This window comes from Streptomyces sp. 7N604, assembly GCF_052245475.1.
Taxonomy (GTDB): Bacteria; Actinomycetota; Actinomycetes; order Streptomycetales; family Streptomycetaceae; genus Streptomyces.
Genome location: NZ_JBQQBX010000022.1, coordinates 56897 through 114567 on the forward strand (window position 1 = coordinate 56897; position 57671 = coordinate 114567).

Sequence of the window (57671 nt, forward strand, 5' to 3'; positions counted from 1 at the left end):
TGATGCGTTCCGCGCGGCGCGGCATGCGGCGCAGCATCGGGAGCAGGGGAAGGAGTTCCTGGGCGACCGCGCGGGTCAGGGCGGCACCGTCCAGGGGCTGTGCGTTCCACGCGGGGTCCTCGTACGCCTCGTCGGCGTACGGAGTCCCGGTCCACGTCGCGTACGTCCGGGTGGCCCGCGATGCCAGACGGGCCGCCGGGGCGGCGGCCAGGCGCTCCGTCACGAGTGCCGTCGCCTCCCGGCGCGCCTCCGCCACCAGGTCGAAGCGCGGTGAGATGCGCGTCAGCGTGCCCTCCAGGGTCGCCAGGGCGCGGAAGACGGCGGCGACCTCCGGTGGGACGGTGAGCCCGAAGCGGGTGAGCAGCCGGAAGAGGGCCGTGAAGGTCTGCGCGTCGGGGCGGCTCGACGGGCCCAGGTGGCGGGCCATGAAGCGGCCCAGTTCGCGCTCCAGCAGCAGGGCGTCGAGCGCCGGCCCGTCGTCGGCGGCGTCACCGTCGCCAGCGCCGACACCAGCGCCGGCGCCGCGGCCGTCCGGCCGCGGGCCCAGGAGTTCGAGCACCGCATCGCACATGCCCGCCGGGTCGCCGCGGTCGACGGCCAGGAGCAGGTACTGGATGGCGTCCCGCACGGTCGCGTCGATGCGGCCCACCGAGCCGAAGTCCAGCAGGCCGATACGGGGGGCCTGCCCGTCTCCGTACTGCCCGTCTCCGTACTGCCCGTCTCCGTACTGCCCGCCACCGTAATGCCCGTCGCCGTAATGCCCGTCGCCGTACTGATCGTCATCGCCGTGCCGCTTCCCGTCGGCCGCGAGCAGCAGGATGTTGCCGGGATGCGGGTCGGCGTGGAAGACGCCGTCGCGCATGATCTGACGGAGCATCGCGCCCAGCACCGTACGGGCGAGCGCGTCCCGGTCCAGGCCGCGGGCGTCGGCGTCGGCGCCCGCGCGCTCCAGCGTCACGCCGTCCAGCCACTCCTGGACCATCACCCGCGCCGACGAGAGCTCGTGGTGCACGGCCGGTACGCGTACGGGCGCGTCCTGCGCACGCCCGTCCCCGGCCGCCGCGACCGCGTCCGCGTTGCGCGCCTCGATACGGAAGTCCAGCTCCTCGCGGACGGCGATCGCGAAGCCGTCCGCCAAGTCCCGTAGCCCCAGGCCCTGTACGGAGCGGGCGCGGACGTGCAGGCCCTGGGCCATCGCCAGGACGATGTCGAGGTCGCGCTCGACGGACTCGCGGATTCCGGGGCGTTGGACCTTGACGACGACCGTCGAGCCGTCGCGCAGGGTCGCGCGGTGGACCTGTGCGATGGAGGCGGCGGCGAGCGGCTCGTGGTCGAAGTCCGCGAAGACGTCGGCGAGGGGGGCGCGGAGCTCTTCGCGCAGTACGGCCTCGACTTCGCTCCAGGGCGCGGGCGGTACGTCGCTCTGCAGGCGGCTCAGCTCCTCGACGATGTGCGGGGGCAGCACGTCGCGGCGCGTGGACAGGACCTGGCCGAGCTTGATGAAGGTACCGCCGCACTCTTCGAGGGCGAGGCGCAGTGAGCGGGCGGCCTCGCGGCCCGCCTCATCGGCGACGGCGGCCCGGTCGAGGCCGGCGCGGCCGCGGACGTAACGGCCGAGGCCGTGGCGCATGAAGATCCGGCTGATCTGGGAGTAGCGGCGGGCCCGGGTGAGCCTGCCGCGTACGGCACGCGCCCACTGCACCGGGCGCGGCCAACTGCCGGACGGCACCAGGATCTCGACGAGGACGAGCACCGCCATCGCGGCGAGGAGGGAGACGGTGAGCGAGACGGTGAAGAGGGCGGCGCGGCTGTCGGTGTCGTGGAGGGACTGGTTGAACAGCTGAAAGGCGGTCATGCCGGCGGCGCAGGCGATGAGCGTGCGCAGGAAGCCGATACGGATGCCGAGGAGGCGTCGGGCGCCGGCCGAGATGCCCGTGAAGAAGATGGCGACGGTGAGGAGGACGGCGAGGGTGGTGAGGAGATAGTGGGCGGCGTGATCAATGGCGTTGGCGGCGGAGACGGTCGCGGTGGCCACGGTGGTTACGGTGGTTACGGCGTCGGGGGCCGCGGAGGCGACATGGGTCGCGGCGGTTGCGGCCGCGCTCGCTGCGGTCTCGGTGGTGGTGGCGCCGGCGGCGGCCTGCGGTAGCGCCTGCGGCGGCAGCAGCAGCGGCATCGTCGGGGGTCCCCCTGCGGGGGAGGCAGCGGCGGCGGATGTCGGGGTCCGGCCGCCGGGGCCTCCACGTCGTCGGAATGCCACCGGAGCCTAGGGCATCCGCCGCCGCGCCCGCGCAGCCGTGCGGCCTCCTGCCTGCCCGCACCCCGCGCGATGAACCCGGCCTCAAGCCGAGGATCGCGGTCCCCCACCACCCGCCAGTTGCTGCGGAACGCCCTCCGCCAGGTCGAAGATTGCCCGCGAGGCGGCGGGCTGCGCGCCGGGGTACAGTCCGCAGCCCGGCCCAGCCCGGCCCAGCCCGGCAGCATCCAACCACGCGCGCGACATACCCGCTCCACGCGCTCCTCGGATCAGCGGCCCCAAAACGCGCTGGTTACGCCAGCCCATACGGCCATCGGTCCGAGGCGGTCGGGCTCCCGCCAAGCGCCGCGCCGACGGACCCGGCTCGACCTGACGGACCCATGTGCGGCGCGCAGTGGCCGGGCCTTCGGCACGAGGACGGCTCCCCACCACCGACCCGGCCGTTCCGTGGAATCCCTCCGCCGGGTCGGTGATTGCCCGCGGGGCGACGGGCTGCGCGCCGAGAAGCTCGCGCAGCCAAGGGCACCCCACAGGGAGCATCCCTTGGAACAGCGCCTCAGCCGCGCCAGATGGCCGGCCCCGGGTCCCGCTGTCGGGCCGAGGCGGGCGGGGCTCCCCCCACTCGCGGCCGCAGGGCCAACGCACACCGACAGGCCCTGGCAGGTGCGGCCCCGCGAGGCGAGTGCCAGCCCGTGCCCGGACGTACGCCCCCCACGATGCAAGCACCAACCCGTGCCCGGACGTACACGCCGCCGCGGCGCTCGCGCAGCCGAGGGCCGGGCACGGCCGAGCGGCTGGCGTCAGGCGCCCGCGCCCTCGCGGCCCCCCGCGCGGCGCGGCGCGGGGCCGGTTGACAGGCGCTCCGCTCCCAGCCGCACCCGGCCACCTGCCTGGCCCCGCGGGCCCGCGGCGGCCACGCACCTCGGCCGCGCGGCCAGGCGCACCCAGCCGGACGCGGCCAAGCACTCGCCCGCGCCCCGCCGTTATGACGTCAGGAGCGCTGCCTGGAGGAATGGCTCCAGGGCCGCTCGCCATGGCTTTGGCTGGTCGTAGTGGACCAGGTGGCTCGCGTCCGGGATTTCGGCGTATTCGCCGCGGGGGAGGACGCGGACCATCTCCTGGGCCTCTGCGCGACCCAGTTCGCCGTCGACGCCGCGGACGACGAGGGCCGGGCACTGGACCAGGGCCAGTTCCTCCCAGTGCGCGTCGTGCACCCATGTCTCACGCGACAACAGCATCTGGCGGCGGGAGAAGACCGGCCGCCAGCCGTCCGCGCGCTCCGCCATCACCTCCGCGTAGAACTCCCCACGGGACGGGCGCGGGCGCTCCAGCCAGGGGTCGTCCTCGCCGAACCACTTACGGACGTCCGCGAGCGTCGCGAAAGGCAGTGGCCAGGTCTTGAACCACTCCTCCCATTCGCGCTGCGACTGCGCGCCCAGCGCCGAGGCGCGCATGTCGCAGATGACCAGGGCCCGTACGAGGTCGGGTCGGCGGGCGGCGAGCTGCCAGGCGGTGAGGGCGCCCATGGAGTGGCCGATGAGGATGACCGGGGCGAGGTCGAGCTGTCCGATCGCGGCCTCGGCGTCGGCCACGTAAGCCTCCCGGGTGTACGGGCCGTCGGCCGGCTTCTCGCTCCGGCCGTGACCGCGCTGGTCCAGCGCGACGGCCCGGTGGCGGGCGGATAGCCAGCGGGCGGTGCCGGCCCAGTGGGAGGCACGGCCCATCAGCCCGTGCAGCAGAAGCACGCCGGGCGCCTTCTCGTCCTCCCGGCCGCCCTTCGGCGGGTCGGCGAACTCCCAGGCGGCGAGTCGCACGCCATCGGCTCCGGTCACGTCGATGCGCCGCACCATGTGTCCTGGCACCCCCAATCCTTCCGGCCGCTCCGCGTCGTTAGCTCCAGGGTCCTTGCGCACGTGCTTCCGTACATGCTCGTCGCGTACGGGGTGGAACACCTACACATTATCGAACCCCTATTCGAACGGAGGCTTCTGGCGCGCAACACCCCTCGTTCGAGTGACCACGCTCCAGGATTGACAACCGGCGCCGAGGGGAGACAGCTACCGGGAGGCGGGCCCTAAGGGGAAGGGGGCCCGCGGGGAACGACCCTGAGCGCTCGGGGCTCCGGGTCGTCGCGGGGGAACCAGGGGAGGCGGGGCCCCGGATGCCGATCGCACCGATCGCACCGGGGCCCTCGCCGGTGCTGCGGACATGACGGGCACTACGGGTGGACCAGCACCCATTCATCCACGCTCCCTCCCCAACCCCGACGAGCGAAACCCTCGAGAGCCCGCACGCCGCATGCCTCGCCACAGCGTTGCACGCGCGGGGCCCGGCCGCTGCCATTCCGCCGCCTTTTCACGGTAAACCGGAGGATTCCGGCCCGGCTCGAGGAAGCGCGTACGAGCGCGCGCGCACGCCCGTCGGCAACCCCCCGGGCCACGCAAGGGAGTTCAGTAGCCCCAGGAAGCCTCAGGGGAGTTCAAGGAACGCACAAGCCCCCGGGGAAGAGAAAGAGGAACGGCAAAGGAACGACAAGGGGCTAGGGGAAAGTGAGGGACGGTCAGCGCTTGGCCACGAACACATGCGACGCGATGTCCGCCGCCAGCTCCGCCGCCTCACCGCTGCTGCCGACCAGCACCCCGCCCGCCGACTCCGTCACGCTCACCACGGCGCCCGGCTGCACCCCGGCCCGCCGCAGCGTGTACATCAGCTGCGCGTCTGTCTGAATCGGCTCGCCGATCCGCCGCACCACCGCCGTCTTGCCCTCGGCGCCCGGGTCGAGGTCCGCCAGGCTCACCATGCCCTCGTCCAGGAACGGGTCCGCCTCGGCCTTCTCGCCCAGCTCCTCCAGGCCCGGAATCGGGTTCCCGTACGGCGACTCGGTCGGGTGCCGCAGCAGCTCCAGCACGCGGCGCTCCACCGCCTCGCTCATCACGTGTTCCCAGCGGCACGCCTCGGCGTGCACCTGCTCCCACTCCAGGCCGATCACGTCGACGAGCAGGCACTCGGCGAGCCGGTGCTTGCGCATCACGCGCGTGGCCAGCCGACGGCCCTCCTCGGTGAGCTCCAAGTGCCGGTCCCCGGCTACGGTGACCAGGCCGTCGCGCTCCATCCGCGCCACCGTCTGGCTGACCGTCGGGCCGCTCTGGTCGAGCCGCTCCGCGATCCGCGCGCGCATGGGGACCACACCTTCCTCCTCGAGCTCCAGGATGGTGCGGAGATACATCTCCGTGGTGTCGATCAGTCCGGACATGCGTGCCCCTCGAATGTGTCGTGCGGTGGCCCTGAACCCAATTCTGACGCATCCCACCGACAATCGGGCCTGGTCCGCACCACTCCGGTCGATTGCGGTATTGACACGGGACGGGTCCTGGTCCCAACGTGATCCGCGCCACCAGGTACGTACCTTTGCGCAACACCTTGGCGCGCACCCCTGCGCGCGCCGGGCCCGCACCCCCTGCACGCACCCTGCCGACCGAACGAAAGGGCCCCAGCGGCGATGAGTGAGAACAAGCTGGCCGGGCAGTTCTTCGACGCCGCCATCGAGCTGCTGCGGCGGGTCCGCGACGAGGAGGCGGAGAACATCGCCGCGGCCGGATCGCTGATCGCCGACACCGTGGCCGGCGGCGGGCGGCTCTTCGCCTTCGGCGCCGGGCACTCCTCGCTCCCCGCCCAGGACGTCGTCTACCGCGCCGGCGGCCTCGGCTTGATGAACCTGCTCGCCGTACCCGGAACCGTCGGCGTCGACGTCGTGCCCGCCACGCTCGGAAGCGCGCTGGAGCGGGTCGACGGCCTCGCGGGGGCCGTACTGGAGACCAGCCCGGCGCGATCCGGCGACCTGCTGGTGATCATCTCGCTGTCCGGGCGCAACCAGCTGCCCGTGGAGATGGCCCTGAGCGCCCGGGCGCTCGGGCTGAAGGTCATCGGCGTGACCTCGGTGGCGTACGCGGACGGCACCCGCTCCCGGCACTCCTCGGGCTCGTACCTCAAGGACCACTGCGACCTGGTCCTCGACAGCAAGATCGCGATCGGCGACGCGGAGCTGACCGCCGAGGGCGTCGACGCGCCTTTCGCGCCCGCCTCGACCGTGGTCACCAGCGCCGTCATGCAGTCCGTCATGGCCGCGGCCGCCGGCGAACTTGCCGCCCGCGGGACCACGCCGCCGCTGCTCCGCTCGGGGAACGTGGACGGCGGGCACGAGTGGAACGCGCGCGTGTTCGCGGAGTACGCCGACAGGATCTTCTTCCGGCATCAGTGACGGCGCGGGCGGCGCACAGCCGCCACGCGGTCAGTCAGCGCTTGAGCGCGGCCGGCGAGGTCAGCGCTCTCGGCGCAGTTGGCGGGCCAGGTCGAGCGCGGCTGCCACGCGGCCCGCGACCTCCTCCGCGTACGCCGCATCCGCGCGCTCGAAGGGGCGGCGTCCCGCGGACCGCAGGAAGGTCGCCACGCCCAGCGTGCGCGCCCGGCTGCGCAGCACCACGCACAGGGCGTGCACCGAGTCCTCCGGCCAATGACGCGCGCGTGCCCACTGGCGGGCCTGTTCCGCCGCCGAGCCCGCGTCCGTACGAGCACCGGCCCCAGCACCGGCGTCGGCTCGGCCGCCCGTACGACCGCCCGTCCGCCCTCCCGTACGACCCTCCGTACGGCCTTCACGGCCTTCCGTACGGCCGCCCGGGCCGGATCCGAACGGGCTGTACGCCGGGCCCGCGCTGGCCCTCACCGCGCCCGTGCGCTCGACCGCCTGCAGCGCCGGGTGCCCCTCGGCGTACCGCACGGGGATGCCGCCGGGCACGATCGGCGAGCACGGCCCGCCGCCGGTGCCCGCGGGCGTGGCCGCAGCCCGTACGAGACGGACCGGCTCGCCGTCCTTGGCGATGTCGAGCAGCGCGTGGTCGGCGAAGCCCGCGAGCGCGAAGTCGATGAAGACGGTCGCCGCCTCCATCGGGTCCTCGCAGTCGGCGGCGGTGCGGCCCGCGCGGTGCAGCTGGTTGGCGCGGAACCGCACCACCGAGCTCTCCTGCTCGAGCTGCTTGGCCTCGGTGACGTCCTGGAAGAACCAGCCGACGCCCAGTGGCACCGGCTCCTCCGCCAGCGGCGACGCGAGCCGCAGGAAGCCGCTGCGCCAGCAGCGACGCTCGCCCTCGCCCTGGGCGGCGTCGGGGGCGCGCAGCGTCACCCATACGTCGGTGGGCACGGAGGGCGGGCCTTCGGCCAGTACGTGCTGGAACGCGGTCTCCAGCTCCTCCAGGCCCTGCGACAGCAGTTCCCCCAAGGGGCGGCCGAGGACCGCCGTACGCCCGGCGCGCAGGGCGCGCGCCGCGTAGGCGTTGGCGACCGCGGGGCGCAGGTCGGCGTCGACGAGGACCGCGCCCCAGGGCGCGTCGTTGAACAGCGCCTCGCTCAGCGCGATCGAGCGCTCCAGGTCGATCTGGGCGTGCACCTCGCTGAAGGCGCAGTAGACGCCCGCCGGGCGGCCGTCGGCGCCGCGTACGCCCGCGGTCTGGGTGCGTACGAGCACCCGGCCGCCGTCCTTGGTGACCAGCGCGAAGTCGTGGACCTGGCGGCCCGGGGCCTTCATGGCGCCCAGCAGCCGGCTCTCCACTTCCTCGGCGTCCGCAGTGCGCACCGCCCAGCCGCCGAGACCGCGGCGGCCGACGGCCTCCTCGGCGGTCCAGCCGAGGATGCGCTCGGCCTCGCGGTTCCAGTGGGTGACGACGCCGTCGGCGTCGAACGCGCACAGGGCGGCGTCCATGCCGTCCAGCAGCGCGGCGAGCAGGTCGGAGTCCTCGCAGTCGGGCGGGGGCGGCGAGGGTTGCGCGGGGCCCTCGGCGCCGGAGCCTTCTGGGGTGGCGGCGCCGGTGTCCGCCGCGTCGCGGGAGTCCGCTGAGCCCGCAGCGTCGTCGGCGGCATCGGCGGATCCGGCCGGGCCATCCGGGCCCGGTCGCCCCGGCGAGCCCGCGCCGCCGGCCGGTTGGGTGGGGCCGGGAGGCCGGGAAGCAGTCACCTGGCACCTCCTGCTGGACGTGGCTGCGTGTGCTGCACGTCAGATCATTCAAGTGGAACGTGACGCAGCCCACACCGTGTTCCCGGAAATTGGCTCTACGACAAGCCTTCCCCACGATCACGCCCAGGCGCAGGGCACGTTCAGGACAGCCGCGCTTGTCCCTTCTTCGTAGCGGTCGCGGTGATCAACCCCTCTCGCGCAGCGCGATCCACCGGGCGCCGACCCCGGCCTGCTCGAATCCTCCACAAGATCATCCGGGCCCCCACCACGCGCAGCCGGACGCGGTGTCGGCGTCCGCTACCGGGTTCCTCTGAGGAGCTCGTTGCCGAGGGCGATCGTGGGAGTGGCTCGTGCTCCGGAAATGGGGTTGTGGGCGGGAGGGACGGGTGCCTAGCGTGTGGGGCACACGAGAAGGGAGGTGGTTCGGCAGATGTATGAAATCCGGACGCGTGAGGTGGCTGCGGGCTAGCGGTCCGTCGTCGCGCTCAAGCGCATCGCCGGACCAGCGCGGGAGAGATCCGCGCAGCCGGCCAATCCCAAGCAGTCACCCGACCCGCGAGCTGCCGGTACGTCCGACCGGCCCCCTTGCGCCTCTCGGCGCCGGGGACAGGCTCGCGGGTCGTCTGCGTTCGCGCCCCCGTGCGCCCCGGCCGGAGGCCGGGGTTTCGTGTTGGCGGCGCGGCTTTCCGCCCTCCGCCGACCTGCTCCGACCCGCGCTGGGCCACCGGCGGGAGGGGGTGGGGTGGGTCGGCCCCCTTCACGGCACTGAAGCGTGATTTGTGGGCCGGCTCGCCGACGGGCCGCAGACGACGAACTGCCGTGCCGGCCCGTAAATCATGCCGCCGGGAAAGGGGCCGCCCCACCGCGCCTCCGGCACCGGAGGACAAGCGAAGCTCCGGCCCCCGGACGTTTGTAGCGCCAAGGAGCCCACGGCACGGGGCGCGGGAAGACGGGGCGGAGCCCGTGGCTCCCTCCCGCTCCCGCGCGGAGCGGCCGGCCGGCGAGGCTACGGGCACAGGCGCTCCACGCGCCATGTCCCCCCGTCCGTCAGGGCGTAACGAAGGCGGTCGTGAAGGCGGTTTTCGCGGCCTTGCCAGAATTCGACCGAGTCCGGACGGACACGGTAGCCGCCCCATTCCGGGGGGACCGGAACCTGGGTGTCCGGCGGGTAGCGGTCGGCGAGTTCGCCGTAGAGGCGGTCGAGTTCCTCGCGGGAGGCGAGCATCGAGGACTGCTCGCTCGCCCACGCGCCGAGCTGCGACCCGTGCGGCCGGGTACGGAAGTACGCGGCCGTCTCGTCGCGCCCCGTCCGTTCCGCCACGCCGCTGACGACTACCTGGCGGGCGATCGGGTGCCAGGGGAAGAGCAGCGAGATCTGCGGGTTGGCGGTCAGCTCGCGACCCTTGCGCGAGCCGTAGTTCGTGTAGAAGACGAAGCCGCGCTCGTCGAACTGCTTCAGCAGCACCGTGCGGGAGCTCGGCCGTTCGGTGGCGGGGTCCGCGGTGGAGACGATCATCGCGTTCGGCTCGAAGATCCCGCTCGCCGCCGCCTCCTCGAACCAGCGGGTGAACTGCTCCATCGGCCCCGCGGCCAGATCCGCCTCCGCCAGCCCCTCCGCCCGGTAGTGCTCGCGCATGACGGCCGGGTCGAGCGCGCGCCGGGTGGGATGTTCCGGGTCCAGCCTGATGGGGTGTTCCGGGTCAACGTGTGCCACGCGCTTTATCTTGCAGCATCGTGCGGAGCGGGCATCCAGCGCCTCCGGCCCGTACGGCGGCCGTGCGACGGACCCGTACGCCAGTGCGGTACGCGCCGGTACGCGGTCGGCCTCGCGGCACTGAGTGCAGGGCGCCAATTCTGCCCGGCCTGGGTATTCGTAAACCCATCCCCACAGTGGTGGCACAGTGTGCCGCTTCTCACGCTTCCCCGCATCTACGGAACCCGCCAAAATCGTGGGCTGGGCCACTGTGGCCTCCGGGCACCGCGCGATGGCGTGTCCGGGCTGTACTGACGTGTACTGATCTGTAGGGACTCTGCATCGACCGGTGACGAACCGCCCAACCCATCGCCCCACCGAACCACCCGACCCGGGCCAGGGTGAGCACGACCTCCGCGGGGCATCACCGGGGTGACCGATAGGGACCGCCAGCCGCATCCGCCGGCCGCGTACCCGTACCGGCACCGACAACCCAGACAGCTTGGTCACAACGCAAGCACGAGCCGTTAGGCACGAGCCGCAAGCCACAAGCCAAAAGCCGCGTGTCGACCACATCATGAGGAGCCGCTGATGTCCGACTTCGTACCCGGACTCGAGGGAGTCGTCGCGTTCGAAACGGAGATCGCCGAACCCGACAAGGAAGGCGGCGCGCTCCGCTACCGAGGCGTGGACATCGAGGATCTGGTGGGTCACGTCTCCTTCGGGAACGTGTGGGGCCTGCTGGTCGACGGCAGCTTCAACCCCGGCCTGCCGCCCGCTGAGCCCTTCCCCATCCCCGTCCACTCCGGCGACATCCGCGTCGACGTGCAGTCCGCGCTCGCGATGCTCGCGCCCGTGTGGGGCCTCAAACCGCTGCTCGACATCGACGAGGCGCAGGCCCGCGACGACCTCGCCCGCGCCGCCGTCATGGCCCTGTCCTACGTCGCCCAGTCCGCGCGTGGCCAGGGCCTGCCCATGGTCCCGCAGAGGGAGATCGACAAGGCCGGGACCGTCGTCGAGCGCTTCATGAAGCGGTGGCGGGGCGAGCCGGACCCGAAGCATGTGCAGGCCGTCGACGCGTACTGGACCTCCGCCGCCGAGCACGGCATGAACGCGTCCACCTTCACGGCCCGGGTCATCGCCTCGACCGGCGCGGATGTCGCGGCGGCGCTGTCGGGCGCCGTCGGCGCCATGTCCGGGCCGCTGCACGGCGGGGCGCCGTCCCGCGTCCTCGGCATGATCGAGGAGATCGAGCGGACCGGCGACGCGACCGCGTACGTGAAGCAGGCCCTGGACAAGGGCGAGCGGCTCATGGGCTTCGGCCACCGCGTGTACCGCGCGGAGGACCCGCGGGCGCGCGTGCTGCGCCGTACGGCCAAGGAGCTGGGCGCGCCGCGCTTCGAGATCGCGGAGGCGCTGGAGCGCGCCGCACTCGAGGAGCTGCACAGCCGGCGGCCCGACCGCGTGCTGGCCACGAACGTGGAGTTCTGGGCGGCGATCGTGCTGGACTTCGCGGAGGTCCCGGCGCACATGTTCACGTCGATGTTCACCTGCGCCAGGACGGCGGGGTGGAGTGCGCACATCCTGGAGCAGAAGCGAACGGGGCGGCTGGTGCGGCCGTCGGCCCGCTACGTGGGGCCTGCGGCCCGCGATCCGCGCGAGATCGAGGGGTACGCGGACATCGCCCGCTGAGCCCCTTCCCGGGGCGCGGGCCGGATTTCCACTCCGGAGGCCGGGGAACGACTGCAGTCGTTCCCCGGCCTCCGGAGTGAGGGGATTACCTGGGGCTCCGCCCCAGACCCCGGGGCGGAGGGCCCTGGGGCCCCGCCATGGGCCGCGGGCGCGGGACCCCGGGCCGCCAGGCGCTGGATACGGACCGCCGGGCGCCGAGCGCAGGCCATCAGCCGAGCGCCAGGCCCAGGGCGTCGCCCGGCAGGGGCCGGGCCGCCAGGGCGCTGGAACGCGTGCCGCCAGGCGCCAGGCCCAGGCCATCGACCGGCGGGCCGGGCCGCCAGGGCACTGGATACGAGGCGCCGGGCGCCAGGCCCAAGTCATCAGCTGAACGCCAGGCCCAAGGCGTCGCCCGGCGGGGGCCGGGCCGCCGGGGCGCTGGAACGCGTGCCGCCGGGCGACAGGCCCAAGTCGTCAGCCGGGCGCCAGGCCCAGGCCATCGACCCCGGGCGCCGGGCCCCCGGGCGATGAACACGGGGCGCCGGGCGACAGGTCCAGGTCGTCGACGGGCGGGGGCCAGGTTGTCCGGGCGTTGGGTGCAGGCGGTCGGCCGCCCGGGTCCAAGTCGTCACGCGCCGGGCGCCGGGCGCGAGCCGTCAGTCCGGCGGGCGGCGGGAGATCACGGAGCGGGGTTCAGGGCCGCGTCGAGGATGCGGGCCCATTGCTCGACTACGCGGGCGCGGCGGGGCGCGTCGTCCGTCAGGAGGTTGGCGAGGCCCAGGCCGCGGGCCATGTCCAGCAGGCCCTGGACGGTCTCGCGTACGCCCGGCCGGGCCTCGTCCGCGCCGAGCAGCTGCACCGCCAGCCGGTGCGTCTCGCGTCCGACCCTGGCCTCCAGCGCGGTCACCCGCTCCCGCAGCCCCTCCTCCTCCGGCGCGTTCGAGGCCGCGACCCACAGCTGGAGCGCCGCCCGGAAGAGCGGGCCCGTGTAGAGGTCGACGAGCTCCTCGACGATCATCCAGGTGCGAGCGACGGAGCCGGGCGGCGGCAGGTCGCGGGTGAACGCCCGCAGCGCGCCCGACCGCTTCTCCGCCACGTACTCGACCGCCGCCGTGAACAGGTCCTCGCGCGTGGGGAAATGGTGCTGGGCCGCGCCGCGGGAGACCCCGGCCCGCTCGGCGACGACGGACACCGTGGAGCCCGCCCAGCCGTACTCGGCCAGGCAGGCCACCGCCGCCTCCAGCAGCCGCTGCCGGGTGGCCCTGCTGCGGTCCTGCTTGGGGTCGCGTACGGCCGCCCGGCCGGTCACCGTGCCCATGCCGGATCCCGCCGTTCCAGGAAGGCCGTCATGCCCTCGCGTGCCTCGCCGGAGGCGAAGAGGCGGGCGGAGAGCTCGGCCAGCGCCTCCGTGTCCCGGTCGAAGGAGCGCAGCACGCGCGCGGTGGTGAGCCGCTTGGACTCCGCCAGGCCCTGAGGGGAGGCCCGGCGCAGGCCGTCGAGTACGGGTTCCAGGACCGCGTCCACGTCCTTCACGTCGTCCGCGGCGAGCGTGATGAGCCCGATACGGGCCGCCTCCGCCGCGTCGAAGCGCTCCCCCGTGAGGTAGTAGCGGCCGACGGCGCGCGGGTCGAGGCGGGGCAGCAGCGGCAGCGAGATCACCGCGGGCGCGAGGCCGAGCCGCGCCTCGGTGAAGGCGAAGCTCGCCCCGGGCCCGGCCGCCGCGATGTCGCAGGCCCCCAACAGGCCGAGACCACCGGCCCGTACATGGCCGGTCACCCGTGCGACGACGGGCTTCGGCAGCTCGATGATGCTGCGGAGGAGGCGCGCGAGCCCCATCGGCCCGTTCGCGGAGGGACCCTGACCGCTCGCCTCGTTCCCGCCGCTCGCCTCGCTCCCGCCGCTCACCCCGCTCCGACCGCTCGCCTCGCTCAGGTCCGCGCCCGCGCAGAACGTTCCGCCGGTGTGGGTCAGCACCACCGCCCGCGTCGCCTCGTCCTTCGCCGCCGCCTCCAGGCCCTCGTACAACTCGGCCAGGAGGCGGGCCGACAGCGCGTTGCGGTTGTGCGGCGAGTCGAGGGTGAGCGTGGTGATGCCGCGCTCGCGGTGGCGGCGCACCAGCGGCGGCCCCGCCGCGTCCGTGCCCGCCTCCGTCACGGTGCCGTTCGTCATGAGGGCGCTGAACTCCTTTCCCGGTCCCGCAGTTCGCGCCGGAGTATCTTGCCGCTCGCGGCGCGCGGCACCGCGTCCAGGAACTCGACCCGGCGCACCTTCTTGTACGGCGCGACCCGCTCGGCAACGTACGCCATGACCTCAGCGTCCGTGAGCGCCGCCCCCTGCTGCGGGACGACGTACGCCTTGGGCACCTCGTTGCCGTCGCCGTCCACGACCCCGATGACGGCCGCGTCGGCGATCCGCTCGTGGGTGAGGAGGACGGCCTCCAGGTCGGCTGGCGCGACCTGGTAACCCTTGTATTTGATGAGCTCCTTGACCCGGTCGACCACGAACAGCCAGCCGTCGGCGTCGACCCGCCCCACGTCCCCGGTGTGCAGCCAGCCGTCCGCGTCGATCATCGCGTCGGTGGCGTCCGGGCGGCCCAGGTAGCCCTTCATGACCTGCGGGCCGCGGATGAGGATCTCGCCCTTCTCGCCCGGGCCGAGGTCCCGCGCCGGGTCGTCCAGGCCGGTGATCCGCATCTCGGTGTTCGGGACCAGCTTGCCGACCGTCCCCGGAGGCGGGTTCTGCGCGCCGCGCGGGACCGCGTGCGTGCCCGGGGAGAGTTCGGTCATCCCGTACGCCTGCATGACCGGCGGCAGCCCGAGGCGGCGCGAGCACGCCTCGGCGAGCTCCGCGTCCAGCGGTGCGGCCGCGCTGACGATGTACTCGAGCGAGGACAGGTCGTGGCCGTCGACGGCCGGGTGCTTGGCGAGCGCCAGCACGATGGGCGGCGCCACGTAGAGGGCGTTGACCCGGTGCTTCTCGATGGCGGCCAGGAACTGTCCGAGGTCGAAGCGAGGCAGCACGACGACGGTGGAGCCGTTGCGCAGCGGGGCGTTCATCAGAGCCGCGATGCCGTAGATGTGGAAGAACGGCAGGACGGCGAGGGTGCGGTCGCCCGGGCCGCTGGGAATCAGGCTGTAGAGCTGAGCGAGATTGGTGGCGATGCTGCGGTGGGTGAGCATCACGCCCTTGGGGGTGCCGGTGGTGCCGGAGGAGTACGGGAGGGCGGCCAGGTCCTCACCGGGGTCGATGGCGACCTCCGGCTCCGGCGCCGTCGAGGCGAGCATCTCCTCCACGGAGCGGTGTCCCTCGGCCCTGTCGCAGACGAAGATCTCCCGGACGCCGCCCGCCTGTTCCGCCGCCTTGCGGGCCGTGTCGAGCAGTGCGGAGACGGTGACGATCCAGCGCGCCGCGCAGTCGCGGAGCTGCTTGGCGAACTCCTCGGCTGTGGCGAGCGGGTGGACGGTGGTCACGACGGCCCCCGCGCGCGTGGCCCCGTAGAAGACCGCCGGGTAAAGGATCGTGTTGGGGCTGTGCAGGGCGAGCACGTCTCCCTTACGGACGCCGGTCTCGGCGAGCGCGGCCGCGATCCGGCGGGTGAAGCCGTCGAGCCGGGCGTGGCTCAGGGTGGTGCCGTCGAGGCCGTCGATCAGGGCGGGCAGCTCGCCGTACTCGGCGGCCCGGCCGAGTACGGCGTCGTGGACGGGGAGGTCGACGGCGGGGACATCGGCGTACTCGCTGCGCAGCACCATGGCGATCCCTTTCGACGCGGAGCCGGTGGACGCACCAGAATCCCTGTTCTAGTACGACTTGGGGAGTCCCAGGGACTGGTGGGACACGAAGTTGAGGATCATCTCGCGGCTGACGGGCGCGATACGGGCCACGCGCGAGGCGGTGATCATCGTGGCGAGGCCGTACTCGCGGGTGAGGCCGTTGCCGCCGAGCGTGTGCACCGCCTGGTCAACGGCCCTGACCGCGGCCTCCGCCGCCGCGTACTTGGCCATGTTCGCGGCCTCGCCCGCGCCCATGTCGTCGCCCGCGTCGTAGAGATGGGCTGCCTTCTGCGTCATCAGGCCGGCCAGCTCGAGCTCGATGTGCGCCTGCGCGAGGGGGTGGGCGATGGCCTGGTGGGCGCCGATCGGGTCCTTCCACACGGTGCGGGTGCGGGCGTAGTCGACCGCCTGGGCCAGCGCGTGGCGGCCCATCCCGAGGGCGAAGGCGGCGGTCATGATGCGCTCGGGGTTGAGCCCGGCGAAGAGCTGGAGGAGCCCGGCGTCCTCGTCCCCGACGAGAGCGTCGGCGGGAAGCCGTACGTCGTCGAGTACGAGCTCGAACTGCTTCTCCGGCGCGGAGACTTCCATGTCGATCGGGCGGAACCCGAATCCGGGTGCTCCGCGGTCCACGATGAACAGACACGGCTTGAGCCTGCCGGTACGGGCATCCTCGGTGCGGCCGACGATCAGCGTCGCGTCGGCGATGTCCACGCCGGAGATGAAGACCTTGCGGCCGGTGAGCAGCCAGTCGGCGTCGTCGCCGGTGCCGTCGCGGCGGGCGGTGGTGGTGATGCGGTGGGAGTTGGATCCGGCGTCGGGCTCGGTGATACCGAAGGCCATCCTGCGGCTGCCGTCGGCGAATCCCGGCAGCCACTGCCGCTTCTGCTCCTCCGTGCCGAATCGGGCGATGACGGTCCCGCAGATGGCGGGCGAGACGACCATCATGAGCAGCGGACAGCCGGCGGCGCCGAGCTCCTCGAGCACGATGGCGAGCTCGGCTATTCCGCCGCCCCCGCCGCCGTACTCCTCGGGGAGATTCACCCCGAGGTAGCCGAGCTTCGCGGCCTCGGCCCACAGCTCGTTGGTGTGCCTGCCCTCGCGGGTGACGGCCGCGAAGTACTCGCGGCCGTAGCGCGCGCCGAGCGCGGCCACGGCGGCGCGCAGCGCCGTGTGCTCTTCGGTCTCGACGACGGGGGTGCCAGTGCTCATGACGGGTCCTCCTGTACGGCCTGTACGACGGCGAGCAGGGCGCCGACTTCGACCTGGCGGCCTGGGGCGGCGTGGAGCGCGGTGAGGGTGCCGGAGGCGGGCGCGGAGATGCGGTGCTCCATCTTCATCGCCTCCAGCCAGAGCAGGGGTTGACCAGCGGCGATCGTGTCGCCTACCGAGACTTCCGCGACCCGGACGACCGTCCCGGGCATGGGCGCGAGCAGCGAGCCGGGCTCGGTGTGGGCGGTGGGATCGGGAAAGCGGGGGAGGGCGGTCAGAGTGACCGCGCCGAGCGGGGAGTCGACGTGGATACGGGTCCCGTAGGCGGCAACGTCGAAGTCCCGCAGCACTCCCTCCACTTCCAGGACGACGCGCTCGGGCTCGGCGGCGACCAGCCGCACGCCCGGGAAGCCGTCGGCCGCCAGGCCGTCCCGGGTGAGGCGGTAGCGGATCTCGTACGCGGTGCCGTCCGGCTCTGAGCGGTAGGTCTTGGACTGCGGCTGGGACGGGACGTTGCGCCAGCCGCCCAGCCGCGAAGCCAACGTGCTACGAGTGCCGCTTGCGCCCGGCGACGATGCGCCAGCCCCGGTGTGGACTTCCGTTTCGTTCGCGCGTGCGGGCCGGTGGTCGGGGTGTGCCCACCCTCCCCCATAGCCTGAACGGCATGGGGGTACCCCCATCGCCCTGGCGGAACGACTGCCCACAACCCTTGCCCCCACGGCGTCCGCAAAGGCGGCGGCCAGCGCCGCGAGTCGCGCGACAGCGGCGGCCCCGTCCGAGCTCACCGTCAGCTCACCCAGACGGCTCTCCAGCCACCCCGTATCGACCTGGCCATCCACGAACTCCGGGTGCCGGAGCACGCGTACCAGCAGGTCGCGGTTGGTCACCGGGCCGTGGATACGGGCGCGCTCCAGGGCGTGGGCGAGCTTGCGTACCGCCTCCGCCCGGGTCGGGGCCCAGGCGATGAACTTCGCGAGCATCGGGTCGTAGTGGACGCCGATCTCGTCCCCGTCCGCGTAACCCGAGTCGACCCGCAGTCCGGCGTCCACGCCCGCCGGGTGCGCACGGGAGGCGGCGGGGTCGGAGGGGTAGGGGTCCTGGAAGCTTGGGGTCCCCCCTGACGAAGGCAAGGGGAGTATTTGTGGGCCGCTATACGTTCCAGGAGCCCTGCCCCGGAGGCCCCGGCGCCGGACCCACGACGCACCCGCCACGGCGAAGCGGTGCAGCACCCCCGTCTGCGGCTGCCAGCCCCGGGCCGGGTCCTCGGCGTAGAGGCGGGCCTCCACGGCGTGGCCGGCCGGCTCCGGCGGCTCGGCGGGGAGCTTCCCGCCCTCTGCCACACGCAGCTGCAGCGCAACCAGGTCGAGCCCGGACACCGCCTCCGTCACCGGGTGTTCGACCTGCAGCCGGGTGTTCATCTCGAGGAAGTACGGGCGCCCGTCCTCCGAGACCAGGAACTCGACCGTGCCCGCGCCCGTATAGCCGATCGCGCGAGCGGCACCCGCGGCCGACTCGTGCAGCGTGCGCCGCAGATCGTCGGCGAGGCCCGGCGCCGGGGCCTCCTCGACGACCTTCTGGTGGCGGCGCTGCAGGGAGCAGTCGCGGGTGCCGAGTGCCCACACCGTCCCGTGCGTGTCGGCCAGGATCTGCACCTCGACATGGCGGCCCCGCTCGACGTACGGCTCGGCGAAGACCTCGCCGTCGCCGAACGCCGAGGCCGCCTCCGCGGACGCGGCGCGCAACTCGCCGTCCAGAGCGGTGAGTTCCCGCACCACCCGCATGCCGCGCCCGCCACCCCCCGCCGCCGCCTTCACCAGCAGCGGCAGGTCCGCCTCGGTGACCCGTGCCGGGTCGACGGGGGTGAGGAGCGGCACCCCTGCCTCCCTCATCAGCGTCTTCGCCCGCGTCTTGGAGGCCATCGCCTCGATCGCCGCGGGCGGCGGGCCGATCCACAGCAGGCCCGCGTCGAGGACGGCACGCGCGAACTCCGCGTTCTCGGAGAGGAACCCGTAGCCGGGGTGGACGGCGTCCGCACCCGCCGCGAGGGCGGCCTTGACGATCAGGTCGCCGCGCAGATACGTGTCGGCGGGCGCGCTGCCGGGAAGGCGTACGGCCGCGTCCGCCTCCCGTACATGCAGCGCCCCGGCGTCCGCGTCCGAGTACACCGCGACCGTCCCGACCCCCAGCTCGCGGCAGGTGCGGAAGACCCGGCAGGCGATCTCGCCCCGGTTGGCGACAAGGACGGACTGGATCACGGGCTGGATCACGGACTGGATCACTGTCACGGGAAGAACCCTCACATCCGGAAGACGCCGAAGCCGCCACGCGCACCCTCGACCGGCGCGCTGTGGATCGCGGACAGGCACAGGCCGAGCACGGTGCGGGTGTCGCGCGGGTCGATGACCCCGTCGTCGTACAGCCGCCCGGACAGGAACATGGGCAGCGACTCGGACTCGATCTGCTGCTCCACCATGGCGCGCAGTGCCGCGTCCGCCTCCTCGTCGTACGGCTGCCCCTTGGCCACCGCCGACTCCCTGGCGACGATCGACAGCACGCCCGCGAGCTGCTGCGGCCCCATCACCGCCGACTTGGCGCTGGGCCAGGCGAAGAGGAAGCGGGGGTCGTACGCGCGCCCGCACATGCCGTAGTGCCCGGCCCCGTACGACGCGCCCATCAGCACGGACAGATGGGGCACGCGCGAGTTCGACACCGCGTTGATCATCATCGCGCCGTGCTTGATGATGCCGCCCTGCTCGTACTCCCTGCCGACCATGTAGCCGGTGGTGTTGTGCAGGAAGACCAGGGGGATGTCGCGCTGGTTGGCGAGCTGGATGAACTGGGCGGCCTTCTGCGACTCCGCGCTGAAGAGGACGCCCTGCGCGTTGGCGAGGATCCCGACCAAGTAGCCGTGCAGCGTCGCCCATCCCGTCACCAGGCTCGGCCCGTACAGCGGCTTGAACTCGTCGAAGTCCGAGGCGTCCGCGATCCGGGCGATGACCTCGCGCGGGTCGAAGGGGATCTTCAGGTCGCCTGGAACGATGCCGAGGAGCTCGTCCTCGTCGTACTTGGGCGGCTCGGCCGGGCCCGGATCGGGGTGTGCCTTGCGCCAGTTGAGCCGGGCGACCACCCGCCGCGCCTGCCGCAGCGCGTCGGGCTCGTCGAGCGCGAAGTAGTCGGCGAGCCCGGAGGTGCGGGCGTGCATCTCGGCTCCGCCGAGGGACTCGTCGTCGCTCTCCTCGCCGGTGGCCATCTTGACCAGCGGCGGGCCGCCGAGAAAGACCTTCGAACGCTCCTTGACCATGATCACGTGGTCGGACATGCCGGGTATGTATGCCCCGCCGGCCGTGGAGTTGCCGAAGACGACGGCGATGGTGGGGATCCCGGCGGCGGAGAGCCGGGTGAGGTCCTTGAACAGCGCCCCGCCCGGGATGAAGATCTCCTTCTGGCTCGGCAGATCGGCCCCGCCGGACTCGACCAGGCTGACCACCGGGAGGCGGTTGGCGTACGCGATCTCGTTCGCGCGGAGCGCCTTCTTCAGCGTCCACGGGTTGCTGGCCCCACCGCGTACGGTCGGGTCGCTGGCCGTGATCAGGCACTCGACGCCCTCGATGACGCCGATGCCGGTGACGATGGAGGCCCCGACCCGGTAGTCGCTCCCCCAGGCGGCGAGCGGCGACAGCTCCAGGAAGGGCGTGTCGGGGTCGAGCAGCAGCTCGATGCGCTCGCGGGCGAGGAGTTTGCCGCGCTTGCGGTGGCGGGCGACGTACTTCTCGCCGCCGCCCGCGATGGCCTTGGCGTGCTCGGCCTCCAGCTCGGCGAGCTTGGCGAGCATCGCCTCGCGGTGGGCGGCGTAGTCGGCGCCGGTCGTGTCCACGGCGGACCCGAGCACGGTCACCGCGTCCCCTCCGGGGAGGAAGAGCAGTGGACACACGCCCGCCCCCCTGCCGACACCTTCGTCATGTGTCCGTGCTTCACGAGATCGTCCCTTCGTCGAGTGGGAGTCCGCGGCTGCCGCCCTCTCCTGCTGCCGCCAAAAGGGCTTCCGGAATGGGGAGGTGTCGGCCGCGCAGCCACTCGGCCAGGCCCTTGGCCTGCGGGTCGAAGCGGTGCTGGGCCGCCACCCCCTCGCCGAGCAGCCCTTCGACCACGAAGTTCAGCGCGCGCAGGTTCGGCAGGACGTGACGGGTGACCGGCAAGTCCATGGCTTCCGGGATGAGTTCGCGGAAGGTGTCGGCGGTCAGGGCGTGGGCCAGCCAGCGCCAGGCGTCGTCCGACCGGGCCCACACTCCGACGTTCGCGCTGCCGCCCTTGTCGCCGCTGCGGGCGCCCGCGACGAGGCCGAGCGGCGCGCGGCGGGCCGGGCCCGACGGCAACGGCTCGGGCAGCGGCGGCTGTTCGGGCCCGGCGAGCTCGCGCGTGGCCTGGGGCGGCGGTACGGAGACCCGGCTGCCGTCCGGCAGCACCGCCGTATGGGAGACGGCCGCCGCATCCACGTACGTCGCCTCGAAGACGCCGTACGGGGCGCCCTTGCCGGGTGGGGCCGTGAGGTGGAAGCCGGGGTAGCTGGCCAGGCCCAGCTCGACGGCCGCGCTGCTCACCGCCCTGCCGACCGCCTCCGGGTCGGAGTCGCGGACGACGAGGCGCAGCAGCGCGCTCGCCTCCTCCTCGGCCGGCGCGTCGGCCCGGTCCGTACGGGCCAGCGTCCACCGCACCTCGGCCGGGCGGCGTTTGGCCAGCGCCGACTCCATCTGATCCCGTACGAGCGCGGCTTTGGCCTCGATGCCGAGGCCGGTGAGGACGAAGACGATCTCGTTGCGCCAGCCGCCGATGCGGGTGAGGCCGGCCTTGAGGGTCGGGGGCGGCGCCTCGCCCCGTACCCGGCCTATGCGGACCCGGTCCGGGCCGTCCTGGGTCAGCCGTACGGAGTCGAGGCGCGCGGTCACGTCGGGCCCGGCGTACCGGGCGCCCGACGTCTCGTAGAGCAGCTGCGCGGTGACGGTGCCGACGGTCACGGCGCCGCCGGTGTCCGGGTGCTTGGTGATGACGGAGGAGCCGTCGGGGTGCAGCTCGGCGAGCGGGAAGCCGGGGCGGCGCACGTCGTGGTCGGTGAAGAAAGCGTAGTTGCCGCCGGTGGCCTGGGTTCCGCACTCCAGGACGTGCCCGGCGACGACGGCTCCGGCGAGCGCGTCCCAGTCGTCGGCCGCCCAGCCGAAGTGCGCGGCCGCGGGACCGGTGACGAGGGCGGCGTCGGTGACCCTGCCGGTGACGACGACGTCCGCGCCGGCGCGCAGGCAGGCGGCGATCCCGGCGCCGCCGAGGTAGGCGTTGGCGGTGAGGACGCCGGGGCCCCAGTCGCGGTACGGGCGCGGGTGCGGGTCCCGGCCCGTGTGCGGGTCCCGGGCCGGATCCGGGTACCGGCCCGGGTCCGGGTCGCGTAGCAGGTCGTCGCCCTCGACGTGGGCGACGCGTACGGGAACGCCGACGCGGTCCGCCAAATCCCGGATGGCGTCGGCCAGTCCGGCCGGGTTGAGCCCGCCCGCATTGGTGACGATCTTGACGCCCCGGTCGACGGCCAGACCGAGACCGTCCTCGAGCTGGCGGAGGAAGGTCTTGGCGTAGCCGAGCCTGGGGTCCTTCGCGCGGTCGCGGCCGAGGATGAGCATGGTCAGCTCGGCGAGGTAGTCCCCGGTGAGGACGTCGAGCGGCCCGCCGGTGAGCATCTCGCGTACGGCGTCGAAGCGGTCGCCGTAGAAGCCGGAGGCGTTGCCGATGCGGAGGGGGGCGTGGTGCGCGGTGGTCCGGGCGGGGGTCATGCGCCGGCCTCGGCCGTGGAGCCGTGGTCGGGGTTGGCGGGATTGCCGGGGTTGCCGCGCTCGGCGGAGTTGCCGGGGTTGCCGGACCCGGCGAGGTTACCGGGGCTACCGGACCCGGCGGGGTTACCGGGGTTGCCAGACCCAGTGGGGTCACCGGGGTTGCCTGGCCTACGGCTGTCGCCCGGCTTGCGGCCTTGGCCGGGCGGTCCTGCGAAGGCCTGGGCGATGTCGAGCCAGCGGTCGGCGTCCGGCCCATCGGCACGTACGGCCAGGTCGGCGCGGTGGCCGCGCTGCGTGACGAGCAGGCAGAAGTCGAGAGCAGGCCCGGTGACACGCTGCGAGGCGTCGGCCGGGCCGTAAGTCCACGACGAGCCGTCGGGTGCGTTCAGTTCGATCCGGAACTGGTCGGTGGGCGGGGTCAGACCGCGTACGAGATACGCGTAGTCCCGGGCCCGTACCCCGATCCGGGCGACGTGGCGCAGCCGCGGGGTGGGAGCCCGGTGGACGCCGAGCGCGTCGGCGATGTCCTGGCCGTGCGCCCAGGTCTCCATCAGCCGCCCGGTCGCCATGGATGCGACGCTCATGGACGTCGCGAACCAGGGCATCCGTACCTCCCACGGGTGCTCGGACAGCGCCCACTGCACCGCCAGGCGGCTGTCCCGCCAGCGCTCCAGCAGCTCGGCGGGCGGCTGTTCGGCACCGCGCCGGGCGGCCTCGTCGACGAAGGTGTCAGGGGAGGCCAGCGCCTTCTCCGCCTGGATGGCGAAGCCCTCGGGGTCGGTGGCGGAGCTCACCGCCTGCTCGTCCGTCCAGGCGAGGTGCGCGATCTGGTGGGCGATGGTCCAGCCGGGGGCCGGGGTGGGCGTCACCCACGCCCCGGGTTCCAGCCCGGCGACGAGCCGGTCGAGCTCCTCGCCTTCGGCGTACAGATCGTCGATCACGGCTCCGGGATCGGCCACGGTGCGCTCCCCCCTCTTCAGCTTCTGCTGTCCTACGGGAATGGCACATTGACGTTGCGTCAGTCGGCGTCGGCAGAGCGAGGCGATGCCGACTGACGCCGTCGATGGGCAGCAGCGTGGCAGCAGCCGAAGAAACAAGCAAGCGTGCTTGCATGATTATTTTGTGCGGGCGTTGGGGGGTGGGGCGGGCCCCGGGGAGGGGCGGCTTGCGGCTTCGCGCCGCGGGGGGCATCCGGCTCGGCCGTCCTGCGCTTTCGTCTCGCGCCTCCGGCGCAAGGCGGCGGGCTATGGGAGGGTCTGGGCCGGTTCGCGGTTTGGCGGGCCTGTGGGTGGCTTTCGCATCCCCTCATGCAGGGCGGCATTGGAAGGGGTACGCCCTCTGCGAATTAGTTGCGAAATACTTGCCTGATCAATTAATTCCGAAAGGGGTAGCCTACGAGCAGACTGCTCGCCTGCAAGAGGAACCACACATAGTGCCCGAGAAACGCGAAGACGCAGCGCCCGACAGAGGTCACCTGAGCCTCCAGGGCGACTGCGGGAACTGCTTCGGGCTGTGCTGTGTCGCACTGCCCTTCTCGGCCTCCGCTGACTTCGCGGTCGACAAAGACGCGGGGCAGCCCTGCACCCATCTGACTTCGGAGTTCCGCTGCGGCATTCACACCCGCCTCAGGCAGCAAGGCTTTCCGGGCTGCACGGTGTATGACTGTTACGGCGCGGGACAGAAGGTCTCCCAGTTCACCTTCGGCGGGCAGGACTGGCGGCAGGCCCCGGAGACCGCACAGCAGATGTTCGAGGTGTTCCCGATCATGCGGCAGCTCCATGAGCTGCTCTGGTACCTGACCGAGGCGCTGGCGCTGCAACCGGCCCTCCACATCGAGATCGGCCGGGCGCTCGACGAAACCGAACGCCTCACGCACCTCGATCCCGACTCCCTCAGCGAGCTGGACGTGGCCGCACACCGGCAGGACGTCAATGCCCTGCTGCTCCGCACGAGCGAGCTCATACGAGCCAAAGCCCGTCGCAAGAACAAGGACCGCCGAGGTGCCGACCTCATCGGGGCCAACCTCAAGGGCGCAGATCTCAAAGGCGCCAACCTCCGAGGGGCCTACCTCATCGCCGCCGACCTCACCGACGCGGACCTGAGATGGGCCGACCTCATCGGAGCCGACCTCAGAGATGCCAACCTCACGGGCGCCGACCTCACCGACAGCATCTTCCTCACCCAGCCCCAACTGAATGCGGCAAAGGGCGACGGCAGCACGAAGTTGCCCCCTACCCTGACCCGCCCAACGCATTGGTCCCGCCGCCGAGGACAGCCGGATACGCCGGACCCGATCGCGTCCAGTTGAACCGGACGGCCCGCCGGCGCACCGAAACGCAAGACGTCCGGGCCGAATGCCGCCCCGCGGCGCCACGCCGACGCGTACGAATCACTCGCCAAGCTGCAGATCGTCGCGATGCGCTCCGTAGAAATCGGCCTGCCGAGCCATGATCTCGCGCATCGACGTACCGCGCGGAACCCCGTAAACGGTCCCGGGAAAGTCGAGTTCGCGCTGTACCTCCCACAGCTCATCGTGCCGGTCCGGCGAGAAGAGCTCTGCCGGATCGCCGGCGGCGATCCACCCGATCGGGACCACAGCGCCGGGCGCGAGGCGCGAGTTGACGTGCAGAACACTGTGGATCCGCAGCTCGGAGCCGGCTCCCGCCACCGCCCCGGGAAACAGCGACGCACCGGTCGCGACGAAGACCTCGTCCTCGACCGTCGCGCCGTTCACGTGCGCGTGCGGGCCGATCAGGACGGCGTCGCCCAGCGTGGCGGGGTGCACGGCCCGCCCCCGCACCAGCGCGTTCTCCATGACCACCACGTCCGCGCCCGTCCGCACCTCCCCGTCCTCGGCGGACAGCACGGCCCCGTGCAGCACCCGGGCCCGCTCCCCCAGCACGACGGCCCCGCACAACACGGCGGACGGCGCGACGTACGCGGACTCGGGAACCACCGGTCTCCTGCCGCGATGCTCCAGCAACATGCGTAGGAGCCTAAACGTACGGTTGCTCCTTGGACCGGGGCGGGCATTCGCCGGACAGGCGGGTGGCCTCCTCCCGGTGGTGGTCCGCGCCCAGGGAACTGCGGCGGTTAACCGGGCAGTTCCCCGGCGGAGAGAACCGTCAGTCCGGTGCCCAGGTAGATCGTGTTGGAGTACTACGCCTGGCCGGTGGTGTTGTTGACAGCAACGATGTCATCGCCGTCCGCGAGGTCCATCTCAGGATGGCGTACGGGGACTGGCTGCTCACGGTGACGACCGTGCAGGAGACCTTGGTGTGGTCCGCGCTGTCGGGGAAGCCGCAGCCGGCCTCCGCGCTGATCTGGACGGCGTCGGCTGTCCGGGGCGGCAGTCGGCACAGCGCATCGCCGTCCTCGGGATGCGCTGTGCCGAAAAGCCGGTTCAAGCCACGTGGTGGTACGGCCGGTTCAGCCGGTACGGCTGGTCAGCGGCCGGTTCAGCGGCCGCGGCCGAGCTTCTCCTTCAGGCTCTTGCCCTCGGCCGACTCGGACAGCGTGTCCCAGAGCTTGGCCGAGCTGACCGAGGTGTAGACCCCGGGGGCACCCTGGGCCGCGCAGCCGTCCCCGTACGAGACGATGCCGATCTGGATCGGCTGCTGGCGGCCGGGGACGTTACGGAACAGCGGGCCGCCGCTGTCGCCCTGGCAGGAGTCCTTGCCCTCGAGGCCGGCACAGATGTTGACCTTCGCGTCGTAGCTGTCGTAGCTCACCTTGCACTCGTCGTGCGTGAGCAGCGGCACCTTCACCTCGCGCAGCCGGTCCGGGAAGTGCGGCATCTCGGTGTCGGTGTTGCCCCAGCCGGTGACGATCGCCTTGGCACCGGGCCGGATCAGCGCGTCCGTGCCGGGGGTCGGGAGCTTGATGGGGGCGATGCCTCTGACCGGCTTGGCGAGTTCGACGAAGGCCATGTCGTAGGCCGCGTTGCCCTTGGTGTAGCGGGGGTGCACGACGATGCCGCCCGGGTCGCCCTCGCCCTCGGACGGGCGGGCGTTGCGGATCTGGCCCTGCTGGGAGTTGGACAGTACGGTGCGGCCGACCGCGACCTGGAGGTCCTTCGCCTCCATGCCCTCGACGCAGTGCGCGGCGGTCATGACGACGTCCTGGCTGATCAGACTGCCGCCGCAGAACTGGCGCTTCTGTGCGCTCCCGGGGCCCTTGCTGAGCAGGGCCGTCATGAAGGGGTACGCGTCGTTGGACACGTCGGTGCCGCCGATGATGCGGGCGCTGGGCTTCGAGCGGTCGCCGGACGGCGCCGCCGACCCGGCCTTGTCCGCGGCCTGTGCCAGCGGGGCGGCGGCCGCTACGAGGGCCACGGCGGCGGTGGACGCCAGACCGGCGGCGGCTATTCGCTTGGCGCGGCGGCGGGAGAGAGAAAGACGCATGGGGGGTTGTCTCCACTTCTGCGGGACTGAACTCCGGCAGGCGTGAAAGGGCTCGGGGCACGCGTGTCCGACAAGCCCCAACCGGCCTGAGGAGTAGCGACGTTGAGAAACGTTAGGACCCCATCAGCGGCCCCGTCAAAGAATTCTGCAGAAGTCCTGCAGAAATGCAGTTGAGCAGGACTGAAGAATTGACGGGGTATTCCTCTCGCCAATTCGTTAGACGCGAAAACGGGCCGCGGGGTTCACTCGTTCCCGGAATTTGTGCCGTCATCCGCCGGCGCGTCCGCCGGTGCGTCCGCCCGTACGCCCGTTGGTGCGTCCGCCCGTACGTCCGTCGGAGCGTCCTCCGGTGCATCCGGCGGCACGTCCGCGGGCACCCTCGCCAGCCCCTCCGCAAGCACCTCCGCGAGGTGGCGGCCCGGCCTGGCGCCGAGCTGGGCGAGCTGCGTACGGCAGGAGAAGCCGTCGGCCAGGATCTCCGCCTCCGGCGGGGCGGACCGTACGGCGGGGATGAGCTGCTCCTCCGCACAGGCCCGCGACACCTCGTAGTGGCCGCGCTCGAAGCCGAAGTTCCCCGCGAGGCCGCAGCAGCCGCCGCTCAAGTCGCCGGTCAGCCCGGAGCGTTCGCGGAGCTTGCGCTCGGCCGCGTCGCCGAGGACCGCGTGCTGGTGGCAGTGGGTCTGGCCGGCGACCGGGCGGCCGATGCGGGGCGGTGCCCAGTCCGGGGTGAGCTGGTCGAGCGCCTGCGCGAAGGTCAGGACGGATCCGGCGAGCCGCGCCGCTCTCGGGTCGTCCCGGCCCACCAGCTCAGGGAGGTCGGTCCGCAGCGCGGCCGTGCAGCTCGGTTCGAGCCCGACGACGGGGAGCCCCGCGTCGAGCGCGGGGGCCATGGCGTCCAGCGTGCGCCGCATGACCTTGCGGGCCCGCCCGAGCTGACCCGTCGAGACCCACGTCAGCCCGCAGCACACGCCCTTGGGGGGCAGGACCACGCGCAGCCCGGCGGCTTCGAGTACGGCGACAGCGGCCTGGCCGACGGAGGGGGAGAGGTAGTTGGTGAAGGTGTCGGGCCACAGCACGACGGTGCGCTCCCGCGCGGAAATCGCGGAGGGGCCCGGCGTACGGCCGCTGCGCGGCTCAGCCGGGGCCGCCCCGGCAGGCGGCGTCGCCGAGGATGCGCTCTCCGGCCCGGCTTCGCGCCCGGGACTCGGCCGCGGGTCCGCCGTCGGCCTATGGCCGGAACCGGCCCGCCCCGTCCCGCCGTCGGAGCCGGCGGCCCCGCGCTCACGGCCCGCGGCCCGTTCGGCGGCGGCCGAAGCCGCCGTTCGTGCCTGCCACCACCGCACCAGCGGCTCCGGGGCCGGCTCCGGAATCGTGCGCTCCGGGGCGATGCCGCCCAGCCGCTTCACCACCGCCGCCAGTGGCGCGACGCGGGCCGCCGCGCCCGCCGCGCGGCCCAGGCGGAGGGCCGCCACCGCGCGGAGCCACACCGGCAGCCACCCCATCGCGTAGTGCGCCGCGGGCCGCACCCGCCCCTCGTAGTGGTGGTGCAGGAACTCCGCCTTGTACGTGGCCATGTCCACCCCCACCGGGCAGTCCGTACGGCACCCCTTGCACGACAGGCACAGGTCCAGCGCCTCCCGGACCTCCTCCGAGCGCCAGCCGTCCGTCACCACCTCGCCCGCCAGCATCTCGTGCAACAGCCGCGCGCGCCCGCGCGTGGAGTGCTGCTCCTCCCCCGTGACCCGGTACGACGGGCACATCACGCCCGACCCCGCGACCGACGGCGCCCGGCACTTGGCGACGCCCACACACCGCCGCACCGCCGCCGAGAAGTCCCCGCCGTCGTGCGGGTACCCGAACGCGACGTCCACCGGTTCCCGCGGCAGCACCTCGAAGCGGAGGTTCTCGTCCAGCCGCGCGGGCCGTACGAGCATGCCGGGGTTCAGGCCCCCCGCCGGGTCCCAGAGGTCCTTGAACTCCTCGAAGGCCCGCACCAGTTCCGGCCCGTACATCCGCGGCAGCAGCTCCGCCCGCGCCTGCCCGTCCCCGTGCTCGCCCGACAGCGAGCCGCCGTGCGCGACGACCAGGTCCGCCAGGTCGGACGAGAAGTCGCGGAAGCGCCGTACGCCCTCCCCGCTCAGCAGGTCGAAGTCGATACGGACGTGGATGCAGCCGTCGCCGAAGTGCCCGTAGGGGGTGCCGCGCAGCCCGTGCTGGGACATCAGCGCGCGGAAGTCGCGGAGGTAGTCCCCCAGCCGGGGCGGCGGCACCGCGCAGTCCTCCCAGCCCGGCCACGCCTCGCTGCCGTCCGGCATGCGGGTCGCCGTGCCCGAGGCGTCCTCGCGGATGCGCCACAGGGCGCGCTGCTCGCTCGGGTCGGTGACGAGCGCGTGGTCGGTGGTGGCGTCCGCCGCCGCGCGGCACAGCTCCTCGGCGCGCGCCCGCGCCTCCGCCGCCGTATCGCCGCCGACCTCGGCGAACAGCCAGGCCCCGCCCTTCGGCAGCCCGGCCGCCGCGGCGCCCGGCACGAGGTCGGAGGCCATGCCCTCGACCGTCAGCGGGGCGTACGGGAGGAGGGTGTGCGCGGCGTCCGCGGCCGCGCCCTCGTCCTGGTACGCCAGCACGGCCAGCACCCGGGCACGGGGCGCGGGCACGAGCCGTACGGTCGCCTCGGTCAGCACGCCGAGCGTGCCCTCGCTGCCGGTGAAGGCCCGCGCCCAGTCCGCGCCCTTCTCGGGGAGGAGCGCGTCGAGGGCGTAGCCGGAGATACGGCGGGGGAGGTCGGGATAGCCGGTGCGGAGGAGGGCGAGGCGGCGGGAGACGAGCGCTTCGGCGCCCTCGCGCAGGGCGGCGGGGAGCCCTTCCGTACGGCGCCCGAGCCGGGCCCGCTCCCCGCCGTACGTCAGCACGTCCAGCTCGTGCACGCTGTCGGCCGTGGTCCCCCAGGCGACCGAGTGCGAGCCGCAGGAGTTGTTGCCGATCATGCCGCCGAGGGTGCAGCGGCTGTGGGTGGACGGGTCGGGGCCGAAGGTCAGGCCGTACGCCCCGGCCGCGCGGCGCAGATCGTCGAGGATCACGCCCGGCTGGACGACGGCGGTACGGGCCTCCGGGTCGATCTCCACGATCTGGTTCATGTGCCGGGTGAAGTCGAGTACGACGCCGGTGCCGGTCGCTTGCCCGGCGATCGAGGTCCCGCCGCCGCGCGGCACGACGGGGACGCCGGACTCGCGGCAGACGGCGAGGGCGGCGGCGACGTCGGCGGCGTCGAGCGGGGTGACGACGGCGTCGGGCACGCGGCGGTAGTTCGAGGCGTCCATGGTCATCAGCGCGCGGCTCGCCGCGTCGCGGGCGACCTCGCCGCGTACGGTCGCCCGCAGCGCGGCCTCCAGCTCCCGTAGCTCACTCATGGTCACTAGCGTGCCCCCTACACCCGGGTGTGGGCACGCGTTCCCACCGGGTGTGGGCATTCGTTCCCACCCCGTTGTGGGCATTCGTTCCGCGGGGCGGCAGGGCCGGATGCCGACATCCGTGTCTCATCCGGTGGACATCCGTCTGGGCATCCTGCCCCGACGGATTAGGCTTCGGGACGTGGCCGAGATCCAGATTCCCGCTGATATCAAGCCCGCCGACGGACGCTTCGGCTCGGGCCCGTCCAAGGTGCGTACCGAGGCGCTCAGCGCCCTGGCTGCCACCGGTACCTCCGTGCTCGGCACGTCCCACCGCCAGGCCCCGGTCAAGAACCTGGTCGGCCGGGTGCGGGACGGCGTGCGCGCACTGTTCTCGCTGCCCGACGGCTACGAGGTGGTCCTCGGCAACGGCGGCTCCACCGCCTTCTGGGACATCGCCACCCACGGCCTGATCGAGCGCAAGTCGCAGCACCTCTCCTTCGGCGAGTTCTCCTCGAAGTTCGCCAAGGCCGCCAAGCTCGCACCCTGGCTGGACGAGCCGACCGTCATCTCCTCCGACCCCGGCACGCACCCGGCGCCGCGCGCCGAGGCGGGCGTCGACGCGTACGCCCTCACCCACAACGAGACCTCCACCGGCGTCGCCACCCCCATCAAGCGTGTCCCGGGCGCCGACGAGGGCTCGCTCGTGCTGGTGGACGCGACCTCCGGCGCCGGCGGCCTGCCCGTCGACATCCGCGAGACCGACGTCTACTACTTCGCCCCGCAGAAGTCCTTCGCCGCGGACGGCGGCCTGTGGCTGGCGGTCTTCTCGCCCGCAGCCCTGGAACGCGCCGCCCGCGTCCACGCCTCGGGCCGGCACGTCCCGGAGTTCTTCTCGCTGCCGACCGCGATCGACAACTCCCGCAAGAACCAGACGTACAACACCCCCGCCCTCGCGACCCTCTTCCTGCTCGCCGACCAGCTGGACTGGCTGAACGGGCACGGCGGCCTGAGCTGGGCCGTCGAGCGGACCGCGGACTCCTCCGCGCGGCTCTACGGGTGGGCGGAGAAGGTCTCGTACGCCACGCCGTTCGTCACCGACCCGGCCCAGCGCTCGCAGGTCGTCGGGACGATCGACTTCAACGACGACATCGACGCCGCCGCGATCGCCAAGACGCTGCGCGCGAACAGGATCGTGGACACCGAGCCGTACCGCAAGCTGGGCCGCAACCAGCTGCGGATCGCGATGTTCCCGGCCGTCGACCCGGCGGACGTGGAGGCGCTGACGGCCTGCGTCGACTACGTGGTCGACAAGCTGTAGCCAGAACGCACACCGGCATACGCATACGGGCCCTCGGCGCACACCGCGCCCAGGGCCCGTACCCGTTATCAGCGGCTCAGGTTCTGGTACTTCCGCACCGCCAGCGGCAGGAACACCAGCGTGATGACAACCGGCCAGACGACCGCCATCAGCAGCGCGTGCCCCTCGATCCAGCTGCCGCCGCCCGGCACCGGGTTGCCGAAGAGGTCCCGGATCGCGTTGGCCGTGGACGAGACCGGACTCCACATCGCGATGGCGCCCAGCCAGTCCGGCATCATCGACGGCGGCGTGAAGACGCTCGAGATCATCCCGAACGGGAAGGCGACGGCGAAGAGGTTCCCGGCCGCCTCCTGGCTGGGGACCAGCAGGCCGAGGAAGACGCCGATCCAGATCAGCGCGAACCGCAGCAGGATCAGCAGCGCGAAGGCGGAGAGGGCCTCGAGGAGGCTGCCGTCGGGGCGCCAGCCGACCGCCAGGGCGATCACGGCCAGCACCACCAGGTCCAGGCAGGCGCCGATGACGTCGGAGACGCCGCGCCCGCTCACCACCGCCGAGGGCGCCATCGGCATGGAGCGGAAGCGGTCCATGACGCCCTTCTCCTTGCCGATGGCGACCATCATCGCGGTGTTCATGAACCCGAAGGCCATCGTCATGGCGAACATGCCGGGCAGGGCGTAGTCCTTGTAGTCCGCCCCGCCGCCCACGTCCATCGCGCTGCCGAAGACGTAGACGAACAGCAGCACCGAGACGATCGGAAAGCCCAGCTGCCAGGCGATGTTGGCGGGCTGCCGTACGAGATGGGTGAGCTCGTTGCGGACGATGGTCAGGCAGTCCGCGACGGCCCAGTACAGCCGCCGCTCGGGTCCGTCCAGGCCGGCATCCAGTGCGGTGCTCATGCCGCCGCCCCCTCCCTCTCCTCCGTACGGCGTCCCGTCATCCGCAGGAACACCTCGTCCAGGGTCGGCCGCCGCACCCCGAGGTCCTCGACGGCGATCCCCTCGTCCTGCAGCGTCCGCGCGACCTCGGTCAGCGCGGCCACCCGGTCGGTCACCGGCGCCGTCACCCGCAGGTCCTCCCGGTCGGCCTCCGGCTCGGCCCCCGCGGCCGCCACCCGCGCCACCGCCTTGGCCGCCGCCGGCAGATCGGCGGCCTCCCGCACCACGACCTCCACCTGGTCCCCGCCGATCTCACGCTTGAGCTCGGCCGGGGTGTCGTCGGCGATCGTCCGCCCGCGGTCGATGACGGCGATACGGTCCGCGAGCTTGTCGGCCTCGTCCAGGTACTGCGTCGTGAGCAGTACGGTCGTGCCGCCCGCGACCAGCGAGCGCACCGCCTCCCACACCTCGTTGCGGCCGCGGGGGTCGAGACCTGTCGTCGGCTCGTCGAGGAAGAGCACCTCCGGGGCGAGGATCATGCTCGCGGCCAGGTCGAGCCGCCGCCGCATCCCACCGCTGTACTCCTTGACGCCCTTCTCCGCGGCCTCGGTGAGACCGAACTGCTCCAGCAGCTCGTCCGCCCGCCGGGCCGCCCGCTTCCTGTCCATGTGGAACAGGCGGCCGAACATGGCCAGGTTCTGCCGCCCAGTCACGATCTCGTCAACCGCCGCGTACTGCCCGGTCAGCCCGATTCGGCGGCGCACCTGCCGCGGCTGCCGCGTCACGTCCAGGCCCGCGACCCGAGCCCGCCCCCCGTCGAGCCGGACGAGCGTGGACAGGATCCGGACGGCCGTGGTCTTGCCCGCCCCGTTCGGTCCGAGCAGGCCGTGGACGGTGCCGCAGCGCACGGCGAGGTCGAAGCCATCGAGCGCGCGCTTCTCCCCGTACCGCTTCTCCAGGCCCTCTGCGAGGACCGCGAACTCCCTTACCGGCATGGGCTCCCCTCACTCCCTCCCATAAACTGAGTACAGCGTACTCTATTGCGAGTACGCCGTACTCAGTTTTTCCCCCGGCCGCTTTAGGATGGGGGCACCATGACGACGACAGAACACAGCGGCAGCGGCGACCTCAACCGCAGTCTCGAGCTCCTCTGGGACTTCGGCGCCAAGCCCGCCCGCGGCCCGAAGCCCGGGCTCAGCCTCGACCGGATCGTCACGGCCGCGGTCGCCGTCGCCGACGCGGAAGGGCTCGACGCGGTCTCCATGCGCCGCGTCGCCGCCGAGCTGGGCGTCGGCACGATGTCGCTCTACCGCTACGTCCCGGGCAAGGCCGAGCTGCTCGACCTGATGCTCGACAAGGTCAACGACGTAGGCGACGCGACCGAGATCGCACCGGGCGCGGGCTGGCGGGCGGCGCTGGAGAAGGTCGCGCACGGCAGCTGGAGGCTCTACACCCGGCACCCCTGGCTGCTCCTCGTCGACCAGGCCCGGCCCGTCCTGGGCCCCAACGCCCTGGCCGGCCTCGAACTCGCCCTCGGCGGCATGCGGGAGGCCGCCCTCTCCGACAAGGAGAAGATGGGCGTCCTCGTCGCCCTCGACGGCTACGTCAGCGGCTGCGCCCGCAGCCACCTCAACTCCGTACGGGCGGAGCAGCGCACCGGCATCACGGACGATGAGTTCTGGAACACCCAGGCGCCGATCCTGGAGAAGGCGATGGCCACCGGGCGCTACCCGCTGATGGCGGCACTGGCGGACGACACCTTCACCGGGAGCGGCGAGGAGATCTTCGAGTTCGGGCTGCAGAGGCTGCTGGACGGTCTGGAGGCATTCGTGGAGCGCCGCTCGGGATGACGGCGGCCCCGCCCTGTGCATCTATGGAGGCATGGCCACTCCAGGACTCGCACCCTTTGTGAAGCAGGGCTGCATCCTGCTCACCACGCAGAAACGGGACGGCTCGACCGTAGGAACGCCCGTCCACATCGCCGTCGAGGGCGACCACGCGTACATCAGGACCTTCGGCAAGTCGGGCAAGGCGAAACGGATGCACAACTTCCCCGACGTGGAGATCGCCCCCTCCACGCGCCGCGGCAAGCCGACGGGCGCCACCCGCAAGGCGCACGTACGGCTGCTCGAGCAGGGCAGCGAGGAGAATGCGCACGCGGCGGAGCTGATCGGCCGCAAGTACCCGGTGGTGCAGCGCTACCTGGTCCCGGCGGCGCACCGGCTGCAGCGCGACAAGACGCTGCACTACGAACTGCGGCTGGTCGACGAGGACTCGCCCTCGTAGCGGCGCCTGCCCCCCGGGGCGAGGGACCGACTGCATCTCACCGTCAGCGGCATCGTCACCGGCGCCGTCACCGGCCTCGTCACCGGCGTCGTACGAGCCTCCGCAGGCCGAGCACCAGCACCACCGCCCCGGCGACGGTCAGCCCGCCGACCAGGAGGTCGCGGTCCTCGTCCTGTGACGCCGCCCCGCTCCGGTCGCCGCTCTCCCGGCCGGAGCCGCCCTGCTCACCCTTGGCCGTCTGGGCCGCCTTGGCGGCCGAGTCCGGCAGCAGCTCGCCCTGCAGCGCCACACGCGTCACCCGGCTCTGCACGCCCTCCGTCCCGTACATCAGCGCGCGGCCGTCCCGGGTGAATGACACGGACTCGCCCTGCCGCTGCATCGGCAGGCTCGGCTGCCCGATCGGTTCGATCCTGGCGCCGGCGCTGCCGGCGCCGCTCGCGCCGCGCGCCGCCCAGCGGTAGGCGCGCGCCTCGAAGTAGCTGCGCACCACCAGCCGGGTTCCGTCGGGTGAGAAGGCCCCGTCCGTGGCCCAGAGTCCGATGTCGGCGATGCGCCGGAAGGTGTTCACGCCGGACGCCGAGAGCTCGGCCGGGCCCTCGTACAGCCCGCCGCCCTCCTCCCGCTTGCTGACGATGTAGACCCGGCCGGTCTTCGGATGGACCATCAGCGACTCGGCGTCGCGCGGCCCGCCGTCGTAACGGACGGTGTGGCGCACCGGCGTGACCGTCGTGTCGCGCAACTTCTTCGGCTCCGGGAAGCGGTAGATCCACACCTCGGGCCAGCTGCCGCCCAAGTTGTCCCCGATATCCCCGACGTAGACCTGTCCGTCGGGGCCGACCGACACCGCCTCGACGTCGCGGGGGTCGATCCCGGCGAGGGTGACGGTCGCGACCGTACGGCCGGTGGCGCTGTCCACGGCGTAGACGTACGGGCCGTCGTCGCTGTCGTTGTGCGTCCAGAACACCCCGGAGTGCGCCCGGCTCGCGGCGAGACCGCTCGACTCCGTTATGCGCGAGTCCTCGATGGTGAACGACTCCGGCGACCCGCCGTCCGCGGCGGCCGGCACGGCGGCGGGCACGGCCAGGACGGCAGAGGCCAGGGCGGCGGCGCCGAGGCCGCGGGCAAGCGAACGCATGCCCCAAGATTGCCATCTGCGCGCATCCCCCGGCAGGACGCCAAGGGCGGCGCGGGCCGCGTCCCGGGCAGCCGCGCGCGTCCCCGGCAGCCGGACGCCGCCGGGGCCCTGTTGACCCATGCGGCTGAGGTGTCACCGAGGTGTCCGTGAGGTGTCCAGTGTCACGTCGCAGGCCGGGCGGCCATCCGCGATGATGACCGGATGCGGATGATGTTCGTCGGCGACTCGATGACGATCGGTGGCGCCGGTGAGCACACCTGGCGCTACCGGATGTGGCAGCACCTCAGCGCTGCGCCCGGCGGGCCGTACGAGTTCGTCGGCCCGCGCACCGCCCTCCACGACTGCGTCGCCGGCGGCCCCGTCTCCCACGACTACGCCGACCCGGCCTTCCCCGTCGCCGCCCGGCGCCATCTCGCGGGCTGGGGCGAGGGGTGGCTCCACATGGCGCCGCTCATCCGCGAGGCGGTCGCCACGCACCGCGCCGGCCTTCTGCTCGTCTCGCTCGGCCTGATCGACCTCGGCTTCTACACCGACGCCGACCAGACCGCGGCCAACGTCCGCCGCTTCGTCGCGGAGGCGCGCGAGGCGAACCCGCGGATCCGGATCGTGGCCCTGCCCGTCGTCCCCAACGTCCGCGCCCACACGGACCCGCCGTTCGCGGCGGAGTGCGAGCGCTTCAACGAGCGTCTGGAGAAGGCGATCGTGAACCTGGACGCGCCGCACTCCCCCCTGCTCCTGGCCTCCCGCCCGGCGGACTGGTCGATACACCACGACACGTACGACGGCACCCACCCGAGCCCCTCGGGCGAACACAAGCTCGCGGCGGCCTTCGCCAACGCACTGCACCAGGCCTGGGGCCTGGGCGCCCCGTACCGGCCCGGCAGTTGAGACCCCGCGCACCTCGACCGTCAAGCGCCAGTACGGCCGCCTGACCGCCGACTTCACGATGCCCGACAAGCACACGCGCCCTGCCGCACGCCGCGCTGCCCGCCACCGGCGGGCAGCGCTTGCCTCGAGTGCGCTCGAAGGCGTTGGCTGTGCTTCATGGAGTACACGCAGCTCGGACGCACCGGACTGAAGGTCAGCCGACTGGTCCTCGGCACCATGAACTTCGGGCCCGTCACCGACGAGGCCGACAGCCACGCGATCATGGACGCCGCGCTCGCCGCGGGCGTCAACTTCTTCGACACCGCCAACGTCTACGGCTGGGGCGAGAACAAGGGCCGCACCGAGGAGATCCTCGGGTCGTGGTTCGCCAAGGGAGGCGAGCGCCGCGAGAAGGTCGTGCTCGCCACCAAGGTGTACGCGAACATGGGCACCGCGGACGCTCCCTGGCCCAACCAGGACAAGCTCTCCGCGCTCAACATCCGCCGCGCCGTCGAGGCCAGCCTCAAGCGGCTGGGCACCGACTACATCGACCTCTACCAGTTCCACCACGTCGACCGCGCCACCCCCTGGGACGAGATCTGGCAGGCCATCGACGTCCTGATCCAGCAGGGCAAGATCCTCTACGCCGGGTCGAGCAACTTCGCGGGCTGGCACATCGCGCGGGCCAACGAGGCCGCCCGCCGCCGCCTCACGACGTACGGCCTGGTCAGCGAGCAGTGCCTCTACAACCTCGCCGAGCGCCGCGCCGAGATGGAGGTCATTCCGGCCGCCCGGGAGTACGGCCTCGGCGTCATCCCCTGGTCGCCGCTGCACGGCGGCCTGCTCGGCGGGGCGATCCGCAAGGCGCGCGAGGGCGGGACGGGGCGTACCGCGTCCGGCCGGTCGGCCGACGCACTGCGGAACGCCAAGCAGCGCGAGCAGATCCAGTCGTACGAGGACCTGCTCGACAAGCACGGTCTGGAGCCCGGCGACGTCGCGCTCGCCTGGCTGCTCACCCGGCCCGGCGTGACCGGCCCCATCGTCGGGCCGCGCACGGCCGCACAGCTCGAATCCGCGCTGCGCGCGGTCGAGCTGGAGCTTTCGGACGAGCTGCTGGCATCGCTCGACGAGATCTTCCCGGGGCCCGGGCCCTCGCCGGAGGCCTTCGCCTGGTAGCGGCGGCGGATTCGATCCGCTCAGGGGCTGTCGTCGTCCGGGCGGCCGCGCCGGTCGTGCCTGCCGCTCAGCCGAGCACGGCCGCCAGGATGACCACGACGAGTATCACGACGAGAGCACCGCTCACGATCCGGCTTCTGGTCTTCGCGTCCACGCTTCGAGGTTAGCCGGGCGGCCGGCGGCCCTGACCGCGGGCCCGGCCCGTACGCCCGGCGCCCGGCCCATACGCCCGGCCCGTACGCCCGGCCCGGCGCCCGACCCACGCCGGTCAGGCGCCCAGCGGCCAGGCCTCGATCGTCTCGTAGCGCGGCTGCTCCCCGCTCACCCCGCCCGTCGGCAGATTGCTGCGTACGAGACACAGCTGCTCCACCGTCCACGGGCTGCCCTCGAATTCCGCGAGCGCCTCGACGTACGGCCTGAGGTTCATCTGGCTACGGTTGCGGGCGATCGTCAGATGCGGGGCGTAGGGGCGGTGCTCCTCCATCGGTACGCCCGCTCGCCGGGCGCCCGCCGCGGCGGAATCCGCGAGCCGCGCCATGGCCTCGGCGTCGCCGTCCGCGCCGACCCAGACCACCGCGCGGGAGAACCGGCCGCCCCGGGCGAGCCGGATCTCGAAGGGGTGGTGACGGTGCGCGGCCCGCCCCAGCCGGACGGCCAGCTCCGGTACCACCTCCTCGGGCACTTCCCCGTAGAACGCGAGCGTGAAGTGCCACCCGGCGCGGCCGGTCCAGCGCAGCCGGTCGGCGCCCGGCAGCTCCCGCAGCCGGGCGACCTCCACGGCGAGCTCGGCGATGGCAGCCTCCGGCGGCACCACGGCGGCGAAGAGTCTCATGCGGCCAGTTTCGCGCAGATGGCCGTTCCCGGTACCTCGGGCCTCATGCCTCATGCCTCATGCCTCGTACCTCGTACCTCGTACCTCGTGCCTCGTGGCCGACGGCTGAGGCCCCGGCGATGGATGTCGCCCAGGGCCCCGGAACGTCACCACCACCGGCGCTACGCCGCTGCGGAAAGCCGCCCCTCCTCGGCCGGCCCCTCCGCCGCCCGGCCGCCCGGCTCCGCGGAGTCGGGCGCGGCCACCCGCGGTACGAACTCCACGTGCCGGTGGCCGCGCCGCAGGTCCAGCTTCAGGCGGAGGCCGCCGACGCGCGCCAGCATCAGGCCGACTCCGGCCGCCGCACCTGCCGAGATCAGACCTCCCGCGAGGAAGCCGATGCGGGCCCCGAAGGCGTCCGTGATCCAGCCGACGATCGGCGCGCCCAGCGGCGTACCGCCCACGAAGACCATCATGAACAGGCTCATCACCCGGCCCCGCATCGCTGGATCCGTCGCCAGCTGCACCCCCGAGTTGGCGGTGACGTTGATCGTCAGGCCGAACATGCCGATCGGCACCAGCAGCGCGGCGAAGACCCAGAAGGCGGGGGCGAGGGCCGCCGCGATCTCCAGGACGCCGAAGAGCAGCGCCGCGCCGACCAGCAGCCGGAAGCGCGAGGTGCCGCGGCGGGCGGCGAGCAGGGCCCCGGCCAGCGAACCGGCCGCCATCAGCGTGTTGAGCAGGCCGTACGTACCGGCGCCCGCGTGGAAGACGTCGTCCACGAACGCGGTCAGCCAGATCGGGAAGTTGAAGCCGAAGGTGCCGATGAAGCCGACCAGGACGATCGGCCAGACCAGGTCGGGCCGCCCGGCGACGTACCGCAGGCCCTCGCGCAGCTGGCCCTTGCCGCGCGGCGCGCGCTCGACCTTGTGCAGCTCGCCCGTCCGCATCATCAGCAGGGCGGCCAGCGGCGCGAGAAAGGACAGGCCGTTGAGCAGGAACGCCCAGCCGCTGCCGACGGCCGTGATCAGCACACCGGCGACGGCCGGGCCGACCAGCCGGGCGGACTGGAAGTTGGCGGAGTTGAGGCTGACGGCGTTGCGCAGCTCCTGCGGCCCGACCATCTCGGCGACGAAGGCCTGCCGCGTCGGGTTGTCGACGACGGTGACGACGCCGAGCAGGAACGCCATCAGGTAGACGTGCCAGACCTCGACGTGGCCGCTCAGGGTCAGCACGGCGAGCGCGAGGCCGGTGAGGCCCATCGCGGACTGGGTGATCAGGAGCAGCTGCCGCTTGGGGAAGCGGTCGGCGATCACGCCGCCGTACAGCCCAAGGAGCAGCATGGGGAGGAACTGCAGCGCGGTGGTGATGCCGACGGCTGCGGAGGAGCCGGTGAGGCTGAGCACCAGCCAGTCCTGGGCGATGCGCTGCATCCAGGTGCCGGTGTTGGAGACCACCTGTCCGGTGGCGAAGAGCCGGTAGTTCCGTACCTTCAGGGAGCGGAAGGTCCCTCCGCGCGGCTCCTGGGGTTGGGCGTCGGCGTGAGTGTCGTCGTATTCGGGCTTCGGTGCGGGGGCGGAGTCTGCTCCGGGTCCCGTACTCAAAGTGGGCTCGCCTCCTCGTCGTGGCGTCGTGGCGTCGTTCGGCCTTCCTTCACGTCTTCGGGCTTCGTACGCCCTACGGGTCTTCCGGCCGCGGTTACAGCTGCGCCAGCTTCTCCAGCACGGGCGCGGCGGCGCGCAGCGCGGCCCATTCCTCTTCGTCGAGACCGCCGGCCAGCTCGGCGAGCCAGGCGTTGCGCCTGCGCCGGCTCTCCTCGAGCATGCTCTCCGCCCGCTCGGTCTGCCTGACGACCTTCTGGCGGCGGTCCTCGGGGTGCGGCTCGAGCCGCACCAGCCCCTTGGCCTCGAGCATCGCCACGATGCGGGTCATCGACGGCGGCTGCACATGCTCCTTGCGGGCCAGCTCACCGGGGGTGGCGGAGCCGCACCGCGCGAGCGTGCCGAGCACCGACATCTCGGTCGGGCTGAGCGACTCGTCGACCCTCTGGTGCTTGAGCCGGCGCGACAGGCGCATCACGGCGGACCGCAGAGCGTTCACAGCGGCTGCGTCGGCGGCACTGGTCAGTTCCGGCATGTTCCTTAGGGTACCTCATTACTCCGCCTAAGGACTAGCCGCACAGCGCAGCGCCCCACAAACACACAGTCACCCATATGAGTGAGACGGTTCCGGAAAGTGACGCACGGCTCCTGCCTGGGCCGGGACCGTGTCCATATGGGATCGATGGGATCGGACGTGCTCAGTCTTCGGATAGACCATGACCTTCTCGACCGGATCCGACAGCACGCGGCGAAGCGCGGCATGAGCGTCCAGGACTACGTGGTCCGCACGCTGATGCGCGACGACTTCGACGAGCGCTTCAAGACGGCGGTCGACGAGACGGAGAAGTTCTACGGGGTTACCTGACGCCGAGCGCCTGCTCGATCGGGCTGAGCAGGAAGTAGACGAGGAAGCAGACGCCGACGGCGTTCAGCAGCCACGGCACCGTACGGAACCTGCCCGCCATCAGGCCCGGCCCGTGCCGGGCAACTGGCCGTCCTCGTCGGTCAGGCCCGCCTCCTCGCCGACGCCGATGATGGTGCCCATCGCGTCGAAGAAGCCGGACTCCTCCGGTGGGGAGTGCGCACCGTCGCCGGGTACGGGTCCGGTGTGGCCACCCTCCCCCAGCTACCGCTGGGAGGTGCCCCCAGCCCCGCGGAACGAATGCCCACAACCGGACGGCATAGGCTGGGGGCTATGACGATCGACCCGAAAGGCGCCCGGACGATGGGGAAGTGGACACCGCGGCACGAAGCCCCGGAGCCCCTGGAGGGGAACGTCGTCGGGACGATCACCGGGGGAACCGTCCTGTGGTTCGTCCTCTTCCTCGTGCAGCTCCCCTTCTACGCGTGGTTCGAGGACCACGGTCATCTGTGGTGGCTGTGGACCTGCCTCGCCGGGGGCGGCCTCGGACTGCTCGGCATCTGGTACGTACGCCGGCGCGACGCCGCTCTCCGGCGGGCGGCTGACGCCGCCGCCGGGAAGCAGGGAGAGCCCGAGTAAGGGGCGACCGCCGCGAGCCCGCGGCTCCGGCTCCCGGCTCCGGCGCCCGGCTTCCCGCTCCCGGCTCTCTTCGGTAGGTGAACGACACCTTCCGCCCGTAGCGTCGGAGTCATGACGCGGCGGCCGCGGACCGAAAGCGGAGCTCCCGAGCCGTCGTCAGCGGAGCAGGAGCAGGGCGGCTACGTCATCGTCGCCAACACCGCGAGCGGCATCATCCAGGAGCTGCGCGCCAAGAAGACCCTGGACGGCCTGGCCGTCATCGGCGAGGCCCGCCCCACCGTCCGCCGCGACGGCGTGTCCGCCGAGGTCGCCACCTCCGAGATCGTCCTCATCGACCTCGTCGAGCTCGGCCCCGGCGACAAGGTGGTCTTCGACGGCGAGGCAGGTCGGCCGCGAGGCCTACGCCGCCCAACTCGCCGAGGAGGCCTCCCGCTTCACCCTCGTCAGCTCCGAGCTGCGCACCGGCATCAGCACGATCTGGGGCTGGCGCGGGTCGATGTCGTCTGCCTCGACAAGACCGGGATCCTCACCCAGGGCGCCATGGACCTGTCCGAACTCCGCCCCCTGGGCGGCTCGGACGGTGTACCTCGTCCTCGACATGCAGGCCGAGGAGATCACCGCCTTCTGGGGACCCGTCACCGCACGGCTACCGCTCGCGCACCACCGTGTCGTTCGGCCAACGGCTGCACGTCCCCGCGCCCTTCGACTTCGACCTGGACACCACTGGTTTCGGTGCCCGCGAGGCCGAAGCCACCGGTGAGGAGCCAGCGGCCGGGGAGTGAGCCCGACCAGCGATCGTGGCTCCGGCTACTGGTCGAACCAGCGGTCGCGGGCCAGTTCCTCCGTGCGGGAGGCGTCCTCCAGAAGCGCCGCGACCTCGAAGCGGCGCGGCCACTGGCCCGCCGCCCAGGCCAGGCCCGCCGCCACGCCCTCCAGAGTCGCCGCGTGCAGCACGCCGTCCGGGGTCAGGCGCCAGTCCGCCTCGACGCCGTCGACCAGCAGCTCCTCGTACTCGACGTACGAGGCGGGCGTCGCGGGGCCGAGCAGGATGCGTACGGATTCCGGCACCTCGTGCGTCTCGCCCGCGCCTGCGCCATCGCCTTCGCCCTCCGGAGAGGTGACCCGTCCCTCGTAGACCTCGCTGAGCCGCGGCACCTGCAGCAACTCGGCGAGTTCCACCGCACGTCCGGGCCGTACGGGCAGCAGCGCCCGGTCCGTCGCGAGCGGCAGCAGGTCGGGCGTGTCCGCGACCAGGGCTTCGGACGCGTCCACGACCCGTACGTCCCCGTCGACGACCGCCCGCAGCTCGTCGGGCAGCGTCACCTGTTCCGGGTCGAGCTCGGCCAGCGCGCTGTAGATGGCGTGCAGTTGGGTGGCGGCGACCGGGCGGCCCGGGTCGGCGAGGCGGGACAGCAGCTCGGCGGCGCCGCCCGGTTCGTCGAGCAGCGCGGCGACGGACGTGCGCACGCCGAGCGCGCGCAGCACCTGCTCGTCCTCGAAGCCGTGCGCATCCGCGGGCTCGTAGAGGCCGGCAAGGAGGGGGTCGCCGCCAGCGGCCCGCAGCCCGGCGGGGCGGCGCCCGTCGAGCACGGGGTTGCCGCGCAGCCACCACGCCGTGTACGGGCGGACGGTCTCGGTCGTGCCGTCCGGCAGCAGGATCCGGACGCGCTCGGTCAGCGCTTCGCGCAGCGGGGGCTCGGCGAGCAGCGCGAGCGCCTGCGGCCAGGCGTCGTCATCGACGAGCTCGAGGTCGCGGACGGCGACGATCTCGGTGGCGACCGGCGGCACGGGCAACTCGGGCAGCCGGTCGAGCACGTCCTCGCACCACACGTCGACGGAGTCGCACAGCCCCACGTCGTCCGGCTCCGCGAAGTCGCTGTCGCGCGGCTCGAGTTCGTCGGGATCGAGGACGACGTCGGAGGCCCGTACGAGCGAAAAGTTCGCCAGCACGCCGACCGCGGTGAGCGGCTGCTCGCCCCAGCGCTCGGCGAGCTCGGGGTCGCAGGCGGCGAGTTCACCCTCGCGGATGACGCGCTCGAACGGGCTGCCGGGGAAGACGAGTTCACCGGCGGGGGCGAGCTCGCCGTCCTCGTCGGGGAGCGCGAGCGCGGCGAGCCAGGGCTCGTCGCCGGGCGCGAGCTGGGCGTCCCGTACGAGTCCGAGGACGGCCTCGGCCAGCTCGTCGCCGTCGAGGGTGTCCGCGTCCTCGTCCCAGATCTCGCCGGCCTCGAGGGAGTTCGCGACGGCGGCCCGCACCTGGGGGGTGGTGAGGACGGCGCGGGGGGTGGCGGGGGTCGCGCCGAGCTTCTCGAGGAGGGGGTGGGCGGCGTCGGGGTGGGCGACCTTGAGGCCGAGGCGGGCGAGGGTGGCCGCGCTGGTCGGCCGGGCGGGGGCCGGCTCGGTGGCCGGTGCGGGGATGCGGGTCGCGCCGACGACGACGTCCGCGACGTCGGGGTGGCGGCGCTCCTCCGCGGTGTCGTCGGCGCCGGGGAGCGGCAGCAGGACTTGGCGGGGGCCGATGGTCGTACGGCCGTCCGCGAGCGGTACGGGCAGGCCGCTGAGGCGGTCGGGGTCGATGCCGGTGAGGCTGTCGTAGAGCCGTCGCCACCAGGCGGGGGCGCGCTCGACGCCCGCGAGCCGGTCGATGGCCTCTCCGAGCGGCACGCGTGCGACGCCGAGCGCGCGCAGCTCGGACCGCCGCTCGAGTCCTGCGGGCAGCAGGCTGGGGAACAGCTCGGCGAGCACGCGTACGGTCTCGGCTCCCGCGCCTTCGACGATCTCGGCATCGACGGGCCGAAGGGCACCGTCCGCGGCGTCTGCGCCGGCGTTTGCGTCGGCGGCGCGGGCTGCGGACCCGGCCACGCCGGGCGCCGCGTCGGCGCCTCCGGCTCCCCCGGCAGCGTCGCGCTCGCGCCATGACGCGGCGTCGTCGGACGTCGGCGTCCTCAGCTCCTCGGCCCACGGGTCGTGCGGGCCGGCGCCACCGTGCCCACCAGCTGCCGTGCCCCGCTCATGGCCCCCGGCCGCGCCGGGCTCGCTCCGCGCCGCGTCGGCGGCGGCCGCTCCGGTGTAAGCGGCTCCGGCCGCATCGGGAGCCGGAGCAGCCCAGGGGTCGCGGGGTTCGGACCCGCGGTCCTCGGGGGAGGCCGCCGTAGGCGAGGCCGCGCTGGGGAGGAAGGGGATGCGGGGGAGCAGGCGCAGGATCTCCGCGCGCACGCGGCCGTCCAGTTCGCCCTTGCCGAGCGGTCCCGGGACGAGGTCGATCGTGCCAGTGCCGATGGGGCGCCAGTCCCGTACGAGCCCGGCGTACGCCTCCGCGGCCCGCTGCGCCAGGAAGTCCGTGAGCGGCCCGGGCGCCGCGTGGCGGCGGGTCGGCTCGAGCGGGAACGAGGCGATCAGCAGTGCGGGCAGGTCGAGGGGCTCGTCGGTGGGGGTCGGGGCGTGGACGACCGGCGCGGTGCCGGGCCGCGCGGGCGCGCCGCCGCGCGCGTCGTCCACGGGGACGGCCCACGTCACGGACCAGACCGGGCGCAGCCGTTCCTCGATCGGGCGGTCGGCGAGCAGCGCCGCCTCCAGCTGCCCGCCGACGGTGGCGGTGCGCCAGCGCGTCGTACCGTGCGCGCTGTCCTCGATGACGGTGTACGGGCCTTCCTGACGACGCGTCAGGGTGCGTACGCCCTCGGGCGTGTCCACGACGACCTCGGAGAGGCCGGGGAGCGTGAGCAGCAGCGCGTCGTCGACTCCGTCGAGGAGGCGGGCGGCGAGGTCCGCGGCCGCGCCGTCGCGCAGCGGCAGCACGACGGCGGTGTCGTAGCCGACGGGCGCGGTGCCTTGAGCGGGCAGCGGCAGCCGCAGCAGCGGTACGTGGCCGTCGCGGCGGCGCAGTTCGTCCGCGAGGCCGGTGCTTGCTTCGGCCGCCTCCTGCGCGAGCTCGCGCGCCTCGGCGAGGGACCAGCGGACTCCGCCGCTGCGGCCGACGATCGCGGGCTCGTCGCTGACGGCGAGGACGGCCGCGAAGCCGACGCCGAAGCGGCCGATGGCGTACGCCGCGTCCTCGTCGCGCTTCGCGGACGCGCGGAGCGTGGACAGGGACTCGACGCCGGCGGCGTCCAGCGGAGCGCCGGTGTTGGAGGCGACGAGGGCCGCGGGGGCGGCGGGGGCGGTGCCCTCGGGGCCTTCCGAGGGGTGGAGGGTGAGCCGGAGCCGGCCGGGGACGGCCGCGCGAGCGGCCGCGTCGGCGGCGTTCTGGGCCAGCTCTACGACCAGCCGGTCGCGGTAGCCGCCGAGGGCGAGGTCCTCCTCGGCATTGGCGTCCTCCCGGAAGCGGGCGGGGGACGCGGCCCACGCGTCCAGCACGCCGCGCCGCAGCCGCGCCGTCCCGAACGGGTCCGCCCCGTCGGCCGTCGCCCGCACCATCGCCGTGCCGCTCACGTGTCGTCTCCCTCGTGCCACACCACCGATTGTCAGCGCCGAACGTACCGCTTGCGACGCCCCCCGCGCTCCGCCGTCCCAGCCCCGGGGCAGAACGGCCCCGGCGCCGGGGGGCGGGGCGGGGCGCGGCCACCGCGAGGACGGGGAACGGGGCGGGGCTCCGGCCTCGCGCGGCGGGAGCGGGGGCGAGCTCGCCAGGCCGGGCGGGGTGTATTTGGGCGGCTTCGCGCCCTTGGGCGGCATTCGGCCCGGCCGTCTGACGCTTTCGTCTCGCGCCTTCGGCGCAAGGCGAAACCGAATGCCGCCCAGTCGGCGTGAAGCCGCCCAACGCACCCGCTGTGGCAACGGCCCGACCGGCGAGGTCAGGAGTGGCCGAGCTCCTCCTCCGGGCCCGTGGGCTCCACCGAGCCGCCCGCCCGGTCCGGCCGCAACGGGAGGGGGTCGACCTTCGTCTCGTCGATCACCGGCGGCGCCGGTCGCGGCGGCTTCGGCATGACCGCGGCCTCCGAGTGGCCGCCGCACCCGAACGCCAGCGATACAACGCGCCCGTCCGCCGGCGAGAACTCGTTCGCGCAGATCCCGAACGCCTGCCGCAGCGAGCCCGCGAGCGGTACCAGGAAGCCACACGTCACACACGACGCGGGCGCAGCCTGCGCGATCGGCGTCTTCGGGCCGTAGCCCTCCTCCCAGCGGTCCGCCGCCGTGTGCAGCCCGTAGCGGGAGAGGACGCGCGCGCGGCGCATGCCCAGCTCCTCGGCGACCGCCGTAATGCTGCCCCTGGCCGGGGGGCCGGGCAGCGCGGACGGCGGCACCGCGGACACCTCCGCGTCCTCCGCCTCCGCGAGCTCCGCCACGTTGCGCGCGTACTCGGCCTCCGCCGACACCGCCGAGTTCGGCGGCGGCTCGTCCTCGCCGGAGAAGCCCGGCTCCAGCCGGAGGTCGTCCGCCTCGGTCGGCAGCAGGTCGCCGGGGCCCAGGTCGCCCGGCCGCAGGCGCTCGCTCCACGGCACCCACTCCGGCGCGAGCAGCGCCTCGGGTCCGGGCAGCAGCACCGTCTCGTCGAGCGTGACGACCTTGGCGCGGGAGGCGCGGGCGACGGTCACGGCCCAGCGCCAGCCGCGATAAGCGGGCTCGCGGCAGGCGAAGAGGTGCGTGACGACCCGGTCACCTTCCGCGACCGCCCCGAGGTGCTCGCCGACCGAGTCCTCACCCGCGGCTTCCACTGCCGCGGCGAGGGCGAGTTCGACCGCCTCGGCGCACATGCGGTCAGGGGTACGGCTTCGCATCGTCGCAGCACTCACAAGAATCGATTCTCTCCTACGCCGTATCACGCGTGCGCCGACCGAACCGGCCGTGCGGCCGGAGGGGCGGCGGCGGAGCGGACCGCAGGGCCGCGTCGACGTCCGCGCCCGATCGGCCTCGGGCGCACCTGCTACAACCCATTCTGCGGGATCGCCGGCGGGTGCGCGGCCAAGTACGACGGCCGGTGGCGCGTAACGCACGCTACCCCTCTCGCGAGCGCCCGGCCCACCCTCCCCCTCGGCTTCACCGGCCCGACAGGGACCGGACATGCCGCCGGCTGCACCGAACACCCACGCCCCGTACGAGTTGGGGCAGTATGACGGAGTGGCAGCAGACTGGTCGTCCGCACGCACGAGTCCGCTCCGCCGCGTCGGCGCGGCGGTCGGACGGGCGCTGCACCTGCCGTTCACGGCCACCGCGCGCGGCATCCGCCGCGCCACCCACGCCCACGGCGCCGGCGAATCCGGCCTCGGCAAGCTGATCGAGCTGCACGCCGTGAACGGCGCGGGCGACATGCTGATCACTATCGCCCTCGCATCCACCGTCTTCTTCTCCGTGCCCACGGACGAGGCCCGCGGCCGGGTCGCGCTCTATCTCGCGATCACGATGGCGCCCTTCACCCTGCTCGCCCCCGTCATCGGCCCGGCCCTCGACCACTTCCCGCACGGCCGCCGCGCGGCGATGGCGGGCGCCATGCTGGCCCGCGCGCTGCTCGCGCTGATCCTGTCGAGCGCCGTGGTGACCGGCAGCATCGAGCTGTACCCGGCGGCGCTCTGTGTGCTGGTGGCCTCCAAGGCGTACGGCGTCGTGCGCAGCGCCGTCGTACCCCGGCTGCTGCCGCCGCGCTTCTCCCTGGTCAAGGCGAACTCCCGGGTGACGCTCGGCGGTCTGCTGGCCACGGGCGTCGCGGCGCCCGTGGGGGCAGGGCTGCAGGTCATCGGGTCCGGGTGGCCGCTGTACGCCGCGTTCTTCGTGTTCTGCGTCGGCGCCTTCCTGGCCTTCACGCTGCCGCACAAGGTGGACTCGGCGAAGGGCGAGGCGAAGGCGCGCTTCATCTCCCACGAGTTCCATCCGCATCACAGGTCGCATGAGCCGCGGACTCAGACGCAGACTCGGAGTCAGCCCGGGGCGCAGACCCGGGCTCAGTCTCAGACGGCCGCCGCCGCGAAGACCCGGCGGGGCGGCGCGGCACGGTCGAGGAAGCCGGGTCTGCGGACCGTCGGGCCGTCCGTGTTCCGCGGGCTGCAGGCCAACGCCACGCACCGCGCGCTCTCCGGCTTCCTCATCTTCTTCCTGGCGTTCCTGCTGCGCGAGCATCCGCTGGGCGACCGGACCGCGGCCGTCTCGCTCGGCATGGTGGCCGTCGCGGCGGGTGTCGGCAACGCGCTCGGCACGGCGGTCGGCGCGTGGGTCAGGTCCCGTACGCCGGAGAAGATCATCGTGGCGGTGCTGGTGCTCGCGCTGGGCTCCTCGGTCCTGGCCGCCCTGTTCTTCAACCAGTTCACGATCACGGCACTCGGCGCCGTGGCCGGGTTCACCCAGGCACTCGCGAAGCTGTCGCTGGATGCGCTGATCCAGCGCGACGTACCGGAGCAGGTACGGAACTCCGCGTTCGCCCGCTCCGAGACGCTGCTGCAGATGTCGTGGGTGGTGGGCGGAGCGGTCGGCATCTCGCTGCCGCTGAACGGCATTCTTGGCATGTCCGTGGCCGCGGCGATGGTCGGCGCGGGCGCGGCCACGACCGTACGAGGGCTGCTGACCGCCGGGCGCCGCGGCACGCCGCACCCCCGCGTGGCGTGAGCAGAGCGGGCAGATAGCCTTCCCGCATGACCCCTGCGCTGTTTAGGAGCAAGACCCGCCGCACCGCTGTCGCTGCCGGTGCCGCCGCCCTCGGGCTCGTCGCCCTGTCCGGGTGCGAGAAGCCGACCCCGATGGCGACCGTCACAGTGGGCTCGAACTCCGTGTCCTCCGAGGCCGCCTGCTACAGCGAGGGCAAGAAGCTGTCCCAGCAGGAGCTGCAGGACTGCATCGGCGGGAAGTCCGGCAAGAAGCTCACCGTGCACGACGGCGAGAGGATCCGCGTCGGTGTCGACCCGGAGGTCGCCGAGTCGGGCTGGGCCATGGTCGTGAACGGCCAGGGCACGATGGCCGAGGCGAGCGAGGACACGTACCGCACCTTCGACTTCGACCAGATCTTCGCGCCGCAGCAGAGCACGGGGGGCGCGGCGGCGGTTCCGAAGACCGCACAGGTCGCGATCATCGAGGTGACGAAGTCGGGCGAGGCGAAGGGCGTGTGGCAGTTCACGCTGAGCCGGGCGTCCTGACGTACGGCCGCCCCCGGCGATCGGCCCCGCACTGATGCGCGCGCGCCCCGACGGACAGCCGTCCGGAGAATCGTCTCCGGACGGCGGGCCCCGGCGGGCACGCGTCCTCGTCGTCACCGCGGTGGCGGCGGAAGCCGACGCGGTGCAGGCCGGGCTGAGCGATGCGCTCGCCGCGCAGGCGGATGCCGCGGGCGATACCGCGGGCGATGCCGGGTCTTCGGGGCGCCGCTTCCCACCCGCGCGGAGCGCGTGGCCAGGGGTCGACGTCATCGCCGCCGGGGTCGGGCCCGCCGCTGCCGCCGCGGCAACCTCCACGGCGCTCACCACCGCCGAACTCGCGGGCACCCCGTACGGCCTCGTCCTCTCCGCCGGCATCGGCGGCGGCTTCGCGCCCCTCGCCCCGGTCGGGGCGGTCGTCGTCGCCGAGGCGATCGTCGCCGCCGACCTGGGGGCCGAAACGCCCGACGGGTTCGCGCCCGTCGAGGAGTTGGGCTTCGGCCGCTCCCTCCACATCCCGCCGCCCGAGTCGGCCCGGCGCGCCGCCAAGGCGCTGGAACAGGGCGGCCTGCGCGCCGTACTCGCGCCCGTCCTCACCGTCTCCACCACGACCGGTTCCGCCGGGCGCGCCGCCGAGCTCCTGGCGCGTCATCCGCGCGCCGCCGCCGAGGCGATGGAAGGTTTCGGCGTCGCCGAGGCCGCCGCCGCGCACGGCGTGCCCGTGCTCGAAGTACGGGCGGTCTCCAATCCCGTCGGCCCCCGCGACCGCGGCGCCTGGCGGATCGGCGAGGCCCTGGAGGCGCTGCGGCGCGCCTTCCACCTGCTCACTCCGATCGTCGAGGAGGAGTCCCGATGAGCCAAGCGCAGGGCGGCACAGTCAAGATCGCGTACTCGCCGTGCCCGAACGACACGTTCGTCTTCCACGCGTGGGCCCACGGCCATGTCCCGGGCGCGCCCGCGCTCGACGTGACCTTCGCGGACATCGACGTCACCAACGGCATGGCGGAGCGCGGCGAGCTGGACGTGCTCAAGGTGTCGTACGCGGTGCTGCCCTGGATCCTCGACCGGTACGCGCTGCTGCCGTGCGGCGGGGCGCTCGGCCGGGGCTGCGGGCCGCTGGTGCTGACCCGCGAGCCGGGCGCTTCCGGGGACGGGGACCTGGCGGGCAGGACCGTGGCCGTGCCGAGCGAGCGGTCGACGGCCTATCTCCTCTTCCGGCTGTGGGCCGCGGACAAGGTTCCCGGCGGCGTCGGCGAGGTGGTCGTGATGCCGTTCCACGAGATCATGCCCGCCGTGCGGGACGGCAAGGCCGACGCCGGGCTCGTGATCCACGAGGCCCGCTTCACGTACCAGGACTACGGCCTGCACCGCCTCGCCGACATGGGCGAGCACTGGGAGGCCACGACCGGACTGCCGATTCCGCTCGGCGCGATCGTCGCGAAGCGCGAGCTCGGCGAGGAGCGGCTGCGGCAGCTCGCGGATGCCGCGCGGGGCTCGGTGCGAATGGCGTGGGCCGACCCGGACGCCTCGCGCGCGTACGTCATGGAGCACGCGCAGGAGATGGATCCGGCGGTCGCAGAGCAGCACATCGGGCTGTACGTCAACGAGTTCACGGCCGGTCTCGGCGACGAGGGCTACGCCGCCGTGCGCGCACTGCTCACGCGCGCCGCGGCCGAGGGGCTCGTACCGCCCCTCGGCCACGATGCGCTCGGCTTCGGCTAGCCGGGCAGCCTTTCGGCGGCCGGCCCGGCTGTCTTTCGGTCAGACGTCCAGCTGGTCGGCCACCGCGCGGAGCATGCCCGCGATCTTGCGGCCGTGTGTCTTCTCGGGGTAGCGGCCGCGCTCGAGCTGTTGAGCGACGCTCTCCAGGAGCGTCGTGAGGTCCTGGACGATCGAGGCCAGCTCGTCCGGCTTGCGGCGCTGCGCCGCCGCGACCGAGGGCGTCGGGTCGAGGAGGGTCACCGAGAGCGCCTGGTCGCCGCGCTGCCCGGCGACGACGCCGAACTCCACGCGCTGGCCCGGCTTGAGCGTGTCCACTCCGTCCGGCAGCACGGAGGAGTGCACGAAGACGTCGCCGCCGTCGTCCCGGGAGAGAAAGCCGAAGCCCTTCTCGCTGTTGAACCACTTGACCTTGCCGGTAGGCACGTCCGTCCTCGTCCTCGTACTCGTCGGGGAAAAGCAAACACAAAACAAGCTCTGGATAGCAGTACAGCGGGCCGCCAGACCCGCCACCTCCAAGGCTAATGGTCCCGTGCCTGGTGACAAGACGTCGCCGGGTGGTTCCGATACGCTCCTGGAGCCGACCTACCCTGGTCGGGTGACCAATGAAACCAAGCGCCCGGCCGCCGGGCCCGGCGACCGCCTCGTCCGCGCCGGCGTGATCGTCTTCGTCGTCGGCGCGTTGGCCACGCTGGCGACTGTGGCCCCGCTCTTCCTCGGCGCCGAACCGCTGCCGCCTGCCGCGTACTTCGTGTCCATGCTGATGGGGGCGGGGTTCGCGATCGCAGCGGCCGGGGTGCTGCGGTCGGTCGCGGCACAGCGGCGTCAGGCGCGCCAGGCGGCGCGCTCCACCGCCTAGCGCCGCCGCGTGCGCCCTGGGCCGCCTCCTCAAGCCGCGCCGCGGCTCCGTGCTGCTCGACGGCCGGGAGCTCGGCCGCATCCCGACCCGCAAGATCGCCCAGTCGGTCGGGCTGCTGCCGCAGTCGCCGGTCGCACCCGAGGCGATCACGGTCGCGGACCTGGTCGCGCGCGGCCGCCGGCCGCACCAGCGCTGGTGGCAGCAGTGGTCCGAGGAGGACGAGCGCGCGGTCACGGACGCCATGGCCCGTACGGACGTGACGGCGCTCGCCGAGCGGCCCGTCGACGAACTGTCGGGCGGGCAGCGGCAGCGCGTGTGGATCGCCATGGCCCTCGCCCAGGAGACCGAACTGCTGCTCCTGGACGAGCCGACGACGTACCTGGACATAGCACACCAGGTCGAAGTCCTGGACCTGGTACGGCAGTTGAACCGTGACCGCGGCCGTACGGTTGTCGCCGTCCTGCACGATCTCAACCAGGCCGCCCGGTACGCCGATCACCTCGTCGCCATGAAGGCGGGGGACGGATCGTGGCGCAGGGCCCGCCGGCCGAGGTGTCACGGCCGGTCTTGTGCGGGAGGTCTTCGGGCTCGAGTCGGTGGTCGTCCCGACCCGGTGACCGGCAGCCCCCTGGTCGTACCGGGCGCACCCCGCCACTAGGAATGCCCACACCCATTCAGCCCCGGGGGCTGCGCCTCGCACGCCACAGCAGGTAGAGCGCCGAGGCAACGGCCGCCGCGCGGAGGGCCACCGGCCAGGTCTCGGTGAGCGCGTCGCCCATCCGCCCCTGCGGGATCGGCTCGCCCCAGCGCCCGTCCAGCCGCCCCCACAGCCACACGACCGCACCCGCCGCGACGACCCCCGGCAGTCCCACCGCGGCCCACTTGGCCTGGGTGCGGGACAGCTTGCGCGTGCCGTACGCGATGAGCCAGCCGAGGCCGAGCGCGACGAGCGATTTGAGCACGGCGCCGACGATGAGCAGGCCGGCGGCGAGCAGCAGCAGCGGGCTGAGGGGCTGTCGCGCCCGGGTCTCCGTACTGCGGCCCGTCACCGGCTCCGTAGGGCGACGCCGGGACAACGCCCGCCGCAGCACCCCGGGTCCGCGGCCGGAACCCGGACCGCCCTCGCCCGAGCCCGCTCCCGCGTCCCCGCCCGCATCCCCGCCGGCAGGGCCGCCCGCGGACTCGTCCGGCTTCGCCTTCCGCAGCCGGCCGCCGGCGGCGTCCGCGGAGACCGGCGGTGGCTTGAGTATCTCCGGGATCTCGATCCCGCCGACGAAGCCGGGCACGGACTCGCCCGGGCTGCCGAAGGGCCCCGGCTCGATCCGCCACCAGTCGGGGGTGGCGTCGCTCGGGCCCAGCTCGTCCTCGCCCGCGAGGTGCGGCGGCGAGGGCTCGCTGCCGGAGCGAGGAGGCGGCACGGTCCCCTTGGTCTCCCTGACCTGCTCCCGGCCCGCCTCCGCCACCGGTACGTGCCGTGGCGCCTCGGGCTGCCCGTCCGCGGGGACCCCACCCGCCGCGGCCACCACCTCGGACGGCGTGCCCAGCCTGCCGAGGATGCGCTTGACCGACGCGGTCGTGTCGGCGGCACCGGCGCGCTGCTCGTCGATCTCCGCGCGCAGCCGGGTGACCAGGCGCATCCGCTCGCCGGAGGGCAGCTGCCGCTGCTGGGCCAGGTCGCCGACCCGGCTCAGATAGTCGAATACGAGCTGATCGCTCTCGATCCCCACCAAATCCCCTGCGGGCACGCACACTTCACGACGGGACTGCCCCGACGTTACCGCCTCCGCCGCGCACCGCACCGCATCAACTCACGCTGAGCAGCTGCAGCTCCGTCTCGAGGTTGTAGCGCGCGGTGCGCTCCCAGCGGTCATGGGCGGTGGGCGTGCGGTAGAGGCTGGGCAGCTCGAGCAGCTGGCGCAGGACGGCGGCGCGGCCGTCGCGGAAGGCGTCGTGCGGCACGAAGCCGTACTCCTGGCGGATGGCGGCGGCGTAGGCGGCGTACGCCTGCGGCGGGCCGGCGAGCACGGCGAGGTCCGCGTCGCACAGCACCTCGCCGTCGGTGTCCCCGGGCGCCGGGTCGTGGGTGACGGTGAGCCGTACGAGCCTTGCCACCTCCGCCGTACGGGCCGTGGTCACCCCGGCCTGCGGCAGACCGCGCTCGGCGAGCCGGGCGCTGCGCTCCTCGTTCTCGGAGCGCTCCGGGTCGTAGACGGCGTCGTGGAACCAGGCGGCCAGCCGTACGGCGTCGGGGTCGGCGCAGTGGTGGGCCAGCTCCTCGACGTGGTCGAGGACGGCGAGGAGGTGGTCGGTGGTGTGGTAGCGCCGGTGGGGCTCGGCCCAGCGGGCGAGGAGGTTCTCGCCGTACGGGACGGGGTCGGGGTGGCGGGTCTCCTGGCACCGGTGCAGCAGCCGTGTCCAGCGCGCGAGCAGGATGTCGCGGGTGGCCCCGGCGTTGGGGTCGGTGGGGGCGTTGGCTGCCATGCATCAATTGTGTGCCATGGTTTTCCGTGACGGTCCCACTGTGGCAACCTTGGATATATGTCTAGACCAATCCTCGAGGTGATTGCCCTCGGCGTCGACGACGCGGTCGCGGCCGAGGCCGGAGGGGCCGACCGCCTCGAACTGGTCACCGATATGGCGGCCGACGGCCTCACCCCCTCGCGCGAGACGTTCGCTGCGGTACGCGCCGCGGTCGACATCCCGCTGCGCGTGATGCTGCGCTCGGCGGCCACTGCGCGGAGCGGCGAGCGCTGCACGGCGGCCGAACTGCATGCGCTGTGCGCGGAGGCGGAGGCGCTGCGGGCGGAGGGCGCGGACGAGTTCGTGCTCGGCTTCCTGGATCACGAGGGGCACCCGGACCTGGTGGCGGTCGAGATGATCGTCGCGGTGATCGAGCCGTGCCCGTGGACGTTCCACCGGGCGATCGACCGCGCCGCGCACCGCGACGAGCTGCGCAAGCAGCTGGCCGGGCTGCCCGGCCTCGACGCGTACCTGACGGCCGGCTCGCAGACCGGTGTCGACGACGGCATGCCGGTGCTGCTCGCGGAGGCGGCGCGGGCCGGGGAACCGGGGTATGAGGCGCGGATTCTGGTGGGCGGGGGGCTGCGGCTGGACCACCTGCCGCGGTTGCGGGCCGGCGGGATCGACGCCTTCCACATCGGCGGGGCGGCGCGCCCTGCGGGCTGGGCTTCCACGGTCTCCGCTGCCGCGGTGGAGCACTGGCGCGAGGCGCTCTGACCGGGTTGCGGCCCCCGTTGCCGGCTTGTGGGCATTCGTTCCGCGGGGCTGGGGGGCACCTCCCAGCGGTAGCTGGGGGAGGGTGGGCACAACCCGGCCACCGGCGTGCAGCCGCGCACGAGACGGATACCCCCGGCGGCGGGTGGCGCGCCGTTGCCGGGTGCGGGTCGGGTGTGCCCACCCTCCCCCATAGCCTGAACGGCATGGGGCACCCCCATCGCCCCGGCGGAACGAATGCCCACAACCCGGGGCGTCAGCCCGCCAAGCGCCGTGGAAGCGGCGCTCCGTGGATGACCCACAGGCCCGAGACCGCGCGGGTCAGCGCCACATACAGGCGGCGCAGCCCGGTGCGTTCATCCGGCTCGGCGTCGACCACGGCCGCCGGTTCGTCGACGACCACGTAGTCGTACTCCAGCCCCTTGGCCAGTGACGCCGGGACCAGGGTCAGCCGCACAGCGGCAGAAGTCTCTTCGCCCGGGGCGAGGTGAGCGATCCCGGCACCCCCCAACGCCTCCGTCAGCGCCGGAATCCGCGCGTCCGCCGCGATCAGCCCCACCGACCCCTCGCGCGCCAGCACCTCCCCGCACGCGGCGAGGACCGCCGGGTCCAGATCGCCCGGCGCGACCTGCCGGATCTCCAGCGAGCCGGGCGACTCCCGTACCGACGACGCCTCCGCGAGCCCCGGCGCGATGGCCGGAAGCAGCCGGGACGCGTACGCGATGATCTCGCGCGGCACGCGGAAGCCCGCCGTCAGCTCCTCGATCCGTGCGTCCGGTTTCCCCAGGTGCGCCAGCGCCTCGGACCAACTCCCCGTCGCCCAGGGCGTGGTGCCCTGCGCGAGGTCGCCGAGCACCGTCGCGGAACCCGTGGAGCAGCGTCGCCCCACCGCCCGGTACTGCATCGGCGACAGGTCCTGCGCCTCGTCCAGCACCACATGTCCGAGCGACGGCGTGCGCTCGACGAGATCCGCCGCCTCGTCGATCAGCACCGCGTCGGCCGCGGACCACTTCGCGGCCCGCACTCCCCTGGCCTTCGGCATGGGGGACCCCAGCACCGGTTTCTGCCAGAGGATCTCCTTCTGCTCCTCGGCGGTCAGCAGCCCCTCCGCCTGCTCCGCCAGGAAGTCCGGGTCCGAGAGCAGCCGCAGCACCAGCTTCGCCGGGTCCACCGGCGGCCACATCGCCTTGACCGCCGCCTTCACGGCAGGGTTGCGGGCCACCGCGTCCTGCACGCGGTCGTCCGGCGCCTCGCCCGCCGCCTCCATCCGTACGAGCACCGCGTGCGCGATCCGCTGCGGAAGTGCCGCCCTGGCGGCCTCGTATCGGATGTCACGCGCCTGCAACTCCCGTACCAGCTCCTCCAGTTCGTACGCCGGAATGCGCCAGCGACGCGAGCCGCGCACGACGACGCAGGGTTCTGTCGGCATCGTGACGCCGGACCGTACGGCCCGCCGCAGCACGTCCGCCATCCTCGCGTCGCCCTTGATCCGGGCCGCGGCGGCGGTGTCCTCGCCGCGCAGCTCCACGCGGGCGACCAGGTCGCCCACCGTCGCCTGTCTGACCTCCAACTCACCCAGAGCGGGGAGCACTTGCTCGATGTAGTGGAGGAAGGACCGGTTCGGCCCGATGACGAGGGTGCCCGTGCGGGCGAGCCGTTCCCGGTGCGCGTAGAGCAGATACGCCACGCGGTGCAGACCGACGGCCGTCTTGCCGGTGCCGGGCGCGCCCTGCACACACACCGTCCCGGCGAGCCCGGCCCGTACGATCTCGTCCTGCTCGGGCTGGATCGTCGCCACGATGTCCCGCATGGGGCCGACCCGCGGCCGCTCGATCTCGGCCTGGAGCAGCTTGCTCGCCGTGCCCTTCTCGGCCTCTGCGGGGTCGGAGAGGTGCTCGTCCTCGTACGCGGTGAGGTCGCCGCCGGTGTAGCCGAAGCGCCGCCGCAGGACGACGTCCATGGGGGCCTTCTTGGAGGCCCGGTAGAAGGGCTGGGAGACGGGCGCGCGCCAGTCGATGACCATCGG

43 protein-coding genes and 3 pseudogenes (2 of these 46 running past the window's edge) are annotated in these 57671 nt (G+C 73.2%); 18 read left to right on the forward strand and 28 right to left on the reverse strand.

Translation table 11 applies throughout. The features are described 5' to 3' along the window. From ACTWP8_RS24050 to ACTWP8_RS24060, 3 genes are all read right to left on the reverse strand, one after another. Positions 1–2176, reverse strand: partial view of an ABC1 kinase family protein gene (locus tag ACTWP8_RS24050; protein WP_443324208.1) — the 5' portion only. It extends 281 nt beyond the left edge of the window; 2176 of the gene's 2457 nt are visible here — the first part of the coding sequence; it begins with the start codon at positions 2174–2176; its stop codon lies off the left edge, out of view. Between the two features lie 1064 nt (positions 2177–3240). Further along, positions 3241–4107: an alpha/beta fold hydrolase gene (locus ACTWP8_RS24055; RefSeq protein WP_443324271.1), complete on the reverse strand. Its 867-nt coding sequence runs from the start codon at positions 4105–4107 to the stop codon at positions 3241–3243. A 710-nt stretch (positions 4108–4817) separates the two neighbouring features. After that, positions 4818–5510 (reverse strand): metal-dependent transcriptional regulator, encoded by a 693-nt coding sequence (locus tag ACTWP8_RS24060; protein ID WP_443314402.1) that lies wholly within the window; start codon positions 5508–5510, stop codon positions 4818–4820. 246 nt (positions 5511–5756) lie between these two features. On the opposite strand from ACTWP8_RS24060, the gene ACTWP8_RS24065 reads away from it, so the two are divergent. After that, a complete protein-coding gene (locus ACTWP8_RS24065; protein ID WP_443324209.1) occupies positions 5757–6515 on the forward strand; it encodes an SIS domain-containing protein in 759 nt (252 codons plus the stop codon). A 60-nt stretch (positions 6516–6575) separates the two neighbouring features. Here the strand turns inward: ACTWP8_RS24065 and ACTWP8_RS24070 are convergent, their stop codons facing one another. Next, the gene (locus ACTWP8_RS24070; protein ID WP_443324210.1) at positions 6576–8261 is read right to left on the reverse strand and encodes a PAS domain-containing protein; all 1686 of its coding nucleotides are present in this window, start codon (positions 8259–8261) and stop codon (positions 6576–6578) included. A 1006-nt stretch (positions 8262–9267) separates the two neighbouring features. Continuing rightward, a complete protein-coding gene (gene pdxH, locus ACTWP8_RS24075; protein ID WP_443324272.1) occupies positions 9268–9897 on the reverse strand; it encodes a pyridoxamine 5'-phosphate oxidase in 630 nt (209 codons plus the stop codon). A 648-nt stretch (positions 9898–10545) separates the two neighbouring features. Between pdxH and ACTWP8_RS24080 the strand changes: the two genes are divergently transcribed. Beyond that, on the forward strand, positions 10546–11646 hold the full coding sequence (locus ACTWP8_RS24080) for a citrate synthase 2 (RefSeq protein WP_443324211.1): 1101 nt from the start codon (positions 10546–10548) through the stop codon (positions 11644–11646). Positions 11647–12304: 658 nt separating this feature from the next. On the opposite strand, the gene ACTWP8_RS24085 is transcribed toward ACTWP8_RS24080, so the two are convergent. The 8 genes and pseudogenes from ACTWP8_RS24085 to ACTWP8_RS24120 all read right to left on the reverse strand — a co-directional run. Continuing rightward, positions 12305–12943 carry a TetR/AcrR family transcriptional regulator gene (locus ACTWP8_RS24085; RefSeq protein WP_443314405.1) on the reverse strand — a complete coding sequence of 213 codons (639 nt, stop codon included), beginning with the start codon at positions 12941–12943 and terminating at the stop codon, positions 12305–12307. Beyond that, on the reverse strand, positions 12931–13794 hold the full coding sequence (locus ACTWP8_RS24090) for an enoyl-CoA hydratase family protein (protein ID WP_443324212.1): 864 nt from the start codon (positions 13792–13794) through the stop codon (positions 12931–12933). The genes ACTWP8_RS24085 and ACTWP8_RS24090 overlap by 13 nt, the downstream gene beginning before the upstream one ends. Next, a complete protein-coding gene (locus ACTWP8_RS24095; protein ID WP_443324213.1) occupies positions 13791–15374 on the reverse strand; it encodes a 4-coumarate--CoA ligase family protein in 1584 nt (527 codons plus the stop codon). Before ACTWP8_RS24095 ends, ACTWP8_RS24090 begins: the two co-directional genes overlap by 4 nt. Positions 15375–15422: 48 nt before the next feature. Beyond that, a complete protein-coding gene (locus ACTWP8_RS24100) occupies positions 15423–16604 on the reverse strand; it encodes an acyl-CoA dehydrogenase family protein (RefSeq protein ID WP_443324214.1) in 1182 nt (393 codons plus the stop codon). Continuing rightward, complete coding sequence (locus ACTWP8_RS24105; protein ID WP_443324273.1) at positions 16601–18859, reverse strand: ATP-binding protein; 2259 nt, start codon at positions 18857–18859, stop codon at positions 16601–16603. Before ACTWP8_RS24105 ends, ACTWP8_RS24100 begins: the two co-directional genes overlap by 4 nt. 41 nt (positions 18860–18900) lie before the next feature. Beyond that, a complete protein-coding gene (locus ACTWP8_RS24110; RefSeq protein WP_443324274.1) occupies positions 18901–20499 on the reverse strand; it encodes an acyl-CoA carboxylase subunit beta in 1599 nt (532 codons plus the stop codon). A gap of 76 nt (positions 20500–20575) precedes the next feature. Next, positions 20576–22417, reverse strand: a complete 1842-nt coding sequence (locus ACTWP8_RS24115; protein WP_443324215.1) for an acyclic terpene utilization AtuA family protein — start codon at positions 22415–22417, stop codon at positions 20576–20578. A 179-nt stretch (positions 22418–22596) separates the two neighbouring features. Beyond that, positions 22597–23376, reverse strand: a pseudogene (locus ACTWP8_RS24120) (TIGR03084 family metal-binding protein); the annotation flags it as partial. A 473-nt stretch (positions 23377–23849) separates the two neighbouring features. Here ACTWP8_RS24120 and ACTWP8_RS24125 point away from each other — a divergent pair. Further along, complete coding sequence (locus ACTWP8_RS24125) at positions 23850–24725, forward strand: pentapeptide repeat-containing protein (RefSeq protein ID WP_443324216.1); 876 nt, start codon at positions 23850–23852, stop codon at positions 24723–24725. 81 nt (positions 24726–24806) lie between these two features. Here ACTWP8_RS24125 and ACTWP8_RS24130 read toward each other — a convergent pair whose 3' ends face one another. The 3 genes from ACTWP8_RS24130 to ACTWP8_RS24140 form a co-directional block, all read right to left on the reverse strand. After that, on the reverse strand, positions 24807–25403 hold the full coding sequence (locus tag ACTWP8_RS24130; protein WP_443324217.1) for a gamma carbonic anhydrase family protein: 597 nt from the start codon (positions 25401–25403) through the stop codon (positions 24807–24809). A gap of 472 nt (positions 25404–25875) precedes the next feature. Next, on the reverse strand, positions 25876–26820 hold the full coding sequence (locus ACTWP8_RS24135; RefSeq protein ID WP_443324218.1) for a S1 family peptidase: 945 nt from the start codon (positions 26818–26820) through the stop codon (positions 25876–25878). 242 nt (positions 26821–27062) lie between these two features. Beyond that, entirely contained in the window at positions 27063–30227 is a 3165-nt protein-coding gene (locus tag ACTWP8_RS24140; protein WP_443324219.1) for an FAD-binding and (Fe-S)-binding domain-containing protein, read from the reverse strand. A 181-nt stretch (positions 30228–30408) separates the two neighbouring features. Between ACTWP8_RS24140 and serC the strand changes: the two genes are divergently transcribed. Next, complete coding sequence (gene serC / locus ACTWP8_RS24145) at positions 30409–31527, forward strand: phosphoserine transaminase (protein ID WP_443324220.1); 1119 nt, start codon at positions 30409–30411, stop codon at positions 31525–31527. 68 nt (positions 31528–31595) lie between these two features. Here the strand turns inward: serC and ACTWP8_RS24150 are convergent, their stop codons facing one another. Further along, entirely contained in the window at positions 31596–32423 is an 828-nt protein-coding gene (locus ACTWP8_RS24150; protein ID WP_443324221.1) for an ABC transporter permease, read from the reverse strand. Then, positions 32420–33397, reverse strand: coding sequence for an ATP-binding cassette domain-containing protein (locus tag ACTWP8_RS24155; protein WP_443324222.1), 978 nt, complete (start codon positions 33395–33397; stop codon positions 32420–32422). Before ACTWP8_RS24155 ends, ACTWP8_RS24150 begins: the two co-directional genes overlap by 4 nt. Positions 33398–33496: 99 nt before the next feature. Here ACTWP8_RS24155 and ACTWP8_RS24160 point away from each other — a divergent pair, with 99 nt between their 5' ends. Both ACTWP8_RS24160 and ACTWP8_RS24165 read left to right on the forward strand, forming a co-directional pair. Then, a complete protein-coding gene (locus tag ACTWP8_RS24160) occupies positions 33497–34252 on the forward strand; it encodes a TetR/AcrR family transcriptional regulator (protein ID WP_443314420.1) in 756 nt (251 codons plus the stop codon). A gap of 31 nt (positions 34253–34283) precedes the next feature. After that, entirely contained in the window at positions 34284–34688 is a 405-nt protein-coding gene (locus tag ACTWP8_RS24165; protein ID WP_443324223.1) for a PPOX class F420-dependent oxidoreductase, read from the forward strand. A 79-nt stretch (positions 34689–34767) separates the two neighbouring features. Here the strand turns inward: ACTWP8_RS24165 and ACTWP8_RS24170 are convergent, their stop codons facing one another. Next, positions 34768–35823 (reverse strand): hypothetical protein, encoded by a 1056-nt coding sequence (locus tag ACTWP8_RS24170; protein WP_443324224.1) that lies wholly within the window; start codon positions 35821–35823, stop codon positions 34768–34770. A gap of 201 nt (positions 35824–36024) precedes the next feature. Between ACTWP8_RS24170 and ACTWP8_RS24175 the strand changes: the two genes are divergently transcribed. Continuing rightward, positions 36025–36711 carry a GDSL-type esterase/lipase family protein gene (locus ACTWP8_RS24175; protein WP_443324225.1) on the forward strand — a complete coding sequence of 229 codons (687 nt, stop codon included), beginning with the start codon at positions 36025–36027 and terminating at the stop codon, positions 36709–36711. 156 nt (positions 36712–36867) lie between these two features. Further along, a complete protein-coding gene (locus tag ACTWP8_RS24180; protein ID WP_443324226.1) occupies positions 36868–37866 on the forward strand; it encodes an aldo/keto reductase in 999 nt (332 codons plus the stop codon). A 268-nt stretch (positions 37867–38134) separates the two neighbouring features. Here the strand turns inward: ACTWP8_RS24180 and thpR are convergent, their stop codons facing one another. The 3 genes from thpR to ACTWP8_RS24195 all read right to left on the reverse strand — a co-directional run bounded on the left by thpR (position 38135) and on the right by ACTWP8_RS24195 (position 40813). Further along, complete coding sequence (thpR, locus tag ACTWP8_RS24185) at positions 38135–38698, reverse strand: RNA 2',3'-cyclic phosphodiesterase (protein WP_443324227.1); 564 nt, start codon at positions 38696–38698, stop codon at positions 38135–38137. Positions 38699–38859: 161 nt separating this feature from the next. Next, positions 38860–40281: an MFS transporter gene (locus ACTWP8_RS24190; RefSeq protein WP_443324228.1), complete on the reverse strand. Its 1422-nt coding sequence runs from the start codon at positions 40279–40281 to the stop codon at positions 38860–38862. A 94-nt stretch (positions 40282–40375) separates the two neighbouring features. Then, positions 40376–40813 (reverse strand): MarR family winged helix-turn-helix transcriptional regulator, encoded by a 438-nt coding sequence (locus ACTWP8_RS24195; RefSeq protein ID WP_443314427.1) that lies wholly within the window; start codon positions 40811–40813, stop codon positions 40376–40378. Between the two features lie 147 nt (positions 40814–40960). Between ACTWP8_RS24195 and ACTWP8_RS24200 the strand changes: the two genes are divergently transcribed. The 3 genes and pseudogenes from ACTWP8_RS24200 to ACTWP8_RS24210 form a co-directional block, all read left to right on the forward strand. After that, positions 40961–41143, forward strand: coding sequence for a ribbon-helix-helix protein, CopG family (locus ACTWP8_RS24200; RefSeq protein ID WP_443324275.1), 183 nt, complete (start codon positions 40961–40963; stop codon positions 41141–41143). Positions 41144–41503: 360 nt separating this feature from the next. Further along, positions 41504–41779, forward strand: a complete 276-nt coding sequence (locus ACTWP8_RS24205; RefSeq protein ID WP_443324276.1) for a DUF2530 domain-containing protein — start codon at positions 41504–41506, stop codon at positions 41777–41779. Between the two features lie 177 nt (positions 41780–41956). Continuing rightward, positions 41957–42358: pseudogene (locus ACTWP8_RS24210) on the forward strand (hypothetical protein); the annotation flags it as partial. Positions 42359–42586: 228 nt separating this feature from the next. On the opposite strand, the gene ACTWP8_RS24215 reads toward ACTWP8_RS24210, so the two are convergent. Both ACTWP8_RS24215 and ACTWP8_RS24220 read right to left on the reverse strand, forming a co-directional pair. Then, positions 42587–46195 carry a sacsin N-terminal ATP-binding-like domain-containing protein gene (locus ACTWP8_RS24215; RefSeq protein ID WP_443324277.1) on the reverse strand — a complete coding sequence of 1203 codons (3609 nt, stop codon included), beginning with the start codon at positions 46193–46195 and terminating at the stop codon, positions 42587–42589. A 377-nt stretch (positions 46196–46572) separates the two neighbouring features. Then, positions 46573–47511, reverse strand: coding sequence for a DUF3027 domain-containing protein (locus ACTWP8_RS24220; RefSeq protein WP_443324229.1), 939 nt, complete (start codon positions 47509–47511; stop codon positions 46573–46575). 268 nt (positions 47512–47779) lie between these two features. Between ACTWP8_RS24220 and ACTWP8_RS24225 the strand changes: the two genes are divergently transcribed. From ACTWP8_RS24225 to ACTWP8_RS24240, 4 genes are read left to right on the forward strand one after another with little or no spacing between them, the layout of a single operon-like run. After that, entirely contained in the window at positions 47780–49312 is a 1533-nt protein-coding gene (locus ACTWP8_RS24225; protein WP_443324230.1) for an MFS transporter, read from the forward strand. A gap of 26 nt (positions 49313–49338) precedes the next feature. Next, complete coding sequence (locus ACTWP8_RS24230) at positions 49339–49836, forward strand: hypothetical protein (protein WP_443324231.1); 498 nt, start codon at positions 49339–49341, stop codon at positions 49834–49836. 34 nt (positions 49837–49870) lie between these two features. Continuing rightward, positions 49871–50689: a futalosine hydrolase gene (locus ACTWP8_RS24235; protein WP_443324232.1), complete on the forward strand. Its 819-nt coding sequence runs from the start codon at positions 49871–49873 to the stop codon at positions 50687–50689. Next, positions 50686–51555 carry a 1,4-dihydroxy-6-naphthoate synthase gene (locus ACTWP8_RS24240; RefSeq protein WP_443324233.1) on the forward strand — a complete coding sequence of 290 codons (870 nt, stop codon included), beginning with the start codon at positions 50686–50688 and terminating at the stop codon, positions 51553–51555. The genes ACTWP8_RS24235 and ACTWP8_RS24240 overlap by 4 nt, the downstream gene beginning before the upstream one ends. 39 nt (positions 51556–51594) lie before the next feature. Here the strand turns inward: ACTWP8_RS24240 and ACTWP8_RS24245 are convergent, their stop codons facing one another. Continuing rightward, positions 51595–51978, reverse strand: coding sequence for a cold-shock protein (locus ACTWP8_RS24245; protein ID WP_443314434.1), 384 nt, complete (start codon positions 51976–51978; stop codon positions 51595–51597). Positions 51979–52150: 172 nt separating this feature from the next. Between ACTWP8_RS24245 and ACTWP8_RS24250 the strand changes: the two genes are divergently transcribed. Both ACTWP8_RS24250 and ACTWP8_RS24255 read left to right on the forward strand, forming a co-directional pair. After that, positions 52151–52411, forward strand: coding sequence for a hypothetical protein (locus ACTWP8_RS24250; RefSeq protein WP_443324234.1), 261 nt, complete (start codon positions 52151–52153; stop codon positions 52409–52411). Positions 52412–52424: 13 nt separating this feature from the next. After that, a pseudogene (locus tag ACTWP8_RS24255) lies at positions 52425–53069 on the forward strand (ABC transporter ATP-binding protein); the annotation flags it as partial. A 16-nt stretch (positions 53070–53085) separates the two neighbouring features. Here the strand turns inward: ACTWP8_RS24255 and ACTWP8_RS24260 are convergent. Both ACTWP8_RS24260 and ACTWP8_RS24265 read right to left on the reverse strand, forming a co-directional pair. Further along, positions 53086–54138, reverse strand: coding sequence for a hypothetical protein (locus tag ACTWP8_RS24260; RefSeq protein ID WP_443324235.1), 1053 nt, complete (start codon positions 54136–54138; stop codon positions 53086–53088). Between the two features lie 76 nt (positions 54139–54214). Further along, positions 54215–54892 (reverse strand): HD domain-containing protein, encoded by a 678-nt coding sequence (locus tag ACTWP8_RS24265; RefSeq protein WP_443314439.1) that lies wholly within the window; start codon positions 54890–54892, stop codon positions 54215–54217. A 57-nt stretch (positions 54893–54949) separates the two neighbouring features. Here ACTWP8_RS24265 and ACTWP8_RS24270 point away from each other — a divergent pair, with 57 nt between their 5' ends. Next, entirely contained in the window at positions 54950–55648 is a 699-nt protein-coding gene (locus tag ACTWP8_RS24270) for a copper homeostasis protein CutC (RefSeq protein ID WP_443324236.1), read from the forward strand. A 253-nt stretch (positions 55649–55901) separates the two neighbouring features. Here the strand turns inward: ACTWP8_RS24270 and ACTWP8_RS24275 are convergent, their stop codons facing one another. Beyond that, on the reverse strand, positions 55902–57671 hold the 3' portion of the coding sequence (locus tag ACTWP8_RS24275; protein ID WP_443324237.1) for a HelD family protein. 345 nt of this gene lie beyond the right edge of the window; 1770 of the gene's 2115 nt are visible here — the last part of the coding sequence; its start codon lies off the right edge, out of view — the gene reads right to left on this strand; the stop codon is at positions 55902–55904.

What these genes read in the sequence shown, in the direction of transcription:
- ACTWP8_RS24135 (WP_443324218.1), bottom strand. Translation starts at nt 26,820, where the DNA reads ATGCGTCTTTCTCTCTCCCGCCGCCGCGCCAAGCGAATAGCCGCCGCC.
- ACTWP8_RS24100 (WP_443324214.1), bottom strand. Translation starts at nt 16,604, where the DNA reads ATGAGCACTGGCACCCCCGTCGTCGAGACCGAAGAGCACACGGCGCTG.
- thpR (WP_443324227.1), bottom strand. Translation starts at nt 38,698, where the DNA reads ATGAGACTCTTCGCCGCCGTGGTGCCGCCGGAGGCTGCCATCGCCGAG.
- ACTWP8_RS24230 (WP_443324231.1), top strand. Translation starts at nt 49,339, where the DNA reads ATGACCCCTGCGCTGTTTAGGAGCAAGACCCGCCGCACCGCTGTCGCT.
- ACTWP8_RS24065 (WP_443324209.1), top strand. Translation starts at nt 5,757, where the DNA reads ATGAGTGAGAACAAGCTGGCCGGGCAGTTCTTCGACGCCGCCATCGAG.
- ACTWP8_RS24080 (WP_443324211.1), top strand. Translation starts at nt 10,546, where the DNA reads ATGTCCGACTTCGTACCCGGACTCGAGGGAGTCGTCGCGTTCGAAACG.
- ACTWP8_RS24165 (WP_443324223.1), top strand. Translation starts at nt 34,284, where the DNA reads ATGGCCACTCCAGGACTCGCACCCTTTGTGAAGCAGGGCTGCATCCTG.
- ACTWP8_RS24265 (WP_443314439.1), bottom strand. Translation starts at nt 54,892, where the DNA reads ATGGCAGCCAACGCCCCCACCGACCCCAACGCCGGGGCCACCCGCGAC.
- ACTWP8_RS24160 (WP_443314420.1), top strand. Translation starts at nt 33,497, where the DNA reads ATGACGACGACAGAACACAGCGGCAGCGGCGACCTCAACCGCAGTCTC.
- ACTWP8_RS24095 (WP_443324213.1), bottom strand. Translation starts at nt 15,374, where the DNA reads ATGGTGCTGCGCAGCGAGTACGCCGATGTCCCCGCCGTCGACCTCCCC.
- ACTWP8_RS24055 (WP_443324271.1), bottom strand. Translation starts at nt 4,107, where the DNA reads ATGGTGCGGCGCATCGACGTGACCGGAGCCGATGGCGTGCGACTCGCC.
- ACTWP8_RS24200 (WP_443324275.1), top strand. Translation starts at nt 40,961, where the DNA reads ATGGGATCGGACGTGCTCAGTCTTCGGATAGACCATGACCTTCTCGAC.
- ACTWP8_RS24195 (WP_443314427.1), bottom strand. Translation starts at nt 40,813, where the DNA reads ATGCCGGAACTGACCAGTGCCGCCGACGCAGCCGCTGTGAACGCTCTG.
- ACTWP8_RS24170 (WP_443324224.1), bottom strand. Translation starts at nt 35,823, where the DNA reads ATGCGTTCGCTTGCCCGCGGCCTCGGCGCCGCCGCCCTGGCCTCTGCC.
- ACTWP8_RS24130 (WP_443324217.1), bottom strand. Translation starts at nt 25,403, where the DNA reads ATGTTGCTGGAGCATCGCGGCAGGAGACCGGTGGTTCCCGAGTCCGCG.
- ACTWP8_RS24060 (WP_443314402.1), bottom strand. Translation starts at nt 5,510, where the DNA reads ATGTCCGGACTGATCGACACCACGGAGATGTATCTCCGCACCATCCTG.
- ACTWP8_RS24235 (WP_443324232.1), top strand. Translation starts at nt 49,871, where the DNA reads ATGCGCGCGCGCCCCGACGGACAGCCGTCCGGAGAATCGTCTCCGGAC.
- ACTWP8_RS24225 (WP_443324230.1), top strand. Translation starts at nt 47,780, where the DNA reads ATGCCGCCGGCTGCACCGAACACCCACGCCCCGTACGAGTTGGGGCAG.
- ACTWP8_RS24270 (WP_443324236.1), top strand. Translation starts at nt 54,950, where the DNA reads ATGTCTAGACCAATCCTCGAGGTGATTGCCCTCGGCGTCGACGACGCG.
- ACTWP8_RS24150 (WP_443324221.1), bottom strand. Translation starts at nt 32,423, where the DNA reads ATGAGCACCGCACTGGATGCCGGCCTGGACGGACCCGAGCGGCGGCTG.
- ACTWP8_RS24090 (WP_443324212.1), bottom strand. Translation starts at nt 13,794, where the DNA reads ATGACGAACGGCACCGTGACGGAGGCGGGCACGGACGCGGCGGGGCCG.
- ACTWP8_RS24175 (WP_443324225.1), top strand. Translation starts at nt 36,025, where the DNA reads ATGCGGATGATGTTCGTCGGCGACTCGATGACGATCGGTGGCGCCGGT.
- ACTWP8_RS24205 (WP_443324276.1), top strand. Translation starts at nt 41,504, where the DNA reads ATGGGGAAGTGGACACCGCGGCACGAAGCCCCGGAGCCCCTGGAGGGG.
- ACTWP8_RS24140 (WP_443324219.1), bottom strand. Translation starts at nt 30,227, where the DNA reads ATGAGTGAGCTACGGGAGCTGGAGGCCGCGCTGCGGGCGACCGTACGC.
- ACTWP8_RS24085 (WP_443314405.1), bottom strand. Translation starts at nt 12,943, where the DNA reads ATGGGCACGGTGACCGGCCGGGCGGCCGTACGCGACCCCAAGCAGGAC.
- ACTWP8_RS24215 (WP_443324277.1), bottom strand. Translation starts at nt 46,195, where the DNA reads ATGGTGCGGGCGACGGCCGACGGGGCGGACCCGTTCGGGACGGCGCGG.
- ACTWP8_RS24155 (WP_443324222.1), bottom strand. Translation starts at nt 33,397, where the DNA reads ATGCCGGTAAGGGAGTTCGCGGTCCTCGCAGAGGGCCTGGAGAAGCGG.
- ACTWP8_RS24115 (WP_443324215.1), bottom strand. Translation starts at nt 22,417, where the DNA reads ATGACCCCCGCCCGGACCACCGCGCACCACGCCCCCCTCCGCATCGGC.
- ACTWP8_RS24180 (WP_443324226.1), top strand. Translation starts at nt 36,868, where the DNA reads ATGGAGTACACGCAGCTCGGACGCACCGGACTGAAGGTCAGCCGACTG.
- ACTWP8_RS24240 (WP_443324233.1), top strand. Translation starts at nt 50,686, where the DNA reads ATGAGCCAAGCGCAGGGCGGCACAGTCAAGATCGCGTACTCGCCGTGC.
- pdxH (WP_443324272.1), bottom strand. Translation starts at nt 9,897, where the DNA reads ATGCGCGAGCACTACCGGGCGGAGGGGCTGGCGGAGGCGGATCTGGCC.